General features: G+C 73.7%; 52 protein-coding genes and 1 pseudogene (1 of these 53 running past the window's edge). 29 read left to right on the top strand and 24 right to left on the bottom strand.

Translation table 11 applies throughout. The features are described 5' to 3' along the window. Positions 1 to 1,099, bottom strand: the 5' portion of a protein-coding gene (gene hutU / locus OP86_RS08740) for a urocanate hydratase (RefSeq protein WP_030058801.1). It extends 572 nt beyond the left edge of the window; 1,099 of the gene's 1,671 nt are visible here — the first part of the coding sequence; its start codon is at positions 1,097 to 1,099; its stop codon lies beyond the left edge, outside the window. A 231-nt stretch (positions 1,100 to 1,330) separates the two neighbouring features. On the opposite strand from hutU, the gene OP86_RS08735 reads away from it, so the two are divergent. Next, on the top strand, positions 1,331 to 1,864 hold the full coding sequence (locus OP86_RS08735; protein ID WP_234434940.1) for a Uma2 family endonuclease: 534 nt from the start codon (positions 1,331 to 1,333) through the stop codon (positions 1,862 to 1,864). A 5-nt stretch (positions 1,865 to 1,869) separates the two neighbouring features. Here the strand turns inward: OP86_RS08735 and OP86_RS08730 are convergent, their stop codons facing one another. Then, on the bottom strand, positions 1,870 to 2,190 hold the full coding sequence (locus tag OP86_RS08730; protein ID WP_033331393.1) for a hypothetical protein: 321 nt from the start codon (positions 2,188 to 2,190) through the stop codon (positions 1,870 to 1,872). An 89-nt stretch (positions 2,191 to 2,279) separates the two neighbouring features. Continuing rightward, on the bottom strand, positions 2,280 to 3,149 hold the full coding sequence (locus OP86_RS08725; protein WP_030058806.1) for a MurR/RpiR family transcriptional regulator: 870 nt from the start codon (positions 3,147 to 3,149) through the stop codon (positions 2,280 to 2,282). A gap of 230 nt (positions 3,150 to 3,379) precedes the next feature. Here OP86_RS08725 and OP86_RS08720 point away from each other — a divergent pair, with 230 nt between their 5' ends. After that, positions 3,380 to 3,802, top strand: a complete 423-nt coding sequence (locus tag OP86_RS08720) for a hypothetical protein (protein ID WP_030257510.1) — start codon at positions 3,380 to 3,382, stop codon at positions 3,800 to 3,802. Positions 3,803 to 3,844: 42 nt separating this feature from the next. On the opposite strand, the gene hutH is transcribed toward OP86_RS08720, so the two are convergent. Together hutH and OP86_RS08710 are read right to left on the bottom strand one after the other, a co-directional pair. Continuing rightward, entirely contained in the window at positions 3,845 to 5,428 is a 1,584-nt protein-coding gene (gene hutH / locus OP86_RS08715; protein WP_051829869.1) for a histidine ammonia-lyase, read from the bottom strand. Between the two features lie 107 nt (positions 5,429 to 5,535). After that, entirely contained in the window at positions 5,536 to 6,702 is a 1,167-nt protein-coding gene (locus OP86_RS08710; protein ID WP_030257505.1) for a macrolide family glycosyltransferase, read from the bottom strand. Positions 6,703 to 6,826: 124 nt separating this feature from the next. Here OP86_RS08710 and OP86_RS08705 point away from each other — a divergent pair, with 124 nt between their 5' ends. The 3 genes from OP86_RS08705 to OP86_RS08695 all read left to right on the top strand — a co-directional run bounded on the left by OP86_RS08705 (position 6,827) and on the right by OP86_RS08695 (position 8,818). Next, positions 6,827 to 7,447: a TetR/AcrR family transcriptional regulator gene (locus OP86_RS08705; RefSeq protein WP_030058810.1), complete on the top strand. Its 621-nt coding sequence runs from the start codon at positions 6,827 to 6,829 to the stop codon at positions 7,445 to 7,447. A 97-nt stretch (positions 7,448 to 7,544) separates the two neighbouring features. Next, positions 7,545 to 8,111, top strand: coding sequence for a Pycsar system effector family protein (locus OP86_RS08700; protein WP_483414668.1), 567 nt, complete (start codon positions 7,545 to 7,547; stop codon positions 8,109 to 8,111). A gap of 44 nt (positions 8,112 to 8,155) precedes the next feature. Then, the gene (locus OP86_RS08695; RefSeq protein WP_234434939.1) at positions 8,156 to 8,818 is read left to right on the top strand and encodes a Crp/Fnr family transcriptional regulator; all 663 of its coding nucleotides are present in this window, start codon (positions 8,156 to 8,158) and stop codon (positions 8,816 to 8,818) included. Positions 8,819 to 8,838: 20 nt separating this feature from the next. Here the strand turns inward: OP86_RS08695 and OP86_RS08690 are convergent, their stop codons facing one another. The 9 genes and pseudogenes from OP86_RS08690 to OP86_RS08650 all read right to left on the bottom strand — a co-directional run bounded on the left by OP86_RS08690 (position 8,839) and on the right by OP86_RS08650 (position 21,673). Then, positions 8,839 to 10,473, bottom strand: a complete 1,635-nt coding sequence (locus OP86_RS08690) for a hypothetical protein (protein ID WP_030257501.1) — start codon at positions 10,471 to 10,473, stop codon at positions 8,839 to 8,841. Further along, a complete protein-coding gene (locus OP86_RS08685) occupies positions 10,470 to 11,573 on the bottom strand; it encodes a protein phosphatase 2C domain-containing protein (RefSeq protein WP_157849700.1) in 1,104 nt (367 codons plus the stop codon). The genes OP86_RS08690 and OP86_RS08685 overlap by 4 nt, the downstream gene beginning before the upstream one ends. Continuing rightward, positions 11,570 to 12,253, bottom strand: coding sequence for a vWA domain-containing protein (locus tag OP86_RS08680; RefSeq protein ID WP_030058820.1), 684 nt, complete (start codon positions 12,251 to 12,253; stop codon positions 11,570 to 11,572). The genes OP86_RS08685 and OP86_RS08680 overlap by 4 nt, the downstream gene beginning before the upstream one ends. 48 nt (positions 12,254 to 12,301) lie before the next feature. After that, positions 12,302 to 14,098 (bottom strand): hypothetical protein, encoded by a 1,797-nt coding sequence (locus OP86_RS08675; protein WP_030058822.1) that lies wholly within the window; start codon positions 14,096 to 14,098, stop codon positions 12,302 to 12,304. Continuing rightward, the gene (locus tag OP86_RS08670; RefSeq protein ID WP_030257494.1) at positions 14,095 to 16,377 is read right to left on the bottom strand and encodes a hypothetical protein; all 2,283 of its coding nucleotides are present in this window, start codon (positions 16,375 to 16,377) and stop codon (positions 14,095 to 14,097) included. Before OP86_RS08670 ends, OP86_RS08675 begins: the two co-directional genes overlap by 4 nt. Next, positions 16,374 to 17,150, bottom strand: coding sequence for a hypothetical protein (locus OP86_RS33435; protein ID WP_051829867.1), 777 nt, complete (start codon positions 17,148 to 17,150; stop codon positions 16,374 to 16,376). The genes OP86_RS08670 and OP86_RS33435 overlap by 4 nt, the downstream gene beginning before the upstream one ends. A gap of 823 nt (positions 17,151 to 17,973) precedes the next feature. Continuing rightward, positions 17,974 to 19,131 (bottom strand): annotated as a pseudogene (locus tag OP86_RS37875) (GGDEF domain-containing protein); the annotation flags it as partial. Positions 19,132 to 19,481: 350 nt separating this feature from the next. Then, positions 19,482 to 20,606: an adenylate/guanylate cyclase domain-containing protein gene (locus tag OP86_RS32840; protein WP_030257484.1), complete on the bottom strand. Its 1,125-nt coding sequence runs from the start codon at positions 20,604 to 20,606 to the stop codon at positions 19,482 to 19,484. Positions 20,607 to 20,779: 173 nt separating this feature from the next. Then, complete coding sequence (locus OP86_RS08650; protein WP_051829866.1) at positions 20,780 to 21,673, bottom strand: biotin--[acetyl-CoA-carboxylase] ligase; 894 nt, start codon at positions 21,671 to 21,673, stop codon at positions 20,780 to 20,782. 239 nt (positions 21,674 to 21,912) lie between these two features. On the opposite strand from OP86_RS08650, the gene OP86_RS08645 reads away from it, so the two are divergent. From OP86_RS08645 to OP86_RS08625, 6 genes are all read left to right on the top strand, one after another. Further along, positions 21,913 to 23,514, top strand: coding sequence for an acyl-CoA carboxylase subunit beta (locus OP86_RS08645; protein WP_030058837.1), 1,602 nt, complete (start codon positions 21,913 to 21,915; stop codon positions 23,512 to 23,514). Between the two features lie 29 nt (positions 23,515 to 23,543). Then, positions 23,544 to 23,765 (top strand): acyl-CoA carboxylase subunit epsilon, encoded by a 222-nt coding sequence (locus tag OP86_RS08640; RefSeq protein WP_030058839.1) that lies wholly within the window; start codon positions 23,544 to 23,546, stop codon positions 23,763 to 23,765. A gap of 148 nt (positions 23,766 to 23,913) precedes the next feature. After that, the gene (mmpB, locus tag OP86_RS37105) at positions 23,914 to 24,054 is read left to right on the top strand and encodes a morphogenic membrane protein MmpB (protein ID WP_167344194.1); all 141 of its coding nucleotides are present in this window, start codon (positions 23,914 to 23,916) and stop codon (positions 24,052 to 24,054) included. A 58-nt stretch (positions 24,055 to 24,112) separates the two neighbouring features. Further along, entirely contained in the window at positions 24,113 to 24,715 is a 603-nt protein-coding gene (locus OP86_RS08635) for a nucleoside triphosphate pyrophosphatase (RefSeq protein WP_030257479.1), read from the top strand. A gap of 79 nt (positions 24,716 to 24,794) precedes the next feature. Continuing rightward, the gene (locus OP86_RS08630; RefSeq protein ID WP_030257476.1) at positions 24,795 to 25,529 is read left to right on the top strand and encodes a hypothetical protein; all 735 of its coding nucleotides are present in this window, start codon (positions 24,795 to 24,797) and stop codon (positions 25,527 to 25,529) included. A gap of 235 nt (positions 25,530 to 25,764) precedes the next feature. Continuing rightward, entirely contained in the window at positions 25,765 to 27,540 is a 1,776-nt protein-coding gene (locus OP86_RS08625; protein WP_030059040.1) for an acetyl/propionyl/methylcrotonyl-CoA carboxylase subunit alpha, read from the top strand. A 96-nt stretch (positions 27,541 to 27,636) separates the two neighbouring features. Here OP86_RS08625 and OP86_RS08620 read toward each other — a convergent pair whose 3' ends face one another. Both OP86_RS08620 and OP86_RS08615 read right to left on the bottom strand, forming a co-directional pair. Continuing rightward, entirely contained in the window at positions 27,637 to 28,602 is a 966-nt protein-coding gene (locus tag OP86_RS08620) for a DeoR/GlpR family DNA-binding transcription regulator (protein WP_030059041.1), read from the bottom strand. 236 nt (positions 28,603 to 28,838) lie between these two features. After that, positions 28,839 to 30,293: an NAD(P)H-quinone dehydrogenase gene (locus tag OP86_RS08615; RefSeq protein ID WP_030059042.1), complete on the bottom strand. Its 1,455-nt coding sequence runs from the start codon at positions 30,291 to 30,293 to the stop codon at positions 28,839 to 28,841. Between the two features lie 107 nt (positions 30,294 to 30,400). On the opposite strand from OP86_RS08615, the gene OP86_RS08610 reads away from it, so the two are divergent. Then, positions 30,401 to 30,838, top strand: coding sequence for a gamma-glutamylcyclotransferase family protein (locus OP86_RS08610; protein WP_030059043.1), 438 nt, complete (start codon positions 30,401 to 30,403; stop codon positions 30,836 to 30,838). 10 nt (positions 30,839 to 30,848) lie between these two features. On the opposite strand, the gene OP86_RS08605 is transcribed toward OP86_RS08610, so the two are convergent. Further along, positions 30,849 to 31,886: a hypothetical protein gene (locus OP86_RS08605; protein ID WP_051829865.1), complete on the bottom strand. Its 1,038-nt coding sequence runs from the start codon at positions 31,884 to 31,886 to the stop codon at positions 30,849 to 30,851. A gap of 160 nt (positions 31,887 to 32,046) precedes the next feature. Here OP86_RS08605 and OP86_RS08600 point away from each other — a divergent pair, with 160 nt between their 5' ends. From OP86_RS08600 to OP86_RS08575, 6 genes are all read left to right on the top strand, one after another. Next, entirely contained in the window at positions 32,047 to 34,299 is a 2,253-nt protein-coding gene (locus tag OP86_RS08600; RefSeq protein ID WP_078588733.1) for a cache domain-containing protein, read from the top strand. 23 nt (positions 34,300 to 34,322) lie between these two features. Then, the gene (gene pgsB, locus OP86_RS08595; protein WP_051829864.1) at positions 34,323 to 35,729 is read left to right on the top strand and encodes a poly-gamma-glutamate synthase PgsB; all 1,407 of its coding nucleotides are present in this window, start codon (positions 34,323 to 34,325) and stop codon (positions 35,727 to 35,729) included. After that, on the top strand, positions 35,726 to 36,208 hold the full coding sequence (locus OP86_RS08590) for a poly-gamma-glutamate biosynthesis protein PgsC/CapC (RefSeq protein ID WP_030059050.1): 483 nt from the start codon (positions 35,726 to 35,728) through the stop codon (positions 36,206 to 36,208). Before pgsB ends, OP86_RS08590 begins: the two co-directional genes overlap by 4 nt. A 16-nt stretch (positions 36,209 to 36,224) precedes the next feature. Continuing rightward, a complete protein-coding gene (locus OP86_RS08585; protein WP_030257466.1) occupies positions 36,225 to 37,310 on the top strand; it encodes a C40 family peptidase in 1,086 nt (361 codons plus the stop codon). A 145-nt stretch (positions 37,311 to 37,455) separates the two neighbouring features. Then, positions 37,456 to 38,277: a purine-nucleoside phosphorylase gene (locus tag OP86_RS08580; protein ID WP_030059052.1), complete on the top strand. Its 822-nt coding sequence runs from the start codon at positions 37,456 to 37,458 to the stop codon at positions 38,275 to 38,277. Between the two features lie 174 nt (positions 38,278 to 38,451). Next, positions 38,452 to 40,170 (top strand): phospho-sugar mutase, encoded by a 1,719-nt coding sequence (locus OP86_RS08575; RefSeq protein ID WP_030059053.1) that lies wholly within the window; start codon positions 38,452 to 38,454, stop codon positions 40,168 to 40,170. A 66-nt stretch (positions 40,171 to 40,236) separates the two neighbouring features. Here OP86_RS08575 and OP86_RS08570 read toward each other — a convergent pair whose 3' ends face one another. Continuing rightward, positions 40,237 to 40,917 (bottom strand): PH domain-containing protein, encoded by a 681-nt coding sequence (locus OP86_RS08570; protein ID WP_030059055.1) that lies wholly within the window; start codon positions 40,915 to 40,917, stop codon positions 40,237 to 40,239. A 106-nt stretch (positions 40,918 to 41,023) separates the two neighbouring features. Here OP86_RS08570 and deoC point away from each other — a divergent pair, with 106 nt between their 5' ends. The 5 genes from deoC (at position 41,024) to OP86_RS08545 (ending at position 45,707) form a co-directional block, all read left to right on the top strand. Next, positions 41,024 to 42,010 (top strand): deoxyribose-phosphate aldolase, encoded by a 987-nt coding sequence (gene deoC / locus OP86_RS08565; RefSeq protein WP_030059056.1) that lies wholly within the window; start codon positions 41,024 to 41,026, stop codon positions 42,008 to 42,010. A 5-nt stretch (positions 42,011 to 42,015) separates the two neighbouring features. Beyond that, on the top strand, positions 42,016 to 43,497 hold the full coding sequence (locus tag OP86_RS08560; protein ID WP_030059058.1) for an aldehyde dehydrogenase family protein: 1,482 nt from the start codon (positions 42,016 to 42,018) through the stop codon (positions 43,495 to 43,497). After that, positions 43,490 to 44,392, top strand: a complete 903-nt coding sequence (locus tag OP86_RS08555) for an aldehyde dehydrogenase family protein (RefSeq protein WP_030059059.1) — start codon at positions 43,490 to 43,492, stop codon at positions 44,390 to 44,392. Before OP86_RS08560 ends, OP86_RS08555 begins: the two co-directional genes overlap by 8 nt. Before the next feature lie 215 nt (positions 44,393 to 44,607). Then, positions 44,608 to 45,018, top strand: a complete 411-nt coding sequence (locus tag OP86_RS08550) for a hypothetical protein (RefSeq protein ID WP_030257463.1) — start codon at positions 44,608 to 44,610, stop codon at positions 45,016 to 45,018. A 47-nt stretch (positions 45,019 to 45,065) separates the two neighbouring features. Then, positions 45,066 to 45,707 carry an ATP-binding protein gene (locus tag OP86_RS08545; protein WP_078588732.1) on the top strand — a complete coding sequence of 214 codons (642 nt, stop codon included), beginning with the start codon at positions 45,066 to 45,068 and terminating at the stop codon, positions 45,705 to 45,707. Between the two features lie 33 nt (positions 45,708 to 45,740). Here OP86_RS08545 and OP86_RS08540 read toward each other — a convergent pair whose 3' ends face one another. Together OP86_RS08540 and OP86_RS34260 are read right to left on the bottom strand one after the other, a co-directional pair. Then, the gene (locus tag OP86_RS08540; protein ID WP_157849699.1) at positions 45,741 to 46,928 is read right to left on the bottom strand and encodes an MSCRAMM family protein; all 1,188 of its coding nucleotides are present in this window, start codon (positions 46,926 to 46,928) and stop codon (positions 45,741 to 45,743) included. 104 nt (positions 46,929 to 47,032) lie between these two features. Next, positions 47,033 to 47,695, bottom strand: a complete 663-nt coding sequence (locus OP86_RS34260; protein ID WP_078588745.1) for a SigE family RNA polymerase sigma factor — start codon at positions 47,693 to 47,695, stop codon at positions 47,033 to 47,035. Between the two features lie 589 nt (positions 47,696 to 48,284). Here OP86_RS34260 and OP86_RS08530 point away from each other — a divergent pair. From OP86_RS08530 to OP86_RS08515, 4 genes are all read left to right on the top strand, one after another. Beyond that, on the top strand, positions 48,285 to 48,962 hold the full coding sequence (locus OP86_RS08530; protein WP_030257458.1) for a response regulator transcription factor: 678 nt from the start codon (positions 48,285 to 48,287) through the stop codon (positions 48,960 to 48,962). 80 nt (positions 48,963 to 49,042) lie between these two features. Next, the gene (locus OP86_RS08525) at positions 49,043 to 50,587 is read left to right on the top strand and encodes a sensor histidine kinase (protein ID WP_051829863.1); all 1,545 of its coding nucleotides are present in this window, start codon (positions 49,043 to 49,045) and stop codon (positions 50,585 to 50,587) included. Then, a complete protein-coding gene (locus OP86_RS08520; RefSeq protein WP_030059069.1) occupies positions 50,584 to 50,907 on the top strand; it encodes a hypothetical protein in 324 nt (107 codons plus the stop codon). The genes OP86_RS08525 and OP86_RS08520 overlap by 4 nt, the downstream gene beginning before the upstream one ends. Before the next feature lie 115 nt (positions 50,908 to 51,022). Next, positions 51,023 to 51,586, top strand: coding sequence for a VanZ family protein (locus OP86_RS08515; RefSeq protein WP_234434938.1), 564 nt, complete (start codon positions 51,023 to 51,025; stop codon positions 51,584 to 51,586). Here OP86_RS08515 and OP86_RS08510 read toward each other — a convergent pair. Further along, the gene (locus OP86_RS08510) at positions 51,583 to 52,269 is read right to left on the bottom strand and encodes a PhzF family phenazine biosynthesis protein (protein WP_030059075.1); all 687 of its coding nucleotides are present in this window, start codon (positions 52,267 to 52,269) and stop codon (positions 51,583 to 51,585) included. The genes OP86_RS08515 and OP86_RS08510 overlap by 4 nt on opposite strands. A gap of 146 nt (positions 52,270 to 52,415) precedes the next feature. Between OP86_RS08510 and OP86_RS35700 the strand changes: the two genes are divergently transcribed. Both OP86_RS35700 and OP86_RS08500 read left to right on the top strand, forming a co-directional pair. Continuing rightward, positions 52,416 to 52,994, top strand: a complete 579-nt coding sequence (locus tag OP86_RS35700) for a hypothetical protein (protein ID WP_063832330.1) — start codon at positions 52,416 to 52,418, stop codon at positions 52,992 to 52,994. 373 nt (positions 52,995 to 53,367) lie between these two features. Continuing rightward, complete coding sequence (locus tag OP86_RS08500) at positions 53,368 to 53,553, top strand: PspC domain-containing protein (protein WP_030059080.1); 186 nt, start codon at positions 53,368 to 53,370, stop codon at positions 53,551 to 53,553. Positions 53,554 to 53,653: 100 nt separating this feature from the next. Here the strand turns inward: OP86_RS08500 and OP86_RS37870 are convergent, their stop codons facing one another. From OP86_RS37870 to OP86_RS08485, 3 genes are all read right to left on the bottom strand, one after another. Next, entirely contained in the window at positions 53,654 to 54,025 is a 372-nt protein-coding gene (locus tag OP86_RS37870; protein WP_030257448.1) for a hypothetical protein, read from the bottom strand. 225 nt (positions 54,026 to 54,250) lie between these two features. Further along, complete coding sequence (locus OP86_RS08490) at positions 54,251 to 55,408, bottom strand: adenosine deaminase (protein WP_030257445.1); 1,158 nt, start codon at positions 55,406 to 55,408, stop codon at positions 54,251 to 54,253. Positions 55,409 to 55,516: 108 nt separating this feature from the next. Beyond that, positions 55,517 to 56,467 (bottom strand): LysR family transcriptional regulator, encoded by a 951-nt coding sequence (locus tag OP86_RS08485; RefSeq protein WP_030059083.1) that lies wholly within the window; start codon positions 56,465 to 56,467, stop codon positions 55,517 to 55,519. Positions 56,468 to 56,633 lie beyond the last annotated feature (166 nt).

Here is a 56,633-nt window from a genome sequence, read left to right as displayed (position 1 = left end):
CGGACAGCGCGGCCCAGCGGAACGGGCCCTTGCCCTCGCAGAACAGCGGGCGGATGTAGGCGGGGACGAAGCCGGGGAAGGCGAAGGCGCGGTCGTAGCCGGCGAGTTGGGCCTCGCCGCGGATCGAGTTGCCGTAGTCGAAGACCTCGGCGCCGCGGTCCTGGAAGCCGACCATCGCCTCGACGTGCCGGGCCATCGACTCGCGGGAGCGCTGGGTGAACTCGGCGGGCTTGGCGGCCGCGTAGTCCGCCATGTCGTCGAAGTCGACGCCGACGGGCAGGTAGCTGAGCGGGTCGTGGGCGCTGGTCTGGTCGGTGACGATGTCGATCGGCGCGTCCATCGCGAGCAGCTGCGGGAAGAGCTCGGCGGCGTTGCCCAGCAGGCCGATGGAGAGCGGCTGCTTCTTGTCGCGGGCGGCGGTGGCCAGCTCCAGCGCGTGCGAGAGGTCCTTGGCCTCGACGTCCAGGTAGCGGTGCTCGATCCGGCGGGCGATCCGGGACGGGTCGCAGTCGATGCAGATCGCCACGCCGCCGTTCATGGTGACGGCCAGCGGCTGGGCGCCGCCCATCCCGCCGAGGCCGGCGGTGAGGGTGATGGTGCCTTCGAGGGTGCCGTTGAAGCGCTTGTTGGCGACGGCCGCGAAGGTCTCGTACGTGCCCTGCAGGATGCCCTGGGTGCCGATGTAGATCCAGGAGCCGGCGGTCATCTGGCCGTACATGGTGAGCCCGAGGCTCTCCAGGCGGCGGAACTCCTCCCAGTTGGCCCAGTCGCCGACCAGGTTGGAGTTGGCGATCAGGACGCGCGGCGCCCACTCGTGGGTCTGCATGACGCCGACCGGGCGGCCGGACTGGACCAGCATGGTCTCGTCCTGCTTCAGGCCCTGCAGCGTCTTCACCATGGCGTCGAAGGAGCGCCAGTCCCGCGCGGCCTTGCCGGTGCCGCCGTACACCACGAGCTTCGACGGGTGCTCGGCCACCTCGGGGTCGAGGTTGTTCATCAGCATCCGCAGGGCGGCCTCCTGCTGCCAGCCCTGCGTCGTGAGCCCCGTGCCACGCGCGGCGCGCACCTCGCGCGGCCCGCTCGCCTGCTGCTGCACCATAGTCCCGGCCTTCCTGCGGATGGATTCATTCAATGTCTGTTCGACTGAATATAACTAAACAAGGGGGTTTCGACCAGACCCCGATACCGATCGATCCCATCCGATCAGCCATGCCGCCGACCGGCTTCGGGCGCTAGCCTGAACCCGGCGAACACCAGCCACTCGGCCCAGCACCAGGGAGCGGAGGACACGATGACGGCCATCGGCGTACGGCCCGGCAGGCTCCGGGACGTGGCGGAAGAGATCGAGCAGAGCACGGGACTTCGCGTCCAGATCATCGGAGGAACCCTGGTGATGTCCCCAACTCCTCGCGGCAAGCACGCGGGGACCGTCAAGCGCCTGTCCCGCCGACTCGACGCCGAGCTCCCGGCCGGTCTCGGCGCCTACGAGGTCTCGTCGATCACCATGCCCGACAACGCCGAGGACTACGCGACACCTGACCTCGTCGTTCTGCCGCGCGACTGGGAGGACGACGACGAATGGCTGGCAGACCCTCACGATGTCGAGCTGGCCGTGGAGGTCATCTCCACCTCCGAGCGGGTCAGCCACATCGCGACCAAGACCAGTTGGTACGCCGTCGCGGGCGTGCCGGTTCTCCTCGCAGTCGACCCCCGCAAGGGCGTCTGGACGCTCCGCACCCACCCCCGCGACGGCGAGTACCAGGGCGTGCTGCACGGCAAGTACGGCGAGCCCGTCCCGCTGCCCGCGCCGCTGCCGGCCGAGCTGAGCACCGCCGACCTGCCGCTCTACGCGCCGAAGCGCTGAGCCCCTCAGGCCGCCGCGCCGCCGTCCCAGTCGATGCCGATCTCGGCGAGCCAGCGGCGGTCGTCGGCGTCGGGAGTGGGCGGGGTCGGCGGGCGGGGGATGTTCTGGACGGGGCCGAGGCCGTACTTCTCGGCGGCCGCGGCGCCCTGGGCGTCGGGTTCGATGACGCCGACATGGACGGCGGACTCGTCGCCCGGATCGAGGACGGTCACTTCGGGATCGGGCAGCCGCCGCAGGGTGACGCGGCGGCCGCAGGCGGGGCAGGACCATTCGTCGGCGCCCGAGGACAGGCGGGCGACGAACTTCATCTCGTGGATCACGCGCATGGGCGGCACCCCCTGTAGGAGGGGATGCCCGGGGACGTGACGACTACTCCCCTGACGACGCCCCAAGCTGCGCCTATTCCAGGCTGTGCCTATTCCAAGAACAGCCCGCGCGCCGCGGCCGACTGCTCGATCGACTCCAACCGGGCCTCCGCGCCGGGGAGTTCGTCGCACATGGTCTGCAGCAGCACCCGGCCGAGCATCATCGGCGCGCACGCGGTGTCGAAGACCAGCCCGGTGCCGACGGCGGCCGGCAGCATCAGGTCGGACAGCTTGGCGACCGGCGCGAAGGCGCTGTCGGCCACGGTCAGCACCGTCAGCCCGCACTCGCGGGCCACCGCCAGCGCGTCCATCAGCTCCCGCGGGTAGCGCGGCAGCGCGAAGCAGAGCAGGGCGGTCGCGCCCGCCGCGGCGGCCTGTTCCAGCCGGTCGGCGAGCATGCTGCCGCCCTCGTCCAGCAGCCGGATGTCCGGGTGCACCTTGGCGGCGAAGTACGCGAAGCCGCGCGCCTGCGCCGAGGCGGCCCGCAGGCCGAGTACGGGCAGCGGGCGGGAGGCGGCGAGCAGCCGGGCGGCCCGGATGATCGGCTCCGGGTCGGCGAGGAGTTCGGCGAGGTGGCGCAGGTGCTCGATCTCGGCGAGGACGGCCTGCTGGTGCTCGTTGCGCACGGCGTCGTCCGGGGTCTCCGGCGCGGTCGGTTCTCCGCCGCCGAGTTCACGCAGCTGCTTGCGCAGCGCCGGGTAGCCGTCGTACCCGAGCGCGACCGCGAAGCGGGTGACGGACGGCTGGCTGACGCCGGCGAGTTCGGCGACCTCCACGCTGGACAGGAACGGCGCCTCGGTGGCGTGCCGCACCAGCGAGTGGGCGATCCGGCGCTGGGTCGGTGTGAGCCGGTGCCCTTCGAACAGCTGGAGCAGCCGGGCGGAGGGTCCGACGCTGCCGGTCTCATCGAGGGCGGTCATCAGCGGTACCTCCGGGTTCGAGCAGGTCGGACGACGACTGTGCAGCAGCGCGCCGCGCCTGGCAACGACGTCTCGTACGGCGGAACGCCCCATGAGACGTTCCGGATATCGGACAGCGGGCCCGCCCGGAGCCGGCACGGCTCGGGGTAACCCTGATTTCTCCCTGAGCCCGCCCGGATTCCCCCGCGAACGGATGGACCGGGCGCCGCGCCGACCCCACGCTGTACCCCATGGACACTCGCCAGGACGAACTGCGGCGCGACCTCGACGCCACCCTGCAGGCCCGCAAGGAGCTCGGCAAGGAGTACGAGGACGAGCTGGTCGACTCCTTCATGAAGCGCCTCGACGCCCGTCTGGACGCCCGGGTCGAGCGTTCCGTCGCCCAGCGGCTGGACGGTGACGAGCCGCGGCCGTACCACGACCGCCACCACCGTTCCCGCCGTCAGAGCTGGGGCAAGCGCTCCGGCAGCGGGCTCGCGGTGGTCTCGCTGGCCTTCGGCATCCCGCTGACCGCGATCGCGGCCAGCCCCGAGAGCGGTGGCTTCGCCGGCCTGCTGGTCTGCTGGGCGGGCATCGTCGGGGTCAACTTCGCCGCCGCGTTCGGCGAGCGCAGGGCCCGCGAGGACCGCCGGCCGCGGGGCGACTGGGACTGAGCCCGGTCGCCCCGCTCCGGCCGCCCCGCTCCGGGCGGCGTGTCAGGCCAGCGGGCCGGTGACCCGCTCGACCGCCCGCACCAGCTCACCGGAGGCGACCAGCGCCGCGGCCGCCTCCAGGTCCGGCGAGAGGAAGCGGTCGCGGCCGGCGCCGCCGACCCCCGCCTCCCGGGCGACGGCCAGCGCGGCCGCGGTGGCCGGGGCGATCCGGCCGGCCGTCTCGGCCTGCTGGCGGATCTCCAGCGCGCGGGCGGCGGCGGTGAGCTCGACGGCCAGGATCCGGCCGAGGTTCTCGACGGCCTGGCGCAGCTTGCGCGCGGCCGACCAGCCCATCGACACGTGGTCCTCCTGCATCGCGGAGGAGGGGATCGAGTCGACCGAGGCCGGGACGGCGAGCCGCTTGTTCTCGCTGACCAGCGCCGCCTGGGTGTACTGGGCGATCATCAGGCCGGAGTCCACGCCGGGGTCGTCGGCCAGGAAGGCCGGCAGGCCGTGCGAGCGGGCCTTGTCCAGCAGGCGGTCGGTGCGGCGCTCGGAGATCGAGCCGAGGTCGGCGGCGGCGATGGCGAGGAAGTCCAGCACGTACGCGACCGGGGCGCCGTGGAAGTTGCCGTTGGACTCGACCCGGCCGTCGGGCAGCACCACGGGGTTGTCCACCGAGGCGGCCAGCTCGCGGGAGGCGACCAGCTGGGCGTGGGCCAGGGTGTCCCGGCCGGCGCCGGCCACCTGCGGGGCGCAGCGGATCGAGTACGCGTCCTGGACCCGCGGCGCGTCGTCCTGGTGGTGGCCGGTGAGGCCGGAGTCCTTGAGGACGGCCAGCATGTTGGCGGCGCTGAGCGCCTGGCCGGGGTGCGGGCGGATCGGGGCGTGCAGTTCGGGGGCGAGCACCTTGTCGGTGCCGAGCAGCGCCTCCAGGGTCATGGCGGCGGTGATGTCGGCGGTGGTGAACAGCCGCTGGAGGTCGGCGATGGCCATCACCAGCATGCCGAGCATGCCGTCGGTGCCGTTGATGAGGGCCAGGCCCTCCTTCTCCAGCAGCTCGACGGGCTCGATCCCGGCGGCGGCGAGCAGTTCACCGGCGGGCTTCTCCACGCCGTCCGGGCCGGTGGCCGTGCCCTCGCCCATCAGCACGAGCGCGCAGTGCGACAGCGGCGCGAGGTCGCCGGAGCAGCCGAGCGAGCCGAACTCGCGGACGACCGGGGTGATGCCCGCGTTGAGCACGGCGGCCATGGTCTGGGCGACCAGCGGGCGCACGCCGGTACGGCCGGAGGCCAGCGTCTTCATCCGCAGGAAGACCAGCGCGCGGACCACCTCGCGCTCGACGGCCGGCCCCATGCCGGCGGCGTGCGAGCGCACCAGCGACCGCTGCAGCTGGGCGCGCAGCTCGGGGCTGATGTGGCGCACGGCGAGCGCGCCGAAGCCGGTCGACACGCCGTAGACGGGGCGCGGCTCGGCCGCGAGGGCGTCGATCCGCGCGCGGGCGGCCGCCATCTCGGCCTGCGCGTCGGGACCGATCTCGACCCGGGCGTTGCCCCGGGCGACGGCGAGGACGTCGTCGGCGCTGACGTCGGCCTTGCCGACCAGGACCAGCGGAGCGTCGGGGGCCACAGCACTGTGCATATCCATATACACCATCACAGCAGGTGAATGAAGATATGACAACAGCTGTTCGTCATCCGGATTCTCCGCCCTCCGGATCCGCGCCGCACGCCGCGGCCCCCGAGCGCCGTCCGCTACCGCGCGAGCTCCGCCTCGATCAGGTCGGCCGCCCGGGCGGTGCCGCCCTCGGCCCGGCCGGCCGCGGACAGCTCGCGCAGCCGCCCGGCCACCGCCGGGTCGCCGACCAGCTCCAGCAGCGCCGTGCGCAGCGCCTCCGGGGTGGCCGCGCCGGCGTCCAGGCGGCGGGCGACACCGAGGCCCACCAGCGCGTCCGCGTTGGCGAACTGGTCGGTGGCCTGGGGCACCGCGATCATCGGCACCGCGTGGAACAGCCCCTCGCTGGAGCCGCCCATACCCGCGTGGGTGACGAACGCGTCCGCCTGGGCGAGCACCGACAGCTGCGGCACCCACCGGTGCACCTCGACGGTGTCCGGCACCTCGCCGAGCTCGGCGAGGTCGGTGTGCGCGCCGATCTGCAGCACCGTGTGCCAGCCCGGCAGGTCGCCGAAGGCCTGGACGCAGGCCCGGTAGAACGCCGGGTGGTTGGTGTAGGCCGAGCCCAGCGAGACCAGCAGCACCTGCTCGGCGCCCTCGGGCCGCCGCCACTGACCCTGGTGGGCCCGGTCGCCGAAGCAGGGCCCGACGAAGCTGATCCGCCGCTCGTCGACCCGGTCGGCGTTGGGCTGCATGGCCCGCGGGACGAGCGCGATCGCCCGCTCCGGGCGGCCCTTGAAGGCATCCACGTCGCGCTGCACCGCGCCCGCCTCGGCCAGCCAGTCGGCGAACCGGCGGTAGTGCTCGGCACCGCCCGGGCCGCTGCGGATCGCCTCGAAGACCTCCGCGAGGTCCTGTTCGGCGCCCTCCCAGCCGACGAAGGTGGGCGAGAGCTGCACGACCGGTACCCCGAGCCGCTCGCCGAGCGCCCGGCCCGCGAAGCCCGCGATGTCGCAGAGCACCAGGTCGGGGCGGTCGTCGGCGAAGGCCTCCAGCAGGACGGGCCACATGGCGAGCGCGTCGTCCAGGAACAGCTCCTGGATCGCCACCGGCTCCTCCACCCAGCCGTTCGGATCGTCGGCGAGCGGCAGCTCGGTCGGGTACGGGACGAAGGTGGCGCCGGTGGACTCGACGGTCTCCCGGAAGGAGGCGTCGTTGACGTAGCTGACCCGGTGGCCCCGGGCGACCAGCTCGGTGATCACGGCGAGGCTGGGGTTGACGTGCCCGTGGGCAGGGACGGAGACCATCAGGATGTGTGCGGGGCGGTTCACGGGCACCTCCGGGGATAGCGGCCGAGACGAGACGTAGCGTCTCGCGACATCTCGGGAAGACAATACGTCTCGTCTCGCTGCTTCGCATAGGATTTTCTCCATGGCATCCAGAACCGCCCCCGACCCCGCCCGCCGCAGCGAGCGCTCGCGCACCGCCGTCCTCACCGCGGCCGCCGAGCTCGTCACCGAAGTCGGCTACGGCAGACTCACCATCGAGGCGATCGCCGCCCGGGCCGGCGTCGGCAAGCAGACCATCTACCGCTGGTGGCCCTCGAAGGGGGCGGTCGTCTTCGACGCCTTCCTCGCCGCCGGCGAACACGACGGCGGCCTCGCACTGCCCGACACCGGCGACCTCGCCGCCGACCTCCGGGCCGTCCTGCGCCCCACCAGCGACGAACTCACCGACCCGGGCGCCGACCGCACCTACCGCGCCATCATCGCCGAGATCCTCAACGACCCGGCGCTGCACGCCGAGTACCGCACCCGCCTGCTGGACCCCCTGCTGGAGGTCACCCGCGACCGCCTCCGCAGCGCCCGCGAGGCCGGCCAGATCGCCGCCGACGCCGACCTCGACCTGGCCGTCGAACTCCTCTACGGCCCGCTCTACTACCGCTGGCAGTACCGCCTCGGCCCGCTCACCCACGAACACGCCGACCTCCTCGTCGACGCCGCGCTGCGCGCCCTCGCCCCGCCGGCGGCCGCCGGCGGCCCCGGGGCCTGATCCGGACGGCGCCCCACCGGCCCCACCTCCCCCACGGGAAAGGCGAGTTCGGGACCGCTCCACGGCAATCCGGGCCCCCGGTGGGCACCGCGTGGATATGCTGGAGCGGCGGGAGCCCGGGGGCCGAAACCGGCGATCCGGGAACCGTCCAGAACGGTCGTCCGGGGGGCCTGTGTCGAACGAAGAAGCAGTCAAAACCGCCTGGCAGATCCATGGTTCGCTGACCGAGGTGACCGGCAGGGTCGACTCCAAGGCCTCCTTCGCCCTCACCATCGAATCCGCCGCGCTGGGCGCGATCGTCGCCCTGTCCGGCACCGGCACCTCCCTGGGCCGCACCTCCGGCGCCCTGCCCGCGACGGCCTTCTGGCTCGGCGTGGCCGTCCTCGCGCTGGCCGCCGTCGCCGCCGTGTCGGTGGTCGTGCCGCGCGGCGGGGGCAAGCAGGAGAGCGACCCGCCCAACTTCGTCTACTACGGCCAGCTCCGGCACTGGACGCCCGACCGGCTCGCCACCGAGCTGGACGGCGCGGACCTGCTCCCCCTGCTCAGCCGGCAGTTGGTGGAGATGAGCCGGATCATCTGGATAAAGGACCGCCGGGTGCGACAGTCCCTCCTGCTCGCCGTCGCCGGCTGCGGGCTGGTCGCACTGGCGGGGCTGCTGGGATGAGACCGGCCGGACCGGCGTCGGGCGGACGCGTTCCGTTCTGGCGGTTGCTCGACGCCCCGGCCCGGGCCGAACTGGCCGCCGTCGCCCGCCGGGTCCACTACCCGGCGGGCGGCTCCCTGCTCCAGCAGTACGAGCACTCCGACCACCTGCTGGTGATCGAGCGCGGCTGCGTCAAGGTCCTGGTGGAGTCGGGCGCCGGCTACCGCGCGATCCTCGCCATCCGGGGCGACGGCGACCTGCTCGGCGAACAGGCCGGCCTCGACGGCGGCGCACGGTCGGCCACCCTGCACGCACTGACCGACGTCACCGCGCTGCACATCCCGCTCAGCCGCTTCGGCGCCATCAAGCACGCCAACCCCGCCGTCGCACAGGCCCTCCAGCAGGTGCTCTCCGGCCGGCTGCGGGACGCCGACCAGCAGCGGGCGGCCACCGGTTCCGCCGTCGTCCGCCCCCGCCTGGCCGCCCTCCTGCTGGAACTCGCCGAACGCTACGGCGACTCGGCGCCCACCGGCGAGGTCAGGATCTCCCTGCCGCTGTCCCAGGACGACCTGGCCGGCCTGGTGCTCAGCTCCCGGCGGACCGTCAACCGGCTGCTGGAGGAGTGGCGGGACGCCGGCTGGCTGCGCACCGGGCGCCGGGTGATCGAGCTGCTCCACCCGGCGGAGCTGGAGAAACTGGCTCGCACCGAGGGCCGGCTGCCGCCTTAGCGGGGTTCGGTGTTCAGCGTTCAGATGGCGTCCGGGTCGCAGTGGGCCAGCCCGTAGCGGTCCGCCAGCGGGTTCCAGGCGGCGGCGAAGGCCTTCTTGGCGGCGGTCGCCACCTGGCTCTGGCTGTACGCCTCGTTCCAGTCCGCGGTGTGCGGCGCGTTGCCGTCGCAGCCGGCCACGTCGTCCGCCCACCGCGCGAACGCCCGGTCGGCCGCGGCGGAGGCCTTCCAGGCCGAGGACAGCTGGGCCGCCAGGTCCACGCCGCCCGGCAGCGCCGAGGTGTCGACCCCCTGCAGCCGGGTGACCAGGGAGTCCCGGCCGGCCGCCGCCTGGCGGAGCTGGGAGGCCCGGTACCTGACGTCCACCGCGCTCCCGCAGCCGTCCGCGGCCTCGACCGCGGAGGTGACGACCTTGCGCGTCCCGTCGTTCCGGTTCAGCAGGATGTCGATGGCCTTCGCCTGGTTCACCGGATCGACCGCGGCGACGCCGCTGCCACCGGTCGTACCGCCCCCGCCGGTGCCGCTGCTCCCGTTCTGGGTCGTCCAGTACGTGGAGACGGCGGTCGGCGACGACCCGGTCGAGGAGGAGTCGGCGCCGGAGTCGTCCCCGAGCGCCGACACCCCCTTGAAGCCGGCCCACACGAGCAGCCCGGCGACCACCACCGCCGCCAGCACCCGGCCCGGCCCGGGCGGGGTGGCGGCGGGCGAGGCGGGGACGGCGTCCGGCGCCCGCCGGTCGGGCGCCGGGTTCTGCGCGTCCGCCGCCAGCGTCGCCCTGATCCACGCCGTCACCTCGTCCGGGTCGGGCGCCGACGGCTTCCGCAGCTCCTCGATCGCCCGCAGCAACGGCCTTTCCCAGTCGGCGAGTTCGGGCCTGCCTCGCGGGTCCGTGCCGAGCGCCGCGGCGGCGAGCCGGCCGAGGTCCGGCGAGAGCGCCCCGACCGCCCCGGTGTCCCGGCTGTCCTGCTCCCCGGCGAGCAGCCGGACCACCAGCAGGCCGAACTTGTACGAGTCCCCGCGCCCGGTCGCCAGCGGCTCGCCCTGCGGCAGGCTCCAGTCCGGGGTCTCCCGCTGGTCGAGGGCGTCCCGGCCGTCGACCCGCATCGCGTCGCAGTCGATCAGGAAGCAACTCGGTTCCGCCCCCAGCCGGAACAGCACGTTCTTCGGCGAGAGGTCGCCCACCACGACGCCCAGCCGGTGCAGACCAGCGAGCGTCCGGGAGAGGTCGAGCAGCAGCTGGAGCCGCTGCTCGTCGGTGATCGAGATCCCGACCCGGCGCAGATAGCCCTCGCCGTTGAGCAGGAACTGGAAGCCGGCGAGGTTGCGCCCGGCCTGCGGCGAGTCGATGAAGAAGCTGTCCGGCACCAGGCGCATCAGGATGCCGCAGCGGCCCCGGTCGTCCAGCACGACGGCTGCCGGCCAGGCCAGCCGCTCGCACAGCCAGAGCCCCGTCTCGGGCGGCAGCCCGGGCACGAACTCCACCATCGCGTCCAGGGCCGGGCCGTCCAGCTCGTCCCGGCAGACGGCGGAGTACTCCTTGTACGCCATCGGCCACTCGCCGTTGATCTTCCGGCCGGGCAGCGCCCAGACGGTGCCCTGGCCGCCCTGGCCGAGCTTGTCGCCCCTGGTCAGCCGCTCGACCCGGACCTTCGTCACGGCAGGGCCTCCACGGCGGAGGCGGGCCAGACGACGAGCAGGGTGCGGTCGTCGTCGAAGGTCTCCCGGGAGAAGTCCAGCAGGTGGGCGAGCCCGCGCGGTTCCAGCGAGGGCGCCAGGTGCTCGGCGAAGAGGCGGCCGACCGGGCCGGTGCCGTCGCCGAGCGGGCCGCCGAAGCCGTCCGTGCCGATCAGCAGCCGGTCCGAGCCGGACACCAGGACGGTGTGCACCCGGACGTCGGAGGGCACCCGGGGCAGCGCCACCACCGCCGAGGACGCCACCGGCTCGCCAGCGCCGACGGGTTCGCGGATCACCGACATGAACCGGCCGCCCGCCGACAGCAGCCAGGCCCCCGAGTCCCCGGCGGAGACCAGGTGGACGTCCAGCCCCAGCGAGACGGGCACCGCCACCCCCGTCACCAGCGTGGTGGCCATCAGGCGCTCGGCCGCCGCCGCGTCCTCCCGGGACAGGCCGAGGATCTTCGCCGTCTGCGCGACCAGCTGGTAGGCGGCGTGGTTGAGCACCGTGGCCCAGTCGAGCCGGTCCGGGCGGCAGCCCGCGTCCAGCTGTCTGGTCACCGTGTCCACCGCCGTCCGGCAGGCGAGGGTGGCGCCCAGGTGCGACTGCTCGGCGCCGGAGACGCCGTCCGCGACGGCGAACACCAGCGTCCCGGAGCCGTGCAGCCCGACCGCGATGTCGTCCTCCCGCGGCCGCCCGTTGCCCCGGTGCGCGTAGCCCCGGACGGAGGCGAGCCGGACCCGCACGTGCTCGCCGGACCAGCCGTCGAAGACCGTGTCCGGCCGGTACGAGGACCCGGACGGCGGCTTGGGCTCGAACCGGTCCACCGGGCGGTCCAGTTCGACCGGCGCCCAGCACGAGCCGGGCACCGCGTACACCGAGTCGCCGACCGGACGGCCGGGCAGCGCCGAGGGGTGCGACGACCGGACCGGGGAGGGCAGGAAACCCGCCGGGCCCGGACCGCCCTGCGGCGGCGGCTGCGCGGGCGGCAGCGCCGGCGGGCGCCGGGCGGGCGGGGACACGGGCGGCAGCGCGGCCCGGCCGTCGGGGCCGGCCGCGCGGTGCTCGGGGCCCACCGTCACACCACGTCGATCGCCATGCGGAAGCCCTCCGGCTTGTCCACCACCAGTTCCGCGTTCCCCGCGGCGAGCGACATCCCGGACGCCACGATGCTCGTGGTCAGCGCCGAGCAGAACTTGGTGATCGCCGCGCCGATGTCGGCGCCCGGGATCTGCACGAAGGCGTAGTTCTGGTCGGTGGCGACGTTCAGGATCGTGGACGCGTCGGCGGCACCGATGCCGAAGGCCGCGATGTTCGGTGCCACGCCGTCCCGCCGGGAGCGGTCGGTCAGCTGCCGGTGCACGCTCGCCCAGTCCTCGTTGCTGTTGGGCTGACCGTCGCTCAGGAAGAACACGGCGGGCCGGTAGACGGTGTACCCGGCCCTCTTCAGCTCCTGCACGTCCTGCGGGATGCGGGTGAGCAGCGCCGTGAACACGGCCCGGTAGCTCGTCCCGCCGCCGGTGCTGGACAGCACCGGCAGCTCGTCCTCCTGCCGCAGGTCGGCCAGGCTCATCCGGACGTCGACCCCGTTGGAGAAGCCGAGGACGGAGAATCTCACCTTCGCCGCCGCCATCGGTTCGGCCAGCAGCGCACGGTGCAGCGAGGCCAGTCCGGCGTTGAGTTCGCCGAGGACGGGTGTCATCGAGCCGGACTCGTCCGCCACCACGTACATCGGGATGAGGTTGCCACGGTTGTCCGCCATGGTCGGTAGTGCCTTTCGTCGGGTTCAGCCGTCGGGTGGGGGTGTGGCTCAGCCGGTGCCGCCGAGCCGGCGCAGACCGGGCGGGCACTCGATGAACAGGTCGGGCCGGCCGCCCGCCAGGCCGCGGCTCAGGTACAGCACGGAGTCGCGCAGCAGCGAGGCGAACCGCTCGGCGGCGGTGGCCAGGTCGAGCCCGGGCTCGGCGAGGAAGGCGAGTTCCGGGTAGCGGGCGATGGCGCGGATCTCCGCCTCGTCCGCCCGGCCGATGCCCACCGAGATGATCGTCGGGTGGCGAGGGTTGGCCACCGGGTCGGTCAGCGCCCTGACCGTCTCCCGCCACCGCACGCCCTCCTCGCAGACCCCGCCGAACAGCACGAACAGCACCGGGCGGTGGACCACCCGGTGCTCGGCCTTGAGCCGCGCCAGGTCCTCCGGGACGAGCGTGCGCAGCCGCTCGAACGCCAGGTCGTGCCGGGCGCCGGAGCGCACCGTCAGCTCCGGCATCACGGTGGTCCACTCGACCGACGACATCGGCAGGTGCGCCGTGGTGTCCCCGGCCGCGCCGAGCACCGACATCCGCAGCCCGGTGGCCGTCTCCGGCGGGGTCAGCAGGGCCGAATGCAGGCCGCGCAGCGCGTTGTTGAGGCCGTCGAGGCAGCCCGCGACGGCCGCCGACTCGTCGATCAGGAGGTAGACCGGGAGCACCCCGTTCGCCGGGCCGCTCCCCTGGGCGTCCGCGACCACCGTCCCCACCAGCGCGGACGGCCCGACCGGCCCGGACGGCGTGACCGGCCCGACCGGCCCAGGCGGCCCGAGCGGCGCGGACGGCCCCGAGGAGCCGGCCGAACCGCCCCACCGTACGGGCGGCAGCGCCGTGGCCGCCCCGCCCGCCAGCGTCGCGCCGTGCACCCGGTGCAGCGCCTGCTGCCGGATCACCTCGACGTCGGCCGGCTGGATGAGGTCGTTCGCGACCATGAACTTGAAGACCTCGACCGAGCGTTCGTCGAACTGCTCCTGCCGGCCGACGAGCGAGGTCTCCCAGCGGCTGCGCATCTCGACCGCCTCGGCGATCCGGTCCGGGTGCTCCAGCACGAACAGCCGGATCAGACCGCCGATGTCGAGGTCGCCCTCTCCCAGGAGCCGGCGCCGCTCCGCCTGCAGTTCCAGCTTCACCGCCTGCTCCTGCTTCTCCCGGGCGAGCCGGCCGTCCAGCCTGATCCGGTCGACCACCTGCTCGCCCCGGGCCTCGGCCTCGGCCCGCAGCTGCGCCGATTCGGCCAGCCGCAGCTCACGGTCCGCCCTGGTCAGGCTGGCGATGTAGTCGCGCGCCGCCTCGTCGGGGCGCAGGTCGACCACGCAGCGGTAGATGGTGATGCCCTCCGCCAGCACCATCTCCCGGGCGCAGTCCTGGTTCATCCGGTGCTCGGCCAGGGCGGCCTGGTGGATCGGGAAGCCGCGGGCGATCGTCCGGAGCACGGCGGCGATGTGCCCGTAGACCACGACCAGGGCGTCGGTCACGTTCCGCCGGACCACCTCGACCGGGTCGTGGACGCGGAAGCCGACGTCCACGACGGCGTCGAAGCAGTGGGCCTGGTCCTGGGAGGGCAGCGGCCAGCTCTTCAGGTGCGCGGTGCGCCGGTGGTCGCTGAGGTCCACCTCGTACCTGGTCCGGTACCTGCCGAGGAACTGCTGCGACCAGGTCAGCGGCTTGCCCTGGAACCAGGCGAGTTCACCGTCGTAGGAGGCGTACACCGCGGCGGCGCTCGGCTTCAGCGACTTCACCGGGCCGGACAGCCCCCTCGGCACCGGCTCCTCGCTGATGATCAGCGGCAGGGTGGGGGTCATCTCGGGCTCTCCTGTCGGTCCAGTTCGGCCGTGACCGCGGCGGCGGTCCTCGGCATCGGGGCGATGCTGTGGGCGCCGGCCCAGTCGGCGGCCTGGCGGCGCAGGATGGTGGCGGTCCGCGGATCGCCGTCCGCCAGCGCACCGGCCATCCGCACGAAGACCGCCCGCAGCCCCGGATCCCCCTCGGCCAGCCGGGCCCACAGCCGCAGGACGTGCTCGGAGTCGGTCCGGGCGACGGCCTCGTTCAGCGCCGCGCGCCACAGTTCGACGAACGGGGCGCGCAGTGCCGGCTCCAGGTCCGCCCGCACCAGCAGGGCCGGCCAGTTCGGTGCCACGGCCGGCTCCGCGAGCGTCGCGGTCTCCACCACCCACTGGGCGCCGACGGCCAGGAAGGCCAGCAGGACGGAGGGGCGGGCCCGGTGGTCGGCCAGCGCCGTGCACAGCCGGCCGAGGACCACGGCGGACAGCCGGTCGTCGTCGGCGAGGATGTCGGTCAGGCTGTCGCCGACCGCGATGGCGACCTGGATGTGGTCGACCACGCAGAGCCGGGCCAGGGCGTCGATCGCGGCCAGCGGCCCGGCGCCGCTGAGGCTCAGCGCGTACACCCGGGCCGCGGTCGCCTGGACCAGCGGGCGGTCGGCATCGGCGAGCCAGCCGGCCGCCAGGTTCCTGACCATGCCGAGCAGTTCGGGGTTCTTCGCGCCCACCGACAGGGCGTGGGCGACGGCGGTGCGCCGCCGGCGGTCCGGGCTGGCCGCCCAGTGGTGGAGCACGTGGTCCAGCAGGTACTGGAAGGACCGGTCGGCGAGCACCCCGAGCGCCACCCCGGCGTGCGTGCGGACCTGTTCGGACGGGTCGGCGACCAGCTCGCCGAGCCAGTCCAGCAGCACCCCGTGCAGCGGGTACTCCGTCCAGACGTGCTCGATCAGCCGGCGCGGGTAGCCCGGGTCCCTGTACTCCAGGCCGTCCGCGGGCACCCGCCCGGTGGCGCTGAAGAACCGCACCGGTACCGTCCGGGCCCGCAGTTGGGCGAGCCGCCGGCGGCGCGGCACCTGGTACGGCTCGCGCACCCGCGGCAGGTGGCCGTCCGCGTCGGCCAGGACGGTGTAGTCCTCCGTGCCCAGGCGCCGGTGGAGCGCGCGGGCCGCCGCGGCGACGTCCTCCTGCGGGAGGCCGTTGAGCACCGCCAGGGCGACGGCGTAGCAGCGCAGGAAGGGCTCGTCGAGGTTCTCGGCCCAGATCTCGAAGTCCTCGGCGCCGCGCCGGGCCAGCTTCTCCCGGACCACCGCGAGGTCGGGCACGCCGCCGGCCGAGGACTGGGCGGACTCGCCCAGCGCGGAGGCGAGTCCGGCCGCCGCCCGGCAGGCGCCGTCCGCGCCGAGGTGCTCCGTGAGGAAGTCCGATACGCCCGGGCGCTCCAGCAGCGCGGTGGCGGCGGGCTCGCCGAGCAGCCAGTCCAGGTAGTGGCGGACGATCAGGGCGGGCTCCGGCGGGCCGGGCAGGTCGATGACGTGGCCGAGGACCTCGGAGTCGACCAGCCCGCTCTCCTGGCCGACCGTCAGGACCAGCCGGGCCCCGGCGCGGTGGAGGGCGCCGTCCAGCCCCTGGAGGAGCGGGCCGTCCAGGGTGGAGCAGTCCCCCGGCTGGTCGACCAGGAAGCCGACCGGCTCGCCCGGGCCGTCCTGGGCGTCGGCCTCCAGCCGCTCGATGAGCGCCCCGAGGTCGGAGGTGCGGTCCAGGTGGTAGATCCGGTCGACCGAGCGGCCGAGCAGGAGCCGCAACGCCGCCGTGGTCTTGCCGGAGCCGGCCGGGCCGCGCAGGATCGCCAGGCTCCGCTTGCCGAAGGCGGCCCGCACCTCGTCCCAGCCGGCCGGATCCGCGAAGGCGCTGCGCACCCGATCCAGGACCAGCGGGGAGACCAGGCGCAGCGGCGCCCGGCCGCCGCCGACCAGGAAGACGTTCTTGTCCCCGGCGACCATGTCGCCGTCGATGCTCGCCAGCGCGTGCCGAACGGTGTCGCGGCGCAGCATGCCCTGGGCGAACTGGGTGGCCTCCGCGCTCTCCCGGGCCGCTCCGCTGCGGGCGGAGCCGCCCTCCGGCCGCTCGCCGCCGGCGTCGCCGGACGACCCGCCGTCGGCACCCTCGCCGGCCGGCGGGCCGTCCGCGGCAGGCCCGTCCGGCCCGGCGGCGGGCGGTGCCGCCGGGCCGGACGAGCCCCCTCCCCCGTCGACCGGCGGAACCCCCGTTACCGCCGGCCCCGTGTCCCCGGGCGTCGTCATCGACGGCCCGGGGAGTTCGGTGCGTGGTGGACGTTCTTGTCACCGGCCACCTGGTCCCCGTGCACCACGCCCGCGTGGAAGACCACTCCGCCCTTCGGCCCACCGCCGGCACCGGGGGCAGGGGCGGGATCGGGGCCGGATCCGGTTCCAGGGCCTGATCCGGGGGCGGTGCCCCCGTCCAGCCCGGGCGGAGCCGGGTAGCCGGGCACGGTGATCCAGCCGCGGGCGGCGATCCCGTGCTTGGCCTCGAAGCCGACCGGCAGGTAGGCGGCCGGGTCGACGGTGCGGTACTCGTGCCGGACCACGGCCTGGTAGACCTCGTCGGAGACGATGAACGCCAGGTTGGCCCGGCCCGCCCGGGCCAGCACCTCGCGCAGCGGCGCGGCGTCGACCAGCCGGAAGGTCCAGTTCACCGCGTCCCCCGACCAGCCGTCCGCGTCGCGGCTGACCAGCCCCTGGTGCAGCGCGACCCGGAAGCGCAGGGCGTGCGCCGCGTTGAAGATCCGCGCCTTCTCCGCGAGGCAGTCGTCCAGGGCCCGGACGAGCGCCCCGGCCAGCAGCACCGGCGAGACCTGGGGCTGCACCAGGATCAGCACGCCGTCCCCGCGGTCCTCGGTGGCGACGGCCCCGTCCGGCAGGCCGGCCTCCGCCAGCGCGTCCCGGAGCACCTCGTACATCGCTTCCCGCAGCGACCGCTGGACGGGGTTCGGCCGTGCGCTGAACCCCTCGATGTCGAGCACCACGATCCAGTGGTGCACGGCCGCCAGTGTCATCCCGGCTCCTCCCGGCTCGGCGTCGACCAGTACCCCATTGGTACGCCACCGGGAGGGACGCTTCTACGCCAAATGGCGCACAGGCGGCACTTTCTGACTTTGCGCCAGGTGGCAGGTCGCGGGCATCGGCCAGGCTACGAAGGGCGTCCGGGCAGCGGTCCGTCCTTGTCCGGATCGTTACGCCCCCCGCAAGCAGCCGCCCCGGAACGCGCCCCCGCGCACGCCCCCGAGCGCAGAACCTTCCGCCTGCGCCCCCTCACACCACCGGCGGCGAGGCCGCGCCCGACAGGGCGACGGCGACGAGCGCGCGCATGGCGCAGGCGGCCTGGCCGAGGGGCAGGGTGGCGTCGTCGGCGAAGAGTTCGACGAGCCAGCCGCCGGCCGGGTTGTGGCCGCCGGCGGCGACCATGCCGCGGTAGCCGGAGACGACGAGCATGGCCTCCTCCGCCGGGTCGTTGCCGACCGCGCCGGCCCGGAGGGCGAAGGCGCCGCCGCGGACGGCGCGCCGGGTCATCGGGTAGTGGCGCAGGTCGAAGACGGCGTCGGGGGCCTCGATCTGGGCCCGCTGGGTCTCGGCGCGGGTGCTGCTGGGGCCGCTGGTCATCCGGTAGACGGCGTGCTGGGCGGTGCGCATCAGGTGGGAGCCGGGCGGGACGTAGGAGACCCACCAGCCGACGGCGTCGAGCAGCCGGGCGGAGGTCTCGGCGATGACGGCCAGCTTGCCGAGGGTGTCGGCCGGGTGGACGGCCCGGGCGGCGGCGGCCCGGTCGAGGGCGGCGAGGACGGCGGTGAGCAGCTGGCCCGGGTCGGCACTGTGGGCGGCGCCGCGGAACCGGCGCCGGTCCCCGGTGCCGATCCGCCCGCCGGGCCCGCGCCGCCCGTCCGCCCGGTGGTGCGGGTCGGCGGCGTCGGCGAGCAGCACGGTGGGGTCGGGCGAGAAGCCGGGGCCGTGGCTGCGCCCGGCGACGACGGGGTGGGCGGCGCGGGCGGCCTTGGCGCGGTACTGGGCGGCGTCGGCGAGCCGGAAGAGCCGGTCGGGGGTGCTGACGGGCCCGATCGAGTCCCCGGTGGAGGCGACGCCGCAGGCCACGCCCTCGCCCTCGGACAGGGCGAGGGCCCGGGCGCACAGCTCTTCGGCGACGGCCACCACCTCGTCGGCCTTCTGCCCCTCCACCAGCAGGCAGAACTCGTCGCCGCCGAGCCGGGCGGCGAGGCTGCCGGGGAGTTTGGCGGCGGCCAGCGAGAGCTGGTGGGCGAACCGTTCCAGCAGCCGGTCCCCCATCTCGTGGCCGAGCTGGTCGTTGACCCGCTTCAGCCCGTTGACGTCGCAGACGACCAGGGAGACCACGGTGTTGTCCCGGTTGTGCGTCTCCAGCGCGCTCTCCAGCCGGGCGTCGACCGCGCGCCGGTTGGCGAGGCCGGTGAGCGGGTCGGAGAAGGCGAGCCGGCGCAGGTCGGCGAGGCGCTCGGTCTGGGCGAGTCCGGCCGAGACCTGGGCGGCGAGCAGGGTCGCGTAGTCGGCGTCGGCCTCGGTGAACTCGGGCATCCCGATCGACCTGGCGAGGTACAGCTCGCCCCAGGCCTGCCCGTGCAGCACGATCGGCGCGACCACGCAGCAGGCCCGACCGCGCCGGCGCAGCGCGGCGGCGCGTTCCTGGCAGTACGCGCCGGCGGTCGGGTGTGCGTGGCCGGCGTGCGGTTCGCTGTTCTCGGCGGTCTGCAGCCAGGCGCGCGGCAGCCGCCCGGTGGTCCAGCGCTCTTCCAGATAGGTGACGATCTCGGGGAAGTCGGCGACGGGGTAGGACTCGTCCTCGGGCAGTTCCTCCTCACCGGCGGCGAGTTCGCCGTGGTTGACCAGGACCCGCAGCCGGCCGGATTCGCGGTCCCAGACGGAGACGGCGGCCATGGTGGCGCCGAGCGCCTCGGTGGCGCGGGCGGCGGCGGCCCGGACGGCTTCCAGCGGGGTGAGCGCGCCGGCCATGTCGTGGGCCAGCTCGACCACGGACTGCAGTCTCAGGTCGGGCAGCGGGTCGCGGCGCCGCGAGCCGCCGCAGTCGCAGCCGCGGTCCGTCATGATCGCCTCACTGCTCACCGGCTCGCCTCGCTCCCTGTGCTCGGTCCTGCCAGACCCCCGTCGGCCGACCGCACCCGACCGGTCGCTTGCACCAAGACTATGGCGGTTTCGCTCGGTTATGCCCCGTTTGCCCGGAAGGAGCTGCGCCAGACCGTACGGCTTTCAACCGTTCGGCACCCGCAGGCCGCCGGAAGCGCCCGGCCGGGCCCCGTACCCGCACCGGCCCCGCACCGACCCGCTCCGGACGCGCCGCGCCGCTACTCCGCCTTCAGCCGCCGGGTGAGCAGCCACGGCTCGACCAGCCCGAGCCCCCGCACCGGCCGGCGCCACATCGGCTGGAGGTGGAACCGGGCCCCGGCGTCCGGCCCCGGCATCGGCAGCCCGGAGGCGGGCATCCCGGCGGCGGCCGACAGCGCCTCGGCCAGGCCGGGCCCCTCCGAGTCGGCCGGGGCGACACTGCCGTTCTGCTCCAGCGCGGCGGCGAACTCGCCGTCGATCAGCACCGCGTCCTTGGGCGCGATCGAGGTGAGCCGGCTGGCCAGGTTGACGGTGGTGCCGAAGACGTCGCCCATCCGCGAGGTGACCGTGCCGAAGGCCATGCCGACCCGCAACGGCGGGATGCTCTCGTCGTCGGCCAGCGCCTCGATCAGGCTGAGCGCGATCTCGGCGGCGGTCGCCGGGTCCTCGGAGACGTAGAGGATCTCGTCGCCGAGGGTCTTGATCACCCGGCCGCCCTGGCCGACGATCAGGTCGGAGCAGGTGTTCTCGAAGGTCTCGACCAGCTCGCCGAGGTCCTCCTCCTCCAGCCGCCGGGACAGCCGGGTGAAGCCGACCAGGTCGGCGAAGCCGACGGCGAGCCGCCCGCTGGTGATCTCGTGGTCCTCGGCGGCCTGCACCACCCGGCCGGTGACGGCCGCCAGCTGGCGCCGCCAGACGTACACCAGGAACTGCTCCAGCTCCGGCAGCAGCAGCTCGACCAGCGGGTACGCGACGTCGGCGCGGGTCAGCCCGGGCTCGACGGACTGGGTGAGGTTCTCCAGGAAGGTGTCCATCTGCCAGCCGGCCAGCCGGGCCGTGGTCTGGCCGGTGGAGCGGGCCACCTGGATCGCCATCGACTCGCTGAGCAGGCCGGACTCGACCAGGCCGGCCAGGCGCCGCAGGGCGATCACGTCGCCGTCGGTGAGCGCCCGGGACTGGCCGATGTCGGGGAAGCCCATGGCGCGCCAGAAGCGGGTGGCCAGCTCCATCGGGACGTCGGCGGCGCGCGCGGCCTGGTACGGGGTGTAGCGGCGTGGCGCGTCCAGGATCAGGCGTTCCAGTTCCAGCGCGACCGTGGGGTCGTGGGTACCCGACGTCGCGCCGCTGCTGCCGTCCTCTGCCACCGGTCCGTCCCCGTGCGGTCGCCGCACTCGCCTCGTGTCCTACCTGTCCGGGCACGCCGCCCGCCACCCAGGCGGGCAGTGGCGCGCCTCACACCGCTGCCAGGTGGAATGTTCGCACGGAATCCCCGGATCCGGGGCATCAGCCCGGGTCAAGGAGAGGTGAAGACTGCCGTTCAGCGGGCTTCGGGGCGCACGTGGACGACGTCGCCCGCGCCGACCGCCCGGCGTGCGCCGTCGGGCGTACGGACCACCAGGCGCCCGTCGCCGTCCACCGCCACCGCCTCGCCGACCAGCTCGCGGTCACCGGGCAGGTGCACCTTCACCCGGCGGCCGAGCGTGCTGCAACGCTCCACGTAGGCGCGCAGCAGGTCGCTCGCGTGCGGGTCGCCGGCGGCGGCCGTCCACTCGCGGTACAGCTCGGCGAGCTCGCGCAGCAGGGCCCGCAGCAGGGTGCCCCGGTCGGTGGTGGCGGCGCCGGCCAGCGCGAGCGAGGCGGCGGTGGGGACGGGCAGCTCCTGCTCCCGCAGCGAGACGTTGAGCCCGATGCCGACGACCACCGCGCCGCCGGCCAGCTCGGTGAGGATCCCGCCGATCTTGCGCTCCGCGCCGTCGATCTCCACCTGCAGGTCGTTGGGCCACTTCAGCCCGACCTCGACCTCGGCGATCCGGTCGAGCGTGCTGGCCGCGGCCACCCCGACCAGGATCGGCAGCCAGCCGTAGCGCTCGACCGGCACCTCCTCGGGGCGCAGCAGGACGGACAGGAAGAGGCCGGAGCGGGCCGGGGCCGTCCACTGCCGGTCGAGCCGGCCGCGGGCGGCGCTCTGCGCCTCGGCCACCAGCACCGCGCCCTGGGCGGCGCCGGCCTTGGCGCGGGCGGCGAGGTCGGTGTTGGTGGAGCCGGTCTCGGTGACGACGTCCAGGGAGGTCCAGAGCCCGCCCGGGACGATCAGGTCGTGGCGCAGCGCCTCCTCGTCCAGCGGCGGACGGTCCAGGTCGGTCCAGGGCGACGGTCCGGTGCGGCCGAAGCCGCGCAGTCCACTGCGGCGGGGGGTGTCGGAAGCGTCCATGGGGAAGACCCTAGGTGTTGGACGCAGGCGTGGGGTGTAGGCCGCCCCATCGTCCCCCAGAACGCGCGTTGACACACTGTGTCGATGGCCATAACGCCAGGACATGACGGATGGCCCTCCGCGCTGGCTACGCTACCCAGCGGTAGTTCGTAGCGCCGCCCTGCCCTCATGCGCGGGCCCCCACTCCGGCCCGCGCGCACTCGAACAGGTCGCGGCCATGGATCAGGGAGAGCCACCGGATGACCGAGGCGCCGTACGACCCCCACACCACCGCGGGCAAGCTCGCCGACCTCCGGCGCAGGCTGGACGAGGCGGTGCACTCCGGCTCGGCCAAGGCCGTGGAGAAGCAGCACGCCAAGGGCAAGCTGACCGCCCGCGAGCGGGTCGTGGAGCTGCTGGACGAGGACTCCTTCGTGGAGTTCGACGAGTTCGCCCGGCACCGCTCGACCAACTTCGGCCAGGAGAAGAACCGTCCGTACGGCGACGGCGTGGTGACCGGCTACGGCACCGTCGACGGCCGTCAGGTCGCCGTGTTCGCCCAGGACTTCACCGTCTTCGGCGGCTCCCTGGGCGAGGTCTTCGGCGAGAAGATCGTCAAGGTCATGGACTTCGCGCTGAAGACCGGCTGCCCGGTCATCGGCATCAACGACTCCGGCGGCGCCCGGATCCAGGAGGGCGTGGTCTCGCTCGGCCTGTACGGCGAGATCTTCCGCCGCAACGTGCACGCCTCGGGCGTCATCCCGCAGATCTCGCTGATCATGGGCCCCTGCGCGGGCGGCGCGGTGTACTCCCCCGCGATCACCGACTTCGTGGTGATGGCCGACCGGACCTCGCACATGTTCATCACCGGCCCGGACGTGATCAAGACCGTCACCGGCGAGGACGTCGGCATGGAGGAGCTGGGCGGCGCCCGCACCCACAACACCAAGTCCGGCAACGCGCACTACCTGGCCGCGGACGAGAAGGAGGCGGTCGAGTACGTCAAGAGCCTGCTCTCGTACCTGCCCTCCAACAACCTGAGCGACCCGCCGTCCTACCCCGATCAGTCCTACGGCCTGTCGTTCGCCGACGTCACCGACGAGGACCTCGAACTCGACACGATCGTGCCGGACTCGGCGAACCAGCCGTACGACATGCACAAGGTGATCGAGCACATCGTCGACGACGGCGAGTTCCTGGAGACCCAGCCGCTGTACGCGGGCAACATCATCACCGGCTTCGGCCGGGTCGAGGGCCAGTCGGTCGGCATCGTCGGCAACCAGCCGATGGACCTGGCCGGCTGCCTGGACATCAACGCCAGCGAGAAGGCCGCCCGCTTCATCCGGACCTGCGACTCCTTCAACATCCCGGTGCTGACCTTCGTGGACGTGCCCGGCTTCCTGCCCGGCACCGAGCAGGAGTGGGACGGCATCATCCGCCGCGGCGCCAAGCTGATCTACGCCTACGCCGAGGCCACCGTGCCGCTGATCACCGTGATCACCCGCAAGGCCTTCGGCGGCGCGTACGACGTCATGGGCTCCAAGCACCTGGGCGCCGACCTCAACCTGGCCTGGCCGACGGCGCAGATCGCCGTGATGGGCGCGCAGGGCGCGGTCAACATCCTGCACCGCCGGGAGATCGCCGAGGCCGAGGCGGCCGGCACCGTCGAGGAGAAGCGGGCCGAGCTGATCGCCTCGTACGAGGACACCCTGCTGAACCCGTACCTGGCGGCCGAGCGCGGCTACGTCGACGCGGTCATCGCGCCGAGCGACACCCGCCGGCACATCGTCCGGGGCCTGCGGGCGCTGCGCGGCAAGCGCGAGGTGCTGCCGCCGAAGAAGCACGGCAACATCCCCCTGTAGGCCCCATCCCTGTCGGGAGAGAACCAGCCATGTCCCCGATCCACGTGCTGCACGGGCAGCCGACCCCCGAGGAGCTGGCCACCGTTCTGGCGGTGGTCCAGGCCCGGGCCGCCGCCGCACAGGCCGCCGCCGAGGCGGCGCGCCAGGCCGGCGCCGGCCCGGCCTCCCCCTGGAACGACCGCTCCCGCCTGCTCCGCCCCGCCCTCCACCCGGGCGCCAACGCCTGGCGGACCTCGGGCTGGGCGCGCTGAGCCAGCAGGAATTCGCCGAACAACCCGTGCGGAGCAGGAAGTCGAACAGACCGACTTCCTGCTCCGCACTGTTTTCGCCGCCCGGGTAACCCGAAACCTGAGTACGGATACTCAGGCGTCCGGCCCCGGCACGACGCACTCTGGACGGGTGCTCTGGTCAGACCCCCGCGACGAGCCCTCGCCCGAGGCCCGTCGGATGCAGGAGCGGATGCAGCGGGCCGGCAAGGTGCTCGCCGCCATCGTGCTGGTCGGCGCCGTCCTGGCGATGATCGCCCGGTCGTTCACCTGAGTCGTCACCCGAGCCGTTCACCCGAACGGCGGAACCGGCACCCCCTACGCTGGTGGCCATGACCGACCAGCGCACCCTCGTCCTCGCCTCCGCCTCCCCCGCCCGCCTCGGGCTGCTGCGCCAGGCGGGGCTCGACCCGCGCGTGGTGGTCAGCGGCGTCGACGAGGACGCGATCACCGCCGCCACCCCCGCCGAACTCGCGCTCGTGCTGGCCGAGGCCAAGGCGAAGGCCGTCGCCGCCGAACTCGCCGACGGCGAGCTGGTGGTCGGCTGCGACTCCGTCCTGGAGCTGGACGGGCAGGCGCTCGGCAAGCCCGCCGACGCCGCCGAGGCGCTGGCCCGCTGGCAGTCGATGCGCGGCCGCGCCGGGGTGCTGCGCACCGGCCACTGCGTGATCGACACGGTGACCGGCCGGCAGGCCTCGGCCACCGCCTCCACCACCGTCCGCTTCGGCACCCCGGACGACGAGGAGATCGCCGCGTACGTGGCCTCCGGCGAACCGCTGCACGTGGCCGGGGCGTTCACCCTGGACGGCCGCTCGGCGCCGTTCGTCGACGGCATCGACGGCGACCCGGGCAACGTCATCGGCCTGTCCCTGCCGCTGCTGCGCCGCCTGCTCGCCGAGCTCGACCTGCGCATCACCGATCTGTGGACCAAGTGACCTGCGGCATAAATCCGTTGGGTCTCCAGGGCGCCACACCCCAAGCTGACCGCCGTTCGAACGGGGAGGGAACGCGGCGATGACCGACAACGTGCTCAACGTGGTGCTGGGCCTGGTGGCCAGCGCCATCAGTGCCGGCCTCGGCTGGCTCGCCCAGGCCCTGCGGCGGCGCCGGAGGGTCGAACGGGTGCGGGAGTTCTTCGGGTTGCCGGCCGGCGGCGAGTGCCTGGTCGTGGTGCCGCGCAGCATCGGCGAGGGCTCGGACGCCGGCACCGTCACCCGCCGGGACGCCTACGCGCTGATGGCGCTGGCCGGGCTGGTGGAGAGCTGCGGGGCGAGGGCCGAGATCGTCGCGCACGACTCGGCGAACCGGGGCATCGGGGGCAAGACCGAGTTCTGCATCGGCGGCCCGGTCAGCAACGAGCGGACCGCCGCCCACCTCGCCTGGGGCCTGCCGGGCGCCCTGGTCACCTCCGGTCCGGAGCCGGGCAGCAACGTGGTCGTGGTGGGCGAGCGCGACTTCACCGCCGACCACGAGCAGGTGCACACCCTGCTGGCCCGGATCGCCACCCCGGACGGGGGCCGCCCGGTGTTCCTCGTCTCCGGCCAGACCGGCACCGCCAACCAGGCGGGCGTGCGCTACCTGGTCTCCCACCACCGCGAACTCGCCCGCGCGCACGGCCGCAACGGCACCTTCGCGCTGGTCCTGCGGGTCGTCAAACCCAAGGCGTACGGGCCGGACATGGTGGAGGTCGCGGCCGACGTGACGGCCGAGGCGCTGCAGCGGCCCGCCGCCCGCTCCGGCGTCGCCTGAGCGGTCCGGGCGGGAGTGTGGCCCATGCCACCGTCCCGCCACGCCGCCCGCCGGTCACCCGCCGTTGCCCCCGCCGTTCCGGCCCCACCCGCCGCGACCTGCGCAGTCTCCTCGGGGCCCGGATCGGGGTCTCGAATCCCATCACCGAGCGTGTGGGATAGTTCACAACCCGGGGCTACTCGCCGGTACTGCCCAGGAATCCATAAACTCAACGAGGTTCAAGAAGGGAGCCACAGTGCGCAAGGTGCTCATCGCCAACCGCGGGGAAATCGCAGTCCGCGTCGCCCGGGCCTGCTCGGACGCCGGTATCGCCAGCGTCGCCGTCTACGCCGAGCCGGACCGGGATGCGCTGCACGTCCGCGCGGCCGACGAGGCTTATGCGCTGGGCGGTGACACTCCCGGTACCAGCTACCTGGACATCGCCAAGGTGCTCAAGGCCGCCGCCGACTCCGGTGCCGACGCCGTCCACCCCGGCTACGGGTTCCTGTCGGAGAACGCCGACTTCGCCCAGGCCGTGCTCGACGCGGGCCTGATCTGGATCGGCCCGCCGCCGCAGGCCATCCGCGACCTCGGTGACAAGGTGACCGCCCGGCACGTGGCGCAGCGCGCCGGTGCCCCGCTGGTCGCCGGTACCCCGGACCCGGTCGCGGGTGCCGACGAGGTCGTCGACTTCGCCCGGGAGCACGGCCTTCCGGTCGCCATCAAGGCGGCCTTCGGCGGTGGCGGCCGCGGCCTCAAGGTCGCCCGCACGCTGGAGGAGATCCCGGAGCTGTACGAGTCCGCGGTGCGCGAGGCGGTCGCCGCCTTCGGTCGCGGCGAGTGCTTCGTCGAGCGCTACCTGGACAACCCGCGGCACGTGGAGACCCAGTGCCTGGCCGACAAGCACGGCAACGTGGTGGTCGTCTCCACCCGTGACTGCTCGCTGCAGCGCCGGCACCAGAAGCTGGTCGAGGAGGCGCCCGCGCCGTTCCTGACCCCCGAGCAGAACGCCGAGCTGTACCGGGCGTCCAAGGCCATCCTCAAGGAGGCCCGCTACGAGGGCGCCGGGACCTGCGAGTTCCTGGTGGCGATGGACGGCACGATCTCCTTCCTGGAGGTCAACACCCGTCTGCAGGTGGAGCACCCGGTCACCGAGGAGGTCACCGGCCTCGACCTGGTCCGCGAGATGTTCCGGATCGCCGACGGCGAGGAGCTCGGCTACGGCGACCCCGAGGTGCGCGGTCACTCCTTCGAGTTCCGCATCAACGGCGAGGACCCGGGCCGCAACTTCCTGCCCGCGCCCGGCACCGTGACGCTGTTCGCCCCGCCGTCCGGCCCGGGCGTGCGCCTGGACTCCGGCGTGGAGACCGGCTCGGTCATCGGCCCGGCCTGGGACTCGCTGCTGGCGAAGCTGGTCGTCACCGGCCGCGACCGCAAGCAGGCCCTGGAGCGGGCCCGCCGTGCGCTGAGCGAGTTCAAGGTGGAGGGCATGGCCACCGCCATCCCGTTCCACCAGGCGGTCGTCACCGACCCGGCGTTCGCGCCCGAGGTGCACGGCAGCGACGAGCCGTTCACGGTCTACACCCGGTGGATCGAGACCGACTTCGACAACACCATCCCGCCGTTCGCCGGTGCGGCCGGTGACGGCGAGGAGGCCGAGGGCCGGGAGACCGTCGTGGTCGAGGTCGGCGGCAAGCGGATCGAGGTCTCGCTGCCGTCCTCGCTGGGCGTCGCGTCGGCCCCGGCGGCCGGTGCGGCGGGTGCCGCCAAGGCCAAGCGCCGGGTGGGCGCCAAGAAGGCCGGCTCGGCCGTCAGCGGTGACACCCTGGCCTCGCCGATGCAGGGCACCATCGTCAAGGTCGCCGTGGAGGAGGGCCAGGTCGTCGCCGAGGGCGAGCTGATCGTGGTCCTGGAGGCGATGAAGATGGAGCAGCCGCTGAACGCCCACAAGGCGGGCACCATCACCGGCCTCAAGGCCGAGGTCGGCGCGAGCGTCAGCAGCGGCGCCGCGCTCTGCGAGATCAAGGACTGACACGTCCCCAGGGCCTGCCGCTGAGGCTCCGACCGGTCCGTACGCCCCTCGGGGTGTGCGGACCGGTCGCGTTCTGCGTCCGTACGGCGGTGGGCCTCAGCGCCCGCGCGGCAGGCCCAGCTCGGCCAGCCGGACCGGCATCCCGCCGGGGCCGACCGGCCCGCCCGGGCCGCCGTGCGCGCCGGGGCGGCGCTGGCCGGGCAGTGGGGCGCCGCCGGGGGGCGGGCCGCCGCGGCGGGCCATCGGGCCCGGCTGGGTCTGGTGCACCGGTCCGCTGCCGGTGCCGTGCACCGGGGCGTCGCCGCTGGGCGCGGCGCCGAGCGGCGCCAGGTCGATCTGCACCCCGCAGTCGGCGATCGCGTCCAGTTCGCGGGCGGTGGTGTCGTCCGCGGTGGCGTGCTCGTCGGTGACCAGCCGGGTGATGGTCTCGGTGGCGACGGTCGGGAACATGCTGTCCGTGCCGAGCTTGGTGTGGTCGGCGAGGACGATGACCTCGGCGGCCGACTGCACCAGTGCCCGGTCCACGCTCGCGGACAGCATGTTCGCGGTCGACAGGCCGCGTTCGGCGCTCAGCCCGCTGCCGGAGATGAAGGCCTTGGCGACCCGCAGCCCCTGCAGCGACTGCTCGGCGCCGCTGCCCACCAGCGCGTAGTTGGAGCCGCGCAGGGTGCCGCCGGTCATCACCACCTCGACCCGGTTGGCGTGGGCCAGCGCCTGGGCGACCAGCAGCGAGTTGGTGACGACGGTCAGGCCGGGCACCCTGGCCAGCCTGCGGGCCAGCTCCTGGGTGGTGGTGCCGGCGCCGACCACCACCGCGTCGCCCTCCTCCACCAGGCCGGCGGCGAGGTCCGCGATGGCGCTCTTCTCCGCCGCGGACAGGTGGGTCTTCTGCGGGTAACCGGGTTCGCGGCTGAAGCCGCCGGGGAGCACCGCGCCGCCGTGCCGGCGGTCGAGGAGCCCTTCTGCCTCCAGCGCCCGCACGTCCCGGCGCACGGTCACTTCGGAGGTCTGGACGACGCGGGCCAACTCTCGGAGCGAGACGGCTCCGTTGGCGCGCACCATTTCGAGGATCAACTGGCGACGTTCTGCTGCAAACACAGAACCGACGGTAACCTGCGTGACCGTCTGCTTTCAGGCGTTTGCAGCTAGTAGCTGGAATTGCTCGCGCACGAGCGGCGCGTGACCGTACAATGCGCGCCGTCGATATCCCGGGACTGCGCCCGCCGTCCGGGTGAGGCCCGCCATGCGCGAGGGGCGGCCGCCGATCGGCAGCCGCCCCTCAACTGTGCGCCGGACGCTCAGGATTCGCCGTCGGCCCGCTTGCGGATGTGCAGCTGCCGGGCGGCCTCGGCGGTCGAGCCCGAGACGGACGGGTAGACGGTGAAGGCGCTGGCCACCTGTTCGACCGTCAGATTGGCGTCCACCGCGAGCGAGATCGGGTGGATCAGCTCACTGGCCCGCGGGGCGACGACCACGCCGCCGACCACGATGCCGGTGCCCGGGCGGCAGAACAGCTTCACGAAGCCGTCCCGGATGCCCTGCATCTTCGCCCGCGGGTTGCCGCGCAGCGGGAGCTTGACCACGACGGCGTCCATCTTGCCGCACTCCACGTCGGCCGCGGTGTAGCCGACGGTGGCGATCTCCGGGTCGGTGAAGACGTTGGAGGCCACGGTCTTGAGGTTCAGCGGCTGCACCGCGTCGCCGAGCGCGTGGTACATCGCGATCCGGCCCTGCATGGCCGCCACCGAGGCGAGCATGAAGACGCCGGTGCAGTCGCCCGCCGCGTAGACGCCGGGGGCGGTGGTGCGGGAGACCCGGTCGACCTGGATCTGGCCCCAGTCGTTGAGCTTGACCCCGGCCTCCTCCAGGCCCATCTGGGAGGTGTTGGGGATCGAGCCGACCGCCATCAGGCAGTGGGAGCCCTCGATCACCTTGCCGTCGGCCAGGGTCACCTCGACCCGGTCGCCGATGCGCTTGACGCTCTCGGCGCGCGAGCGGCCCATCACGTTCATGCCGCGGCGGCGGAAGACGTCCTCCAGCACCTCGGCGGCGTCCGGGTCCTCGCCCGGCAGCACCCGGTCGCGGCTGGACACCAGGGTGACCTTGGAGCCGAGCGCCTGGTACGCGCCGGCGAACTCGGCGCCGGTCACACCGGAGCCGACCACGATCAGCTCGCGGGGCAGCTCCTCCAGGTCGTACACCTGGGTCCAGGTGAGGATCCGCTCGCCGTCCGGCTGGGCGTCGGGCAGCTCGCGCGGGTGGGCGCCGGTGGCGATCAGCACGGCGTCGGCGCGCAGCGACTGCACGGTGCCGTCGGGCGCGTCCACCAGGACCTCGCGGGAGCCGTCGACGGCCTGCCCGCCGGCGCCGAGCCGGCCGCGGCCGCGCAGCACGGTGACGCCGGCCCGGGTGACGGACTGGGTGATGTCGTGGGACTGCGCGATCGCCAGGCGCTTCACACGCCGGTTGACCTTGCCCAGGTCCACGCCGACGACCTTGGCCGCCTGCTCGTCGGGGGGCGTGTCGTCCGCGACGATGATGCCGAGTTCCTCGTACGAGCTGTCGAAGGTGGTCATCACCTCCGCCGTCGCGATCAGGGTCTTCGACGGAACGCAGTCCGTGAGCACCGCCGATCCGCCCAGACCGTCGCGGTCGACGACGGTCACCTCCGCGCCGAGCTGTGCGGCGACCAGGGCCGCCTCGTAGCCGCCGGGTCCGCCACCGATGATCACGATCCGAGTCACGCTCCCCATTGTCCCGTACGCCGGGAGCGCCGCCACGCCGGGGTCCGAGCTCCTGTGCGAAATCGGGGACCGGCCGCGAACTCCGGCCGCCCGCCGCCCGGGCTACGCTCTCCCCCATGCCCCTTTACGCCGCGTATGCCACCAACCTCGATGCCCGGCAGATGACCCGCCGAGCCCCGCACTCCCCACTGCGCGGCACGGGGTGGCTGGACGGCTGGCGGCTCACCTTCGGCGGCGAACAGCTCGGCTGGGAGGGCTCGTTGGCCACCGTCGTCGAGGACGAGAAGGACCAGGTCTTCGTCTCGCTGTACGACGTCTCCCCGATGGACGAGGACGGCCTGGACCGCTGGGAGGGCGTCCAGCTCGGCATCTACCGCAAGCTCAAGCTGCGTGCGCAGACCCTGGACGGCGACATCCCGGTCTGGACGTACGTGCTCAACGACTACGAGGGCGGCCTGCCCGCGGCCCGCTACCTCGGCCTGATCGCCGACGCCGCCGAGAGCGCCGGCGCCCCGCACGACTACGTCATGGACCTGCGGCGCCGCCCCTGTTAGCCAGGGGCCGTCAGGGCTTCGCACCCCAGCTGCGCGCGGTCTCGGCCAGCACCCCGGCCACGACCGCGCGCCGGGCCGGTTCGGTGCGCAGCCCGTTGCCCAGCTCGACGTGCAGCCACGGCACCCCGGCCCCGGCCGCGAACCGGCCCTCGACGTTGGTCGTGCCCCCCAGCTGCCCGCACTTCTCCCGCCAGGCCCGGCACACCGCGTACCCGGCCCGGGCGAGCCCGGCGGCGGTGAGCTCGGCGGCCGGCCCGGCCTGCCCCGCGCCGCTGGAGACCACCGCGTCCTGCCCGGGCAGGCTGCCCTCGTCGAAGCCGTGCACCTGGATGCCGGGCAGGCCGCGCCCGGTGAGCGCCTCGACCACGGCGGCGAAGACGGTGTCGGAGCGGTGCGCGACGTCCGAGGAGCCGTCCGCCCCGGCCCTGCGGTGCGCCCCGGCGAGCACCAGCACGCCGCCCGGCGCGGCCCGGAACATGTCCACGCCGAGCGCCTCGGTGCGGGCGTCCGACACCGGGTGGGGCACCTGCACGGACCAGTACGGCCGGGCCGAGAGGTCCAGGTAGACCCGGCCCCAGCCGCGGCTCCCGGTGCCCGGGTCGTCGGCGATCTCGGCGATCTCGGCGACCCGGCGGCCGGTCGCGGCCTCGGTGAACTCGGTGAGCCGGTACCCGGCCCGGGCCAGCGCGCGGCCCGCCTGCTCGGACTGGCCGTCCAGCGCGCCGAGCACGCCCTCGGCCACCGCCCGGCGCTGCGCCGCGTCCGGCGCGGTGTACGGACCGTCCGCGGTGAACCCGGCGGTGTACTCGTCCACCCGGGCGGCCAGGTCCACCGGCACCGGCCCGGACGGCGTGCTCTGCGCCACCCGCGGCCGCTCGGCCCGGCCGCGCGCGGCCAGGGTCAGCACCCCGGCCAGCGCGGCCAGCACCAGCAGCACCGCCACCGGCAGCAGCAGCGAGCGTCGCGAACCCCGAGTCTCCATGGCGGTCGAACCTACCGTGCCGGCCGCCGCGGCCATGATCCGCGCCGCGCCCGGACGGATCGACACCCAAGCGGCACCCGATCGCAACCGACATGTGACAACTTTTGCGAAACCTCTTCGTACGCTGGTGCGGCTTGACCAACTCTTGATCATCGCTTGACCGGGAAGGCCGGCCGCCGCCCTCCCGGAGCGGGCGCGCCGAGCCCTGAGGAGAACGAGGCCCCTCGTGAGCACGGCCCCCAACCCGCCGCGGCAGCACCGCTCCCGCCGCCGGGCCGACATGCCGCTGCTCGGGGGCATCCGCCCGCCCATCGTCCTGCTGGTCGTGCTGCTGCTCGCGGTCGCCGCGATCACCGCCCTGGCCGTCGGCGGACTGCGCGTCGACGACACCCCGCAGGCCGTCCGGGAGTCCCACCAGTACGCCGCCGAGGACGCCGCCGCCTCGCTGCGCGCCGGGCTGCACGAGAGCGCCACCGACCTGCGCCGGGCCGCCGCCCGCTACGAGGGCGCGCCCGCCGACCCAGCCGACGTCCTGACCGCGCTCGGCCGGGCGTACCACAAGTGGCGCGGCACGGTGGTGGTCCGCCCCGACACCGGCCGGCTGCTGGCCGCCCGCGGCGAGACCGTCCCGCTGGCCGGCCTGGACCTCACCAAGGTCACCGACACCGCGCCCGCCCCCGTCCTGGTGCCCTCCACCGCCGGCACCCGGCTGCTCACCTTCGCGCTGGTCGCCACCAAGGCCGACGGCCGCGCCCTGCTGGTCGCCTCCGACAACCTGCGGCTGCCCGGCATCTCCACCCGCAAGGAACAGACCATCCAGGTCCTCGACGCCACCGGCGCCGTCCTGGACACCACCGGCGCCGAGCTCACCGCCGAGGGCGACCGCACGGTGGTCGACACCGCCCGCGAACGCGCCGGCCGGCAGCACCCGGCCCCCGGCGAGACGGCCTCCGGCAGCCTGGCCGGCAGCCCCGACGGCCAGGGCGTGCGCCGGGTCGCCGGCTGGGCCGCCGTCGCCGGCCCCGGCGGGCACGACCAGGCCACCCCGCTCGGCCTGACCGTGGTCTCCACCAGCACCGTCGACGGCAAGCCCGGCAGCCTGCGCCACCCCATGCTCGGCCTGGCCGCCGCCGGCGCCCTGCTGGTGCTGACCCTGCTGCTCGCCTGGTACCTGACCCACAGCCTCCAGCGCCCGCTGCTGGGGCTGTTCCTGGAGTCCCGCCGGCTCACCCGCGGCGACCGCCTGGAGCAGCCCGTACGCGGACTCAGGGCCGAGGCAGGCCGGATCGCCCGCGCCCTGGAGGAACTGCGGCACCAGCTCCTCGACCCGGCCCGCCCGCCGGCCCCCGTGCCCGCCCGCGGACGCCGCCCCGGCACCGCGCTTCCGCTCGCACTCTGCGCCGTCCTGGTGCTCGGCTGGTCCGGCCCGCTGCTGTTCCTCGGCGGCAACGACTCGACCGTACGGGTGCCCACCCAGGTCGTGGCCGGCCAGCGCGACCGCACCGACACCGCCGCCGACCGGATCCGCCAGGCGCTCAACGAGGGCTACGCGGACCTGCGTTCGCTCGCCCCCTCGCTCGCCGAGGCCTCCGTCGGCAAGGCCGACGGCCTGCTGCACGCCACCCTCGCCGAGCACGACCGCTACCGCTCGCTCTACGTCCTCGGCGCGAACGGCGAACTCCTCGCCCACGCCGGCGAGGCCCCGCACCGCACCGGCCCGGAGGCGCTCGGCGCGAGCGGCGTGCTGCTGCTCAACAGCTCCGGCAAGGAGCCCAGGATCGCCGCCCGCGCCGCCCTCGCCGCCGCCCCGGCCGACGCCGAGACGGAGGGCGCGCCGGAGCCCAAGGGCCCGGTCCTGATCGGCGAGTTCAAGACCGACTTCCTCAGCGGGCTGCTGGTCCGCCCGGGCCTCGGCCGGGTCTGGCTGCTCGACGAGCGGCAGCGGGTGCTCGCCGCCAACGAGGGCTACAGCTCCTTCGGCGACCTCCCGGACGGCCGCGCCCGGAAGATCCTCGCGGACGCCAAGAAGTCCGCCGCCGCCGACGTGCTGCGCGACGGCGGCGACCCGACGCTGCTCGCCGCCGCCCCGCTCGGCGGCAACGGCAGCGTGGCCAAGCTCGGCTGGTCCGTGGTCACCGCCCACCCGGTGGCCTGGCTGCACCTCGACCAGAACCGGGCCGACCGGCGCGCGGTGCTGGCCGGCATGCTCGGGCTGGCCGCCGCCGCGCTCTGCCTCGGCTGGCTGTTCATCGTCGTCGGCCTCCCGCTGCGCCGGCTCGCGGCGAGCGCCGAGGCGCTGGCCGCCGGGGACCGCCGCACCGTGCTTTACCCCGTCCACCACGACGAGGTCGGCGCCGTCGCCCGCAGCCTGGAGCTGATCCGCCAGGAGCTGGCCCGCCCCCGCCGCACCGCACCCCCGTCCTGGCCCTCGCCCGAACCCGTCACCGCGACCGCGTCCGCCTCCGCGACCGCCCGCTGAGCCCCGCCCGAAGGACCCCTCCCGTGCTCTTCCTCTACGTCGTGCTGCTGGTGTGCTGCGCCGTGCTGCTGGTGGCCGGCATCGTCGAGCAGCGCCGGCACTTCACCACGCTGGAGCAGATCCCGACCCGCGTGCTGGTGAACGGGATCCGCGGCAAGAGCTCGATCACCCGGCTGTGCGCGGGCGCGCTGCGCGGCGGCGGGCTGGTGACGGTCGCCAAGACCACCGGCACCGCGGCCCGCTTCATCCACCCGGACGCCACCGAGGAGCCGGTCTACCGCAAGTTCGGCATCGCCAACGTGGTGGAGCAGATCGGCATCGTCCGCCGCGCCGCCACCTACCGGCCGGACGCCCTGGTGATCGAGTGCATGGCCGTCATGCCCGCGCTCCAGGAGGTCAACCAGACCAAGCTGATCCGCTCCACCATCGGCGTGCTGTGCAACGTCCGCGAGGACCACCTGGCCGAGATGGGCCCGACCCTGGACGACGTCGCCCGCTCGCTGTCCCGCTCGATGCCGGTCGGCGGGGTGTGCGTCACCGCCGAGCAGGAGCGCGCGCACATCCTGCGCGCGGAGGCGGCCCGGCGCAACTGCGAACTCGTCGTGGTGGACCCGGAGTCGGTCACCGACGAGGAGCTGCGCGGGTTCAGCTGGTTCACCTTCAAGGAGAACGTGGCGATCGCCCTCGCCGTCGCCGAACTCCTCGGCGTGGAACGGCAGACCGCGCTGCAGGGCATGTGGGCCGCCCCGCCGGACCCGGGCGTGCTGTCGGTCGAGCGCTACCGGACCGCGGACGGCAAGCGGCTGCGCTTCGCCAACGTCTTCGCCGCCAACGACCCCGAGTCAACGCTGATGAACGTCCGCCAGCTGGAGGGCCTCGGCGCGATCCACCGCCCGCTCAACGTGGTGATCAACTGCCGCCCCGACCGGGTCGAACGCAACGGCCAGATGGGCCAGATCGTCCCGGACCTCGACCCGGACACCGTCTTCATGATCGGCCACCCCACCAGGAGCGCCCGCGACGGCATCCCGGCCGGCTGGTCGGGCCGGGTGGTCGACCTCGGCGGCGACAGGCGCGACCCCGCTCAGCTCACCACCGAGCTGCTGGCCGAACTCGGCCCGGACTCCTCACTGGTGGCCGTCGGCAACATCCACGGCCAGGGCGAGCTGTTCCTGGAGGAACTGGCCCGGCTCGACCCGGACGAGAGCCCGGACGCGCCGGAGACGCCGGAGTACGCGTACCACGAGCCCGAACCGCTCTACCCGGAGCCGGAGCCGTACCCGTACGCCGAGCAGTACCGGTACGCCGAGCCCGCCCCGTACGCCCAGCACGTCCCGTACGCCGAGCCGGTCTACCACCCCGAACCGCTCCCCGACTCCTGGTACGACCCCCACCACCGCATCACCCCCACCTACGGAGACCAGCAGTGATCCCCACCGAGCTCACCCCCGAGATCGCCGCCATCGGCATCGCGCTCGGCCTGGTCTTCTCGCTGGTCTGCTACCTGACCACCAACCTCTCCCCCGGCGGCATGATCACCCCCGGTTGGCTGGCCCTCACCCTGGTCGAGTCGCTCCAGCGGGTGGCCATCGTGATCGGCGTGACGGTGCTGACCTACCTGGCCACCCGGGTGGTCCAGAAGCTGGTGATCCTGTACGGCAAGCGGCTGTTCGCCGCCGTGGTGCTGATCGGCGTGCTGCTGCAGGCCACCGTGATGCTGGTGCTTCAGCGCGAACTGCCCACCCTGTACGCCAACCAGACGCTCGGCTTCATCGTCCCCGGCCTGATCGCCTACCAGTTGGTCCGCCAGCCCCGCGCGGCCACCCTGATGGCCACCAGCACGGTGACGCTCGCCAACTACGTCGTCCTCACCGCCGGCGTCCTGCTCGGCGCCCTGCCCGGCACCTGATCCGACGGGAACCCCCATGCCAGTGACCCGCAAGTCCCTGCTCAGCGGCGGTCTCGCCGTGACGCTGCTGGCCGCCAGCGGCTACCTGACCGTCCAGCTCCGGGACCGCGACCGGCAGCCGGCGGCGGGCAGCAGCGCGCCGCTGATCACCACCACCGCCGCCCCCGACGCCGCCACGGCCGCCGCCGCGCCCGCCCGGTACCGCTACGAGCGGCTGGCCGGACCGGACCGCACGGTGGTCCGGGACGCCCGCGGCGGCGTGGTCGCCACGCTCACCGACAACGCCCGCACCGCCGTCCTGGCGGGCCCCAGCCGCACCTTCGCCGAGCCGGGCACCACCACCGCCACCGTGGTGACCGACAGCTGGGTGCGGCTGATGCCGCAGCCGTGGAAGCCGGGCGCCGAGCAGGAGGGCTGGTTCCGCGCCTGGTTCCAGCAGTCGCTGGGCTCCACCGCCGACGACGTCCTGGCGGCCGCCACCCAGTACGTGGCCGGGGCGCCGGCCGAGAAGGACGCCAAGGGCGTGCGCTTCAAAGGCGACGCCTCCTTCGGCCCGCTCAATCCGAACGGTTCGGCCGGCAACGACCTGCGGCTGGAGCAGACCGATTTCGTCGACTACCTCGGCGTTCCGTACACGTTCGCCGACAAGGTGACCAAGCAGCCCGACAAGACCCGCTACGGCGCCTTCGACTGTTCGGGTTTCGTCCGGATGGTCTACGGCTACCGCTCCGGCTACCCGCTGCTCTCCAAGGACGCGGCCGGCCCCGGACTGCCGCGCACCGCCAACGGCCTGGCCCGGCTCGGCCCCGGCGTCCCGGTGATCCCGCTGGCCACCGCCGCCGGCTCGGACACCACCCTGCGCCCGGCCTCGATCGACCCGCTGCAACCCGGTGACCTGGTGTTCTTCGAGATCGACGCCCGTACCGGCGCCCGGCTCGACCACACCGGCATCTACCTCGGCCTGGACACCGACGGCCACCCCCGGTACATCTCCAGCCGGGAGGAGGCGGACGGCCCGACCTTCGGCGACAAAGGCGGCACGGCGCGCCTGGACGACAACGGCATGTACGCGAAGGGGCTGCGCAGCGTGAAACGGCTGTGAGCCGGATCCGCAGCTGTCGGAACCGACGAGACCCGTCACCCGAAAGGCGCCACCGAGCTGTGCTTTCGGGCCAACCGGGTAACGATCCGGCACGCCGAGACGGATTTTCTACGCGCGTAGCCGATTCCCGTCTATCCTCGGACCCGTGAACGCTTCTCCTCAGTCGGTCGTCTCCGCCGACCCCTACGCCGCCGCCCAGGCCGCCGCCGAGCGCCTGCGCGAGCTGACCGGTGCCGAGCGGCACGACGTCGCCCTGGTGATGGGCTCCGGCTGGGTGCCGGCCGCCGACGCCCTGGGCGAGACCGTGGCCGAGTTCCCGGTCACCGACCTGCCCGGCTTCCCCGCCCCCGCCGTCGCCGGCCACGCCGGCAAGATCCGCTCGGTGAAGATCGGCGACAAGCGCGCCCTGATCTTCCTCGGCCGCAACCACTACTACGAGGGCCACGGCGTGGCCACCGTCGTCCACGGCGTGCGCACCGCCGCCGCGGCCGGCTGCGGCATCATCGTGCTGACCAACGGCTGCGGCGGCCTGCGCCAGGGCTGGACCCCGGGTCAGCCGGTCCTGATCAGCGACCACATCAACCTGACCGCGGACTCCCCGATCGTCGGCGCCAACTTCGTCGACCTCACCGACCTGTACTCCAAGCGCCTGCGCACGCTCTGCCACGAGGTCGACCCGTCCCTGGACGAGGCCGTCTACGTGCAGTTCCGCGGCCCGCACTACGAGACCCCGGCCGAGGTCAACATGGCCCGGGTGATCGGCGGCGAGCTGGTCGGCATGTCCACCACCCTGGAGGCCATCGCCGCCCGCGAGGCCGGCTCCGAGGTGCTCGGCATCTCCCTGGTCACCAACCTGGCCGCCGGCATGACCGGCGAGCCGCTCAACCACGAAGAGGTCCTGGAGGCCGGCAAGGCCTCCGCCGAGCGCATGGGCGAGCTGCTGGCGAAGGTCCTTGAGCGGATCTGACGCCCACCAGGCGCAGAATGCATGAGTGACGGGGCCCACGGGCGGCGTGATCCGCTGATCACGCCTTCCCGGGGGCCCCGTCCGCATGCGCAACCCCTTCTTTGCGGAACCCTCCGGTCTTAGCGGAACCCTCCGGCCGACACACCGACGCACTTCCCGATGGAGCTGGCAGCCATGTCCCAGGCACCCACCACCGACCTCCTCGCCCGAGCCCGGGCCTGGCTGGCCGAGGACCCCGACCCGCAGACCCGCGAGGAGCTCAGCGCCCTGCTCGCCCTGGCCGAGGGCCCGGACGCCGAGTCGGACAGCAAGCTCGCCTGGGCCGACCTCGCCGAGCGCTTCTCCGACCGCCTCCAGTTCGGCACCGCCGGCCTGCGCGGCGAACTCGGCGCCGGCCCGATGCGGATGAACCGCGCCGTGGTGATCCGGGCCGCCGCCGGCCTGGTCGCGTACGTCCGCAAGCAGGGCCTGGGCGACCTGGTCGTCATCGGCTACGACGCCCGGCACAAGTCGTACGACTTCGCCCGCGACACCGCCGCCGTGGTGGTCGGCGCCGGCCTGCGCGCCGCGCTGCTGCCCCGCCCGCTGCCCACCCCGGTGCTCGCCTTCGCCATCCGCCACCTGGGCGCGGCCGCCGGCGTCACCGTCACCGCCAGCCACAACCCGCCGCAGGACAACGGCTACAAGGTCTACCTGGGCGACGGCTCGCAGATCGTCCCGCCGGCCGACGCCGGGATCGCCGCCGAGATCGACGCGATCGGCTCGCTGGCCGAGGTCCCGCTCGCCGAGGACGGCTGGGAGGTGCTCGGCGAGGACGTCATCGAGGCCTACCTGGCCCGCGCCGTCTCCATCGTGGACCCGCACAGCCCGCGCGAGCTCGACGTCGTCTACACCCCGATGCACGGCGTCGGCCGCGACACCCTGGTCGCCGCCTTCCGCCGGGCCGGCTTCCCCGCGCCCACCGTGGTCGCCGAACAGGCCGAGCCCGACCCGGACTTCCCGACCGTGGCCTTCCCCAACCCGGAGGAGCCGGGGGCGATGGACCTCGCCTTCCGCACCGCCGCCTCGGTCGGCCCGGACATCGTGATCGCCAACGACCCGGACGCCGACCGCTGCGCGGTGGCCGTCCCCGTCAACGGCAACGCGGCCGGCAGCGGCAACGGCACCTCCGGCTGGCGGATGCTGCGCGGCGACGAGGTCGGCGCGCTGCTCGGCTCGGCCCTGGTCGCGAAGAAGGCCGAGGGCACCTTCGCCACCACCATCGTCTCCGCCACCCTGCTCGGCCGGATCGCCGAGGCCGCGGGCCTGGACTACGCCGAGACGCTGACCGGCTTCAAGTGGATCTCCCGCACCGAGGGCCTGCGCTACGGCTACGAGGAGGCGCTCGGCTACTGCGTCGACCCGCAGGGCGTCCGGGACAAGGACGGCATCACCGCCGCCCTGCTGGTCGCCGAGCTCGCCGCCACCCTCAAGAAGTCCGGCCGCACCCTGTCCGACCTGCTCGACGACCTGGCGCTGGAACACGGCCTGCACGCCACCGACCAGCTCTCCGTCCGGGTCCAGGACCTCTCGCTGATCGCCGACGCCATGCGCCGCCTGCGCGAGCAGCCCCCGACCGTCCTGGCCGGCCTGACCGTCACCCGCGCCGACGACCTGGCCGCCGGCTCCGCCGAGCTGCCGCCCACCGACGGCCTGCGCTACTACCTGGCCGGCGAGGCCGTCCGCTCGGCCCGCATCGTGGTCCGCCCCTCCGGCACCGAGCCCAAGCTCAAGTGCTACCTGGAGGTCGTCCTCCCGGTCGCCTCCGCCGCCGAGCTCGCCACCACCCGGGAGCGTGCGGCCGCCCTCCTCGACACCATCAAGCGCGACCTCGCCGCAGCCGCCGGCATCTGATCACCCGTACACGAGAGGGCCCGCCGGTCACCTGCCGGCGGGCCCTCTCGTGTACGAAGTCCGGCCTCAGACGGCGATGACCGTGATCAGCGCGATCAGGCCCACCAGGGTGGGGACGATCGCCCACCAGCACCAGCGCACCACGACCGGCCCGGCCGCGTCGGGGCGGGCGGCGTTGCGTTCGGCCATCTCCTGCAACACGTCGGTGACCTGGTCGGACCAGGCGCGGGTCGGATCGGGCGAGCCCTGGACGACGGGGTTGGTGCGGGCGGCGAGGCCCATCCCCAGGCCGGTCCGGGAGGCGTGCTCGGCGTTGCCCCGGCTCTGGGCGCGGGTGGCGCGCTTGCGCTGGCGCAGCGAGACGGGCACCGCCCACACCTGGTACTTCCGGCCGCCGGCGAGCAGCTCGACCGAGTACCCGGCGCGCAGCGCCTCCACCGAGGCCCAGGGCGCGACGACGGTCCGCCACGGGTTGCGCACCACCAGCCGGCTGCGGCTCGCCCGCACCTGCGGGCGCAGCGTGTAGGCGATCACCGGGAAGGCGAACACCGGCACCGCGGCGAGCGAGACGTACGGGGTCTTCCCCGTCCCGGTCACCACCGCGTCGCCGATCAGCCAGGCGGCGACGGCCAGCAGCAGCACTCCGGAGATCACACCGGGAACGGAGCGGTACACGCGGTCCGCGTACTCGGGTTCCCCGTCGGGGGCGGCGGGGCCCTGGTGGGGCTTGCCGTCGGAATCGGTCATGGCGTCGATTCTGCCCCATGCCTCTCACCATGAGGTCTCGGTCCGGCCACGAAAGGCGGCCGCTCTGGCGGTCTACTACGCGCGTAGATATGCTGGTCTGGTGACTATGTCCACTGTTGCAGCCAATGCCCCCGGCGTTGCGGGCAGCGGCCTTCAGGACGTTGCGGCGTCCGAGGCCTCGCTCCGCCGCTTTCTGCACGGCCTGCCCGGCGTCGACCAGGTCGGCCTTGAGGCGCGTGCCGCCACCCTCGGTACCCGCTCGATCAAGACCACGGCGAAGGCCTATGCCATCGACCTGGCGATCTCGATGATCGACCTGACCACGCTGGAGGGCGCGGACACGGTCGGCAAGGTGCGCGCACTGTGCGCCAAGGGCAGGACCCCCGACCCGACCGACCCGACCACCCCCCGCGTCGCCGCCATCTGTGTCTACCCGGACATGGTCGCCACCGCGAAGGCCGCCCTGCAGGGCACCGACATCCAGGTCGCCTCGGTGGCCACCGCCTTCCCGGCCGGCCGCGCCGCCCTCCCGGTCAAGCTCGCCGACACCGCCGACGCGGTGGCCGCGGGCGCCGACGAGATCGACATGGTGATCGACCGCGGCGCCTTCCTCTCCGGCCGCTACCTCGACGTGTTCAACGAGATCGTCGCCGTCAAGGAGGCGTGCAAGCGCCCCGACGGCAGCTCCGCCCATCTCAAGGTGATCTTCGAGACCGGCGAGCTGCAGACCTACGACAACGTCCGCCGGGTCTCCTGGCTGGCGATGCTGGCCGGCGCCGACTTCATCAAGACCTCCACCGGCAAGGTCGCCGTCAACGCGACCCCGCCGGTCACCCTGCTGATGCTGGAAGCCGTCCGCGACTTCCGCGCGGCCACCGGCGTCCAGGTCGGCGTGAAGCCCGCCGGCGGGATCAAGACCACCAAGGACGCCATGAAGTACCTGGTGATGGTCAACGAGACCCTCGGCGACGACTGGCTGAGCCCGCACTGGTTCCGCTTCGGCGCCTCCAGCCTGCTCAACGACCTGCTGATGCAGCGCCAGAAGCTGGCCACCGGCCGCTACTCCGGCCCCGACTACGTGACGGTGGACTGATCACCATGGCCAAGAAGAAGAACACCGAGGAGCCCGCGGCCAAGCCCGCCGGCGGCCTCTTCAGCTACGCCCCGGCCCCCGAGTCCCCCGCCGCCGCGGGCGACATCGCCAGCTCCTACGGCCACTTCATCGGCGGCGAGTTCGTCGACTCCTCCGGCAGCGAGGCCCTGAAGACGGTCAACCCGGCCACCGAGCAGGTGCTCGCCGAGTTCGCCCAGGGCACCGACGAGGACGTCGACCGCGCGGTCGCCGCCGCCCGCAAGGCCTTCACCGACTGGTCGGCGCTGCCGGGCAGCGAGCGCGCCAAGTACCTGTTCCGGATCGCCCGGATCATCCAGGAGCGCAGCCGCGAGCTGGCCGTGCTGGAGTCGATCGACAACGGCAAGCCGATCCGCGAGACCCGCGACGTCGACCTGCCGCTGGTCGCCGCGCACTTCTTCTACTACGCGGGCTGGGCCGACAAGCTCGACTACGCCGGCTACGGGCCGAACCCGAAGCCGCTGGGCGTGGCCGGCCAGGTCATCCCGTGGAACTTCCCGCTGCTGATGCTGGCGTGGAAGATCGCGCCCGCGCTGGCGACCGGCAACACGGTCGTCCTGAAGCCGGCCGAGACCACCCCGCTGACCGCGCTGCGTTTCGCCGAGATCTGCCGCCAGGCCGGTCTGCCGAAGGGCGTCGTCAACATCGTCACCGGCGACGGCCGCACCGGCGCCGCGCTGACGGCCCACCCGGACGTCAACAAGGTCGCCTTCACCGGCTCGACCCCGGTCGGCCGGGCGATCGCCAAGCAGCTGGCCGGCACCCGCAAGAAGCTCTCGCTGGAGCTGGGCGGCAAGGCGGCCAACATCGTCTTCGACGACGCGCCGATCGACCAGGCGGTCGAGGGCATCGTCAACGGCATCTTCTTCAACCAGGGCCACGTCTGCTGCGCGGGTTCGCGCCTGCTGGTCCAGGAGTCGGTCCAGGACGAGCTGCTGGACGCCCTGAAGCGCCGGATGGGCACCCTGCGGGTCGGCGACCCGCTGGACAAGAACACCGACATCGGTGCCATCAACTCGGCCGAGCAGCTGGCCCGGATCACCGCGCTGACCGACGCCGGCGAGGCCGAGGGCGCCGAGCGCTGGTCGCCGGCCTGTGAGCTCCCGGGCACCGGCTTCTGGTTCAGGCCGACCCTGTTCACCGGCGTCAGCCAGGCCCACCGGATCGCCCAGGAGGAGATCTTCGGCCCGGTCCTGTCGGTGCTGACCTTCCGCACCCCCGAAGAGGCGGTCGCGAAGGCCAACAACACCCCGTACGGCCTCTCCGCCGGCATCTGGACGGAGAAGGGCTCGCGCATCCTCTGGATGGCGAACAAGCTCAAGGCCGGTGTGGTCTGGGCCAACACCTTCAACAAGTTCGACCCGACCTCGCCGTTCGGCGGCTACAAGGAGTCGGGCTACGGCCGCGAGGGTGGCCGCCACGGTCTGGAGGCCTACCTCGATGTCTGATGTCGTTGCGCGTCTTGACGTCCTCAAGACCTACAAGCTGTACGTCGGCGGGAAGTTCCCGCGCTCCGAGAGCGGGCGGGTGTACGAGGTGACGGACTCGAACGGCGAGTGGCTCGCCAACGCCCCGCTGGGCACCCGCAAGGACACCCGGGACGCCGTCCTGGCCGCCCGCGCGGCGGTCAAGGGCTGGGCCGGCACCACCGCGTACAACCGCGGCCAGGTGCTGTACCGGGTCGCCGAGATGCTGCAGGGCCGGCGCGAGCAGTTCGCCGCCGAGGTGGCCGTCTCCGAGGGCATCGGCCCGAAGAAGGCCGCCGCGCTGGTGGACGCCGCGATCGACCGCTGGGTCTGGTACGCGGGCTGGACCGACAAGGTCGCCCAGATCGCGGGCGGCGCCAACCCGGTCGCCGGCCCGTACTTCAACCTGTCGGCCCCGGAGCCGACCGGCGTGGTCGGGATCGTCGCCCCGCAGGCCGGGTACGGGCACTCGCTGCTCGGCCTGGTCTCGGTGATCGCCCCGGCGATCGCCACCGGCAACACGGTCGTGGTCGCGGTCGCCGCGGACGCCCCGCTGCCCGCGCTGTCGCTGGGCGAGGTGCTCGCCACCTCGGACGTCCCGGGCGGCGTGGTCAACATCATCTCGGGCAGGACCGCGGACATCGCCCCCACCCTGGCCTCGCACCAGGACGTCAACGCGCTGGACCTCACCGGTGCCATCGCCGCCGACGGCCCCGGCGCGGCGCAGGCCCTGGAGGCCTCCGCCGCGGATACCCTGAAGCGGGTAGTCCGTCCGGTGCTGGACCCGTTCGCCCAGGACTGGACCAATGCGCCCGGTACGGAGCGGCTACTCTCGTTCCTGGAGACGAAGACGGTCTGGCACCCGATGGGTATCTGACCCTCCGCCCTCTCCGGGCAACAACTCCACAGACTGGCCGTCCCCAGTGCCCTCACCCCCCCTAGGGCCCGGACGGTCATTGGACGGACCCGCGCCTCTCCCCCCCTGGCGCGGGTCCGTCGACTTTCGTCACCGTGCCCGCCGACTTTCGGCGCTCCCCGGGCGCACCCGAGCGGACCAGAATCGTCCGTACCGGAAACGACCGAGGGGGCCGCGTGGGAGAGATCATCGCCGAGCTGATGCCGCTGTTCGCGGACAGTTTCATCCGCACGTGGCACGTGGCCCGGGTCCGCCGCCGGCTGGCCGCCGGAAAGTCCGTACGGGTGCCCTGCTCGGCCCGCTCCGACCGGCCCGGCTGGCAACACGCGTACGTCAACGGCAAGTTGGGCATCACCCCCGGCGCCGTGAAGGTGACCTTCGGCTCGCGCGCGCTCGGCCGGATCGAGCTGCCCACCGGCGGCACCTTCCACGAGCCCGAGCCCGACACCTGGCACAGCCAGGACTGGGCCGCCACCGCCTACCAGCCGCCCGGCGGCGGCCGTCCGGTCTACCTCCAGGTCGACAGCCGCTACCTGCCGATGGTCCACGTCGCCCTCGCCGATCCGAAGTCACAGCAGAAGGTCTGAACCGACCGGTTTCGGCAACGGGCCCGGATGCGTCAGACTGGTGTCCCGTGAGTGACTCCCCCATGAACCCCGCACCGACCTCGCACGCCCGGGTGATCCTGCTCTCCGGGCCCTCCGGGTCGGGGAAGTCCTCGCTCGCCGAGTGCAGCGGCCTGCCGGTGCTCCAGCTCGACGACTTCTACAAGGACGGGGACGACCCGACCCTGCCGCGGCTGCCGGACGGCGCCGTCGACTGGGACACCCCGCTGGCCTGGCACCGCGACCAGGCCGTCGCCGCCATCCGCGCCCTGCACGAATGCGGCCGCGCCGACGTCCCGGTGTACTCGATCCCGGACAACGGCCGGATCGGCACCCACACCCTGGAGCTGGGCGGCGCCCACGCGTTCATCGCCGAGGGCATCTTCGCGGCCGAGATCACCGGCGAGTGCGCCGCGGAAGGCCTGCTCGGCGACGCCCTGTGCCTGCGCAACGGCGCGCTCACCACGGCCTGGCGCCGGCTGCGCCGGGACGTCCGGGAGGGCCGCAAATCGCTGCCGGTGCTGCTGCGCCGGGGCTTTCGGCTGATGCGGGCCGAGCGGTCGATCGTCGGGCGGCAGGTCGCCCTCGGCTCGTACGCCTGCGCCGGGCCTGAGGCCGCCCGACGGATCACCGCGGTCGCCGCACAGCAGCCGGCGGCCGTCGGAGCCTAGGCCCCGACGGCCGCCGGTCGGATCACCTCACGATCACTGCGGGATGTTGACGTCGGCCGGGTGGTCCCCGACGTGCTTGCCGGTGTACCGGGCACCGCCCAGGGCGCACAGGTTCGCGTCGGAGATCGAGCCGCCGCCACCCGTGGCGAGCGAGGTCTTGTGCTCGCCGTCGACAGTGATGTCGCTCGGGTAGAGCTTGCTGTCGCTCTCCGTGCAGACGAGCGTGATCACGGTGAACTTCCGCGGGTCGACGAAGTTCAGCGGCTGGGTCGTCTGACCGGGCTGGACGACGACGTTCTGGTCCGCCGCCAGGTCGTAGCCGGGCACACCGGTGGTCTCCACGACCCAGTACTGGCCGGGGGCCACGTCGGTGATGGTGCAGTTGCCGTTGATGTCCGTGGTGCAGGTCTTGGTGGTCGCGGTGTCCTCGGGGCCGCGCACGGTGCCGTCCGTCGGCGGGTTGTCGACGTAGAGGGTGAAGACCGCGCCGGCCAGGCCCTTGGCCGACCTGGCGTCGTCCGCCTTGTGGATGGCGATGCTGCCGTTGGCCTGGTCCCTGAAGGTGCAGGTGGTGGTGTGCCCGGCGGTGACCGAGATGTTGGTGACCGGGCTGCCGTTGTCACAGGTCGCGCTGGTCAGGTTCCAGCCGGCCGGCACCTGCTCGGCCACGCTGTAGCCGGAGCCGGGCACGATGTTGCTGAAGGTCTGCTGGCCGCCGTTGTTCAGGCTGAACGACGCGGGGCTCAGGCCCCCCGTGGTGAAGGGGAAGCTGGTGGTGGTGTCTGTCGCCGGATCGGTGACCTTCTTGATCACGATCGCGCCGCGCTGCCGGTTGCTGTACGTGCAGTCGACCACGTCGCCGGCGACCAGTCCGATGGTGGCCGTGCGTTGGGCCACGCTGGTGTTGATCCCCGACTGACCGGTGGCGCTCACACAGCTCAGGTCCACCAGGTCGAACGCCGGAGTCGGGTCGAGCTCGGTGACCGAGTAGATGCCCGCCTGGATGCTGGCGTAGTCCCGGGTCTGGCCGTCGGAGAGGCTGAAGCTGGACGGCGTGAGGCCGCCGGTGGTGGTGTAGCTGAAGGTGCTGGGGGAGCCGCTCGGGTCGGTCATCTTGTGGATCCTGATCTCGCCGCAGTTGGAGATCATGGCCGTGCTCGGCGCCGACGGACGCGGGCCGACCGACAGCAGCAGAACGGGCCCGGTGCGTCTCCCCCGCACCGGGCCCGTCCTTTCGGCCGCGAATCTTCGGCGACGCTCCCCCGAGCCGCTCGCCGCATTCCGCGACCTTTCTTCACCCGTCCCCCGACGGGAGTCTCACTTTGTCAGGCGACCAGCTCGCCGAACGCCCGGGCCATGTCGCCCGACGTGTTCAGGTGCTCGTCGTCGCGCAGCCGGCGCAGGGCGCGCCAGATGCTGCTCTTGACCGTGCCGACGCTGATCCCCAGCACGTCGGCGATCTCCGGGTCGGTCTTGCCCTCGTAGTACCGCAGCACCAGCATGGTCCGCTGGTTCTCCGGCAGCTTCGCCAGCGCCTGCCAGAGCACGGTGCGCAGCTCGGTGCCGCCCATCGCGTCGGTGTCGCCGGCCGTCTCCGGCAGCTCCTCGGTCGGGTACTCGTTGACCTTGCGGCGCCGCCAGGCGGAGATGTGCAGGTTGGTCATGGTGCGGCGGAGGTAGCCCCCGACCGCGGCCTTGTCGGTGATCCGGCCCCAGGCCCGGTAGGTGCTGAAGAGCGCGCTCTGCAGCAGGTCCTCGGCCTCGTAGCGGTCACCGGTGAGGTGGTACGCCGTGGCGTACAGGGAGGCGCGGCGCTCGCGCACGTACGCGGTGAACTCCGTGATGTGGTCCTCCGCGGCGGCCGAGTGCTCCCCCTGCGCGCCTCCCTGTCCGGCCTCGGTGGTGCGGGCCGCGGCGGGGTTCAGCCGCAGCAGCGTCGCACCGGCGGCCTCACGACCGGACGGTTCCCCCGAACCGACCGCCCGCAGACCGTTCCCCCCGGCCCCCCGGTTCCCCCCCGGGGTGTCCGTGCCCTCGACGCGGACGGGGAGGATCCCCCGCAGCGTGAGGGTGTTGGCGGAGTCGGCCGAACTCCCCAGCCGGCCGATTCCGTACAGCTCCCCCGTCCTGCCGCCGCCGCTCACCCGGCGGGCGACAGGGTTTCCACCGGTGCTGTGCGCGCACCCCCGTACGGTCACGGCACCGGAGTTCTCGTCGGTCCTGACCTCGTACCGGGTCCGGTGGGCGGTGGCTGACGAACGCGCGGTGCGGACAGCCGGGTTGGTCCGGGTCTGAAGCATGGCGTTCATCGTGCGCCCCCTGGGTCGGTACGAGCGGTTCCGGTGGCCGCCCTCCAGCCGGCCCTGAGGCCCGCTGTCCTGCGGCGACATGGAAAATCCTGCCCGCCGGTTGTGATGGCGCTGTCCGCCGACTGTCACAGGGGTGTCACAGGCGTGGGCCTTTCGTCCCGGTCCGCCTCCCTCCGTACCGGACGCCGGTGGCGGTCCTTCCGGTTCCCGTACGGTCGGTGAGCGGATCGGGGGTGATTCGACGCTGCGGGTGAGCCAAAATGGGGCCGTGCCTTTCCTCCTACTGATCGAGGACGACGACGCCATCCGGACCGGCCTCGAACTCGCTCTCACCCGCCAGGGCCACCGCGTGGCCACCGCCGCCTCCGGCGAGGACGGTCTGAGGCTCTTCAAGGAGCAGCGGCCCGACCTGATCGTGCTGGACGTGATGCTGCCCGGAATCGACGGCTTCGAAGTGTGCCGCCGGATCCGGCGCACCGACCAGCTGCCGATCATCCTGCTGACCGCACGTTCGGACGACATCGACGTGGTGGTGGGCCTGGAGTCCGGCGCGGACGACTACGTGGTCAAGCCGGTGCAGCCACGCGTGCTGGACGCCCGGATCCGGGCGGTGCTGCGGCGCGGCGAGCGGGAGAGTTCGGACTCCTCGGCGTACGGCAGCGTGGTGATCGACCGAGCCGCGATGACCGTCACCAAGGACGGCCAGGACCTCCAGCTCACCCCGACCGAGCTGCGGCTGCTGCTGGAACTCAGCCGCCGCCCCGGCCAGGCGCTCTCCCGCCAGCAGCTGCTGCGGCTGGTCTGGGAGCACGACTACCTCGGCGACTCCCGGCTGGTGGACGCCTGTGTGCAGCGGCTGCGGGCCAAGGTCGAGGACGTGCCGTCCGCGCCGACGCTGATCCGCACCGTCCGCGGGGTGGGCTACCGGCTGGACCCGCCGGCCTGACGCCCCTCCCCCCACCGGAAACCCGGGCCGCCCGGGCCGCCCGTTCCGACCTCCGAACTCCCGTACCACGACAGGCTCCTGTGACTGACCATCAGACGACTGCCCGGCGCTTCCCGGCCGGCCGGTGGCGACGGCTGCGCTCCCTGCGGGTGCGGCTGATCGCGGTGTTCGCGGCGGTCGCGCTGCTCGCCGCCGTCTCGGCCTCCGGCATCGCGTACTGGCTGAACCGCGACGCGGTGCTCAAGCGCGCCCAGAACACCGTGCTGAACGACTTCCGGGTCTCGCTCAGCCGCAACGTCTCCGAGCTGCCACTGAACGCGAGCTGCCCGGAGCTCGCCGCGCTGGCGTCCAACGTGGCCAGCTCCGGCCTGAGTTACGACGTGGTGGTGGTCGACCCGGCGCACCCGGAGTGCGCGCCGTCCTCCGACCCGACGCGCTACACGCTGGCCGACGTGCCGGCCGCGCTGCAGTCCACCGTCGCCAAGCCGCGCGAGGTCACCGAGAGCAACCCGTACCCGTACCACCTGTACTGGCAGCGGCAGAACCTGGAGGGCCGGCCGTTCCTGATCGGCGGCACCAAGGTGGTGCCGAACGGCCCGACGGCGTACATGTTCAAGTCGCTGGAGAACGAGCGGGCCGACCTCAACACCCTGGGCTGGTCGCTGGCCATCGCCACGCTGTTCGCGCTGATCGGCTCGGCGCTGCTCGCCCAGGCCGCCTCGGCCACCGTGCTGCGGCCGGTCAAGCGGCTCGGCGACGCCGCCCGGCGGCTCGGCGAAGGACACCTGGACACCCGGCTCGAGGTCGACGGCGCGGACGAACTCGCCGACCTGGCGCGGACGTTCAACCGGACGGCGGAGCAGCTGCACGAGCAGGTCGAGGAGCTGAGCGCGCGCGAGGCGCAGAGCCGGCGGTTCGTCGCCGACATGTCGCACGAGCTGCGCACCCCGCTGACCGCGATGACCGCCGTGACCGACATCCTGGAGGACGAGGCCGAGTCGCTGGACCCGATGATCGAACCGGCCGTACGGCTCGTGGTCAGCGAGACCCGGCGGCTGTCCGACCTGGTGGAGAACCTGATGGAGGTGACCCGCTTCGACGCCGGCACCGCCAGGCTGGTCGCCGACGAGGTGGACATCGCCGACCTGATCATGTCCTGCATCGACGGGCGGGCCTGGTACGACGCGGTCGAACTGGACGCCCCGCGCGGCATCCTGGCCGTGGTCGATCCGCGCCGGCTCGACGTGGTCTTCGCCAACCTGATCGGCAACGCGCTCAAGCACGGCGGCTCGCCGGTGCGGGTACGGGTCCGGCAGACCGAGGACTCGGTCGTGGTCGAGGTCTCCGACAGCGGCCCGGGCATCCCGGAGGACGTGCTGCCGCACGTCTTCGACCGCTTCTACAAGGCGGACCGGGGGCGGGCCCGCTCGGAGGGCAGCGGCCTGGGCCTGTCGATCGCGATGGCCAACGCCCAGATACACGGGGGGACGATCACGGCGGCGAACGGGGAGGTCGGCGCGGTGTTCACCCTGGCGCTGCCGCTGGCCCCGCCGGCTCCGCCGTCCGCGGGCGAGGCCGAGGACGGCCCCGCGCGCGACGCCGCCGAGGACAAGGACGCCACGTGACCGCCCCCGCCACCACCCTGCGCCGCACCGTCGGCGTGCTGTTCCTGCTCGCGCTGGCCTCCGGCTGCGGCATCCGACCCACCGCCGTACCGGTCGACGCCGGCGCCCCGGCCAGCCGGACGGCCTGCCCGACCACCCCGCACGTACCGGCCGCGCTGGCCACCCCGCCCGGCCCCGCGCCGTCCATGACCCAGGCCCGCGGCGCCGCCAAGGCGTCCGCGAGCCCGAGTCCGAGCCCCTCGCCCACCGTGGTGGCGCCGGGCAGCCCGCCACCGGACAACGTGTTCAGCGCGGTGCCGACGGCCGCGCCCTGCAAGTAGCCCTACCGGTGGCCGGGTGGCCGACCGGGACGGCGGGGCGGGGGCCGGGGGCGCGTTCGGGAATGTTCACGCCCAGGGTGGAACCGCCGTGCCACCGGCCCACGTCCTCCCTCCCGTGCAGCGAGATGGCACCAGGACACGCGACGAGCGTTCCGGCGCGGGGACCGAGAGCAGCCCGGCGGCGGACGTCCACCGTCCCCTCCGGCTGACCGGAGTGGCGGGCCTGGCCTGCCACCTGACGCTGGTGCTCTGGCTCGTCCTGAGACCGCTGCCGGTGGCCTGGGTGTACGACGCCAACCTGACGCCGCTGGCCTCGCTCCGCTCCTCCACGGCCTGGCAGGTGGTCGGCGAACTCCTGCTGCTGGCCCCGCTCGGCGTCCTCCTGCCACTGGCCGGCGGCCGCCTCCGGGCCCCGTGGCTGCCCTCCTTCCTGCGCACCACCGGCGTCTCCGCGCTGCTGGCGACCGTGCTGGAGTTCCTCTCCTCCTGGACGCCCGGGCACGTCCTCAACGTGGACCACATCCTGTTCGCCGTGGTCGGCGTGGCCGCCACCCACCTCGCGCTGGTCCCCGGGCTGCGGCACCTGCTGCGGGAACGGCGGCCGCGGGCGCCCCGGGTGTCCCTGCCGACCGCCCCGTCGGTGGCAGCCGTCGCGCCCGCCGCCCGCCCGCGCGCCTAGGGGGTGTCGGGCGCGCTCGCGGGGCCGCCCGTCGGCCGGACCGGCCCGGGCAGCACCCGGCCGCCGACCTCGATCAGCCCGCCCGGGCGCGGCCCGGTCATCAGCTGCGAGCCCCGGCCCTGGGTGACGGTCAGCGCCCGGCCCAGCCGCGCGGTCAGCAGCAGGGCGGCCGCGCCCGTCGCCTCGTCCTCCTCGATCCCGTCCCCCCGCCCGGGGAAGGCCCGTGCCCGGACGGTGCCGGCCGTCTCGTCCTGCCAGGCCCAGGCGTAGATCCACTCCCCCGGCGGCGGCACCTCCAGCGCCTCCACCTCGGCCGCCGAGCCGTACTGCCGCAGCGTCCGCCCGGGAGCCCACTCCGGCCGAGCCTCGATCCGGGTCAGCCCGTCCTCGTGCCGCACGCCCACCGGGCCGGCGGCCGTGACCAGCCGGTCCACCCCGAGCAGCCAGGCGGCACCCACGCACGGGTGGCCGGCGAAGGGCAGGCGCACCGACGGGGTGTAGATGTCGATCGCCCCGCGCTCCGGGTCGTCGACGAACACCGTCTCGCTGAAGCCGAGTTCGTGCGCGATCCGCTGCCGGTCCGCGCGCTCCGGCACGGCGGCGCCGTCGCGCACCACCCCGAGCTCGTTCCCGTGCTCCCCTCCGGGCCCGCAAAAGACCCGCAGCACCTCATACCCAGTCATTTCCCACCTCGTCAATTGCCGGTCCGGCAGAGCGCAACGACACCGTGACGTAAAGGCGGCGACGGATGTCGGCCGCCTCCAGTACTGTGCGCTCTCGTCCCCGAACGGTTCCGCCGTTTTCTCTTCCCTCCCACAGGAACCCCCCCTTGAACAATCTCGACTTCAGCGCCGAACCGCTGTTCTCCTGGTACGTCGTGCTGCTGGCGCTCAGCGGCATCATCATGCTGGTCCTCGGGGCCGTCTCCGGCGGACTGAAGGTCGGCCTGCGGATCCTCAACGTCATCATCGGCCTCGGCTTCCTGGGGTACGCCTACTACCTCGCGTTCGTCTTCGAGGGGGGCACGTACTACATCTTCTTCAAGGTGTTCATCCTGCCGGTCGCGATGATCGTGTACTCGGTGAAGGCGATCACCGAGCGCAGCAACGCCAAGCAGCAGGCCGCCGCCCAGGCCGCCGCGCAGGCCGCCGGGTTCAACCCCAACGCGCCGCAGGCGCCGTACAACCCGAACGCCCCGCAGGCCCCGTTCAACCCCAACGCCCCGCAGCCGGGCGCGCCCGTCCCGCCGGTGCCGCCGCAGGCCGGCGCCCCCGTGCCGCCCGCCGCTCCCCAGGCCGCGCCGGCGCAGGGCGCCGCGCCGTACCAGCCGGGCCTCCCGCCGCAGCCGGTGGCGGACAACCCGTACGCGCAGCCGACCCCGCCGCAGCCGCCGCACCCGGCGGGCTGATCGCGCGGCACCCGCCGTACGCACACCGGAAGGCCCGTCCGTCACCCGCCGTCGAGCGGGGACGGGCGGGCCTTCCGCCGTCCGGGGCCGCCCGCGGCGGCGGGCCGGGCGGGCCGGTCCTCAGGGTCACCCTGAGGGCGACCCCGACCTCCGGCTACTCCTCGCCGGTGACCCGGCGGGGCGGGGAATCACCTGGCGGGCTGAGGATCGCGGGGCGGCAGCGGAGCAGTATGGAAGTACCCCGCCGGACCGGCCGGACCGGGCCGCCACCGTGCGGAGCAAGTCAGGAGTGGATCATGAGCGAGCGAAGCGAGCGAACCATCGAGAGGCGCGTGTGGGCGAATGCCCCTGCCGAGCGAAGCGAGGTGGGAGCATGAGTTCTCGTCTCGCCCGCCCCCGTCACAACCGCGTCATCGCCGGCGTCTGCGCCGGGATCGCCGAGCGCTTCGGCCTGACCCCGTGGACCGTCCGCCTGATCTTCCTGCTCTCCTGCCTGCTGCCCGGCCCCCAGTTCCTGCTCTACCTCGCCCTCTGGGTGCTCCTCCCCCAGGAGCCGTGAGACCCGGGCCCACCTCAGGGCCGGTGACGAGAACGGCGACGGGCCGCCCGCCCCGGGGATCTCCGGGGCGGGCGGCCCGTCGCCGTGCCGGCGGCTCGGATCAGCCACCCAGGCCCGGCAGCCCCGGGAGGGCGCCGGCCAGACCACCGATGGGGGTCTTGTCGAGGCCCGGGACGGACGGGACGGCGGCGCGCTCCTGGGTGACGCCGGCGAGCGGCGCGTCGGCGGCCGGGGCGGCGTGGCCCGCGGTCGGGGCGAGGGTGCCCAGCGTGCCGGTGACCTTGTCGCCGCCGGGCAGCTTGGCGGCGGTGTCGGTGACCGCCCCGGTCACCGCGGGGTTCGTCACCGCGCCGGTGGGCAGCCCGAGGCCGCCGGGCGCCGGGGCTGCGTCGGCGGAGGCGGTGCCGGCGCCGACCGCCGCGATGGCGATGCCGAGCGCCGCGGTGCCGGCGGCCTTGAGAGCCTGCTTCATGGTTCGTCCCCTTGGGTCCTCGTCGGTGGCCGGCCTCGCGTACGGGTTGGGCGGACGGGCGACCGCCACCGTGTCTGGTCGGCAATGACTGGCACACCGTAGTGAGCCGGTCGCGCAGGAACCAAAGGCCGTTCACTCACTGGAGTGAGTAGTCGGATGAACGCCAACTTCCTTGCCGAAGTGGGCCGTTCATCCGACCACCGGACAGGGCCTCGACCCCTCGGCTCAGTTGCCGCCGGTGCCCGCGCTGAACAGCCACTCCGCCTTCAGCTCGGCGAAGCCCGGCTTGATCACGTCGTTGATCATCGCCAGCCGCTCGTCGAAGGGCAGGAACGCGGACTTCATCGCGTTCACCGTGAACCACTCCAGGTCCCCCAGGGTGTAGCCGAAGGCCTCCACGACGTGCCCGAACTCCTGGCTCATGCTGGTGCCGCTCATCAGCCGGTTGTCGGTGTTCACGGTGACCCGGAACTTCAGCCGGCTGAGCAGGCCGATCGGGTGCTCGGCGTACGAAGTGGCGGCGCCGGTCTGGATGTTGGAGGTCGGGCACATCTCCAGCGGGATGCGCTTGTCGCGCACGTACGCGGCCAGTCGGCCGAGCTCGACCGCGCCGTCCTCGCCCACCGTGATGTCGTCGACGATCCGCACGCCGTGGCCGAGCCGGTCGGCGCCGCAGCACTGCAGGGCCTCCCAGATCGAGGGCAGGCCGAAGGCCTCGCCGGCGTGGATGGTGAAGTGGTTGTTCTCGCCCTTGAGGTAGTCGAAGGCGGCCTGGTGGCGGGTGGGGGGGTAGCCGGCCTCGGCGCCCGCGATGTCGAAGCCGACGACGCCCTGGTCGCGGTGGCGGTTGGCCAGCTCCGCGATCTCCTGCGAGCGGGCGGCGTGCCGCATCGCGGTGATCAGGGTGCCGATGCGGATCCGGTGGCCGGCCGCGCGGGCGTTGGCCTCGCCGAGGCGGAAGCCCTCCTGGACGGCCTCGACGACCTCGTCCAGGGTCAGGCCGGCCTCCAGGTGCTGCTCGGGGGCGTACCGGACCTCGGCGTACACGACGCCGTCGGCGGCCAGGTCCTCGGCGCAGTCGGCGGCGACCTTGATCAGGGCCTCACGGGTCTGCATGACGGCGCAGGTGTGCGCGAAGGTCTCCAGGTAGCGGACCAGCGAGCCGGAGTCGGCGGCCTCGCGGAACCACTCGCCGAGTTCCTTGGGGTCGGTGGTGGGGAGGCCCTGGTAGCCGACGGCGGCGGCCAGCTCGACCACGGTCTCCGGGCGCAGCCCGCCGTCCAGGTGGTCGTGCAGGAGGACCTTGGGCGCGCGGCGGATCTGGTCGGCGGTGGGGATGCGCGGGCCGGTGCCCGCAGCGGTGACGGGGATCTGCTTTTCCATTGCGGAAATATAGCCCCTACGCGCGTAGACCTACCACCGGGAACACCACCGGATGGTCCAAAGCACCCCCGGAATTCCACCGACCGGTCCATACGATCCACCAAAGCGTCAGTCGTGCTGGAGCAGCCGGCCGCGCCGGGAGAGCACGAAGTCCCGGAACGCCTCCGCCGGTGGAGCCAGCGCCCGCCCCGCCGCCCACGCCAGCCCGATCGCCCGCCGGGTGCGCGGCGCCGTCACCTCCAGCTCCACCACCCCGGGCCGCGGCACCAGGGCCGGCGGCAGCAGCGCCACCCCCAGCCCGGCCGCCACCAGCCCGCGCAGCGTCTCCGCCTCCTCCCCCTCGAACGCCAGCCGGGGCACGAACCCGGCCCGCGCGCAGAAGCCGTCCGTCATCGCGCGCAGCCCGTACCCCTGCTCCAGGCCGACGAACGGCTCCTCCGCCACCTCGGCCAGCCGGATCCGCCGCCGCCCGGCGAGCCGGTGGTCCGCCGGGACGACCAGGTGCAGGCGCTGCTCGTCCAGCGGGCGGGCGACGAACGCCGGATCGTCCGGCAGCGGCGCGACCAGGCAGAGGTCCAGTTCACCGGCCCGCAGCCGCTCCAGCATCGCCGCGCCGTAGTCCTGCACCAGCTGGAAGCGCACCCGCGGGCGCGCGGCCCGGAAGCCGCGCAGCAGCGCCGGCACCGTGTCCGGCCCCATCGTGTGCAGGAAGCCGAAGGCCACCAGCCCCACCTCCGGGTCCGCCTCCGCCCGGGCCGCCCGCGCGCCGCGCTCGACCTCGGCCAGCGCCCGATCCACCGAGGCCAGCAGCAGCCGGCCCGCCCTGGTCAGCCGGACCGTCCGGCCCTGACGGGCCAGCAGCTCCACCCCCAGCTCCTCCTCCAGCCGGGCCACCGCGCGCGACAGCGTCGGCTGCGGCACCCCGAGCAGCGCGGCCGCCTGGGTCACGTGCTCCAGCCGGGCCACCGCCGCGAACTGCGCCAGCCGGGGCGCCAGCAGCACGGCCGGCTCGTCCGGGCCCAACTCGGCCGCCCGGTACCGCTGTTCCCCACCGTCCACCGACTCAGGACCGGTCAACGCGCCACCACCTCGACTCATACGCCAGTGCATCGATCATCCACGCTTCATGCATTGGACGCATCAACCGCGACGGGCCTACGGTCGACGACATGCAGCCCGCCGATACCAGGGCATCCGTGACCGCCCCGGATGCCCCAGCCACCGC

The sequence above is a fragment of the Streptomyces novaecaesareae genome (assembly GCF_000716875.1).
GTDB lineage: Bacteria > Actinomycetota > Actinomycetes > Streptomycetales > Streptomycetaceae > Kitasatospora > Kitasatospora novaecaesareae.
This window is presented reverse-complemented; position numbering and strand designations above follow the sequence as displayed.

What these genes read in the sequence shown, in the direction of transcription:
- OP86_RS08730 (WP_033331393.1), bottom strand. Translation starts at nt 2,190, where the DNA reads ATGCGCGTGATCCACGAGATGAAGTTCGTCGCCCGCCTGTCCTCGGGC.
- OP86_RS08725 (WP_030058806.1), bottom strand. Translation starts at nt 3,149, where the DNA reads ATGACCGCCCTCGATGAGACCGGCAGCGTCGGACCCTCCGCCCGGCTG.
- OP86_RS08720 (WP_030257510.1), top strand. Translation starts at nt 3,380, where the DNA reads ATGGACACTCGCCAGGACGAACTGCGGCGCGACCTCGACGCCACCCTG.
- hutH (WP_051829869.1), bottom strand. Translation starts at nt 5,428, where the DNA reads ATGGATATGCACAGTGCTGTGGCCCCCGACGCTCCGCTGGTCCTGGTC.
- OP86_RS08710 (WP_030257505.1), bottom strand. Translation starts at nt 6,702, where the DNA reads ATGGTCTCCGTCCCTGCCCACGGGCACGTCAACCCCAGCCTCGCCGTG.
- OP86_RS08705 (WP_030058810.1), top strand. Translation starts at nt 6,827, where the DNA reads ATGGCATCCAGAACCGCCCCCGACCCCGCCCGCCGCAGCGAGCGCTCG.
- OP86_RS08700 (WP_483414668.1), top strand. Translation starts at nt 7,545, where the DNA reads ATGCTGGAGCGGCGGGAGCCCGGGGGCCGAAACCGGCGATCCGGGAAC.
- OP86_RS08680 (WP_030058820.1), bottom strand. Translation starts at nt 12,253, where the DNA reads ATGGCGGACAACCGTGGCAACCTCATCCCGATGTACGTGGTGGCGGAC.
- OP86_RS08675 (WP_030058822.1), bottom strand. Translation starts at nt 14,098, where the DNA reads ATGACCCCCACCCTGCCGCTGATCATCAGCGAGGAGCCGGTGCCGAGG.
- OP86_RS08670 (WP_030257494.1), bottom strand. Translation starts at nt 16,377, where the DNA reads ATGACGACGCCCGGGGACACGGGGCCGGCGGTAACGGGGGTTCCGCCG.
- OP86_RS33435 (WP_051829867.1), bottom strand. Translation starts at nt 17,150, where the DNA reads ATGACACTGGCGGCCGTGCACCACTGGATCGTGGTGCTCGACATCGAG.
- OP86_RS08650 (WP_051829866.1), bottom strand. Translation starts at nt 21,673, where the DNA reads ATGGACGCTTCCGACACCCCCCGCCGCAGTGGACTGCGCGGCTTCGGC.
- OP86_RS08645 (WP_030058837.1), top strand. Translation starts at nt 21,913, where the DNA reads ATGACCGAGGCGCCGTACGACCCCCACACCACCGCGGGCAAGCTCGCC.
- OP86_RS08640 (WP_030058839.1), top strand. Translation starts at nt 23,544, where the DNA reads ATGTCCCCGATCCACGTGCTGCACGGGCAGCCGACCCCCGAGGAGCTG.
- OP86_RS08635 (WP_030257479.1), top strand. Translation starts at nt 24,113, where the DNA reads ATGACCGACCAGCGCACCCTCGTCCTCGCCTCCGCCTCCCCCGCCCGC.
- OP86_RS08630 (WP_030257476.1), top strand. Translation starts at nt 24,795, where the DNA reads ATGACCGACAACGTGCTCAACGTGGTGCTGGGCCTGGTGGCCAGCGCC.
- OP86_RS08620 (WP_030059041.1), bottom strand. Translation starts at nt 28,602, where the DNA reads ATGGTGCGCGCCAACGGAGCCGTCTCGCTCCGAGAGTTGGCCCGCGTC.
- OP86_RS08615 (WP_030059042.1), bottom strand. Translation starts at nt 30,293, where the DNA reads ATGGGGAGCGTGACTCGGATCGTGATCATCGGTGGCGGACCCGGCGGC.
- OP86_RS08610 (WP_030059043.1), top strand. Translation starts at nt 30,401, where the DNA reads ATGCCCCTTTACGCCGCGTATGCCACCAACCTCGATGCCCGGCAGATG.
- OP86_RS08585 (WP_030257466.1), top strand. Translation starts at nt 36,225, where the DNA reads ATGCCAGTGACCCGCAAGTCCCTGCTCAGCGGCGGTCTCGCCGTGACG.
- OP86_RS08575 (WP_030059053.1), top strand. Translation starts at nt 38,452, where the DNA reads ATGTCCCAGGCACCCACCACCGACCTCCTCGCCCGAGCCCGGGCCTGG.
- OP86_RS08570 (WP_030059055.1), bottom strand. Translation starts at nt 40,917, where the DNA reads ATGACCGATTCCGACGGCAAGCCCCACCAGGGCCCCGCCGCCCCCGAC.
- deoC (WP_030059056.1), top strand. Translation starts at nt 41,024, where the DNA reads ATGTCCACTGTTGCAGCCAATGCCCCCGGCGTTGCGGGCAGCGGCCTT.
- OP86_RS08560 (WP_030059058.1), top strand. Translation starts at nt 42,016, where the DNA reads ATGGCCAAGAAGAAGAACACCGAGGAGCCCGCGGCCAAGCCCGCCGGC.
- OP86_RS08555 (WP_030059059.1), top strand. Translation starts at nt 43,490, where the DNA reads ATGTCTGATGTCGTTGCGCGTCTTGACGTCCTCAAGACCTACAAGCTG.
- OP86_RS08510 (WP_030059075.1), bottom strand. Translation starts at nt 52,269, where the DNA reads ATGACTGGGTATGAGGTGCTGCGGGTCTTTTGCGGGCCCGGAGGGGAG.
- OP86_RS08500 (WP_030059080.1), top strand. Translation starts at nt 53,368, where the DNA reads ATGAGTTCTCGTCTCGCCCGCCCCCGTCACAACCGCGTCATCGCCGGC.
- OP86_RS37870 (WP_030257448.1), bottom strand. Translation starts at nt 54,025, where the DNA reads ATGAAGCAGGCTCTCAAGGCCGCCGGCACCGCGGCGCTCGGCATCGCC.
- OP86_RS08490 (WP_030257445.1), bottom strand. Translation starts at nt 55,408, where the DNA reads ATGGAAAAGCAGATCCCCGTCACCGCTGCGGGCACCGGCCCGCGCATC.